Annotated in this window: 51 protein-coding genes, 2 tRNA genes and 1 pseudogene (2 of these 54 running past the window's edge); 11 read left to right on the top strand and 43 right to left on the bottom strand. The window is 50.8% G+C overall.

Translation table 11 applies throughout. The features are described from left to right. The 7 genes from MCJ35_RS23210 to MCJ35_RS23240 all read right to left on the bottom strand — a co-directional run. Positions 1-1,787 carry the 5' portion of a DUF5702 domain-containing protein gene (locus MCJ35_RS23210; protein WP_025485045.1) on the bottom strand. The gene continues 181 nt to the left of window position 1, outside the view, so the window shows 1,787 of its 1,968 coding nt (coding positions 1-1,787); the start codon lies at positions 1,785-1,787; its stop codon lies off the left edge, out of view. Then, entirely contained in the window at positions 1,787-1,966 is a 180-nt protein-coding gene (locus MCJ35_RS23215) for a Flp1 family type IVb pilin (protein ID WP_008720736.1), read from the bottom strand. Before MCJ35_RS23215 ends, MCJ35_RS23210 begins: the two co-directional genes overlap by 1 nt. Positions 1,967-1,983: 17 nt before the next feature. After that, positions 1,984-3,240: a hypothetical protein gene (locus MCJ35_RS23220; RefSeq protein WP_025485044.1), complete on the bottom strand. Its 1,257-nt coding sequence runs from the start codon at positions 3,238-3,240 to the stop codon at positions 1,984-1,986. Positions 3,241-3,246: 6 nt separating this feature from the next. Further along, positions 3,247-3,930, bottom strand: coding sequence for a type II secretion system F family protein (locus tag MCJ35_RS23225; protein ID WP_034577375.1), 684 nt, complete (start codon positions 3,928-3,930; stop codon positions 3,247-3,249). 151 nt (positions 3,931-4,081) lie between these two features. Further along, positions 4,082-5,326: a TadA family conjugal transfer-associated ATPase gene (locus MCJ35_RS23230; RefSeq protein WP_051400642.1), complete on the bottom strand. Its 1,245-nt coding sequence runs from the start codon at positions 5,324-5,326 to the stop codon at positions 4,082-4,084. Between the two features lie 45 nt (positions 5,327-5,371). Further along, positions 5,372-6,376, bottom strand: coding sequence for a P-loop NTPase family protein (locus MCJ35_RS23235; RefSeq protein WP_025485041.1), 1,005 nt, complete (start codon positions 6,374-6,376; stop codon positions 5,372-5,374). A gap of 39 nt (positions 6,377-6,415) precedes the next feature. Next, positions 6,416-7,063, bottom strand: a complete 648-nt coding sequence (locus tag MCJ35_RS23240) for an A24 family peptidase (RefSeq protein WP_025485040.1) — start codon at positions 7,061-7,063, stop codon at positions 6,416-6,418. A gap of 288 nt (positions 7,064-7,351) precedes the next feature. On the opposite strand from MCJ35_RS23240, the gene MCJ35_RS23245 reads away from it, so the two are divergent. The 5 genes from MCJ35_RS23245 (at position 7,352) to MCJ35_RS23265 (ending at position 12,344) form a co-directional block, all read left to right on the top strand. Beyond that, the gene (locus MCJ35_RS23245; protein WP_008720746.1) at positions 7,352-7,705 is read left to right on the top strand and encodes an ArsR/SmtB family transcription factor; all 354 of its coding nucleotides are present in this window, start codon (positions 7,352-7,354) and stop codon (positions 7,703-7,705) included. A gap of 70 nt (positions 7,706-7,775) precedes the next feature. Next, positions 7,776-8,030, top strand: a complete 255-nt coding sequence (locus tag MCJ35_RS23250) for a YaaL family protein (protein WP_025485038.1) — start codon at positions 7,776-7,778, stop codon at positions 8,028-8,030. Positions 8,031-8,105: 75 nt separating this feature from the next. Next, entirely contained in the window at positions 8,106-9,455 is a 1,350-nt protein-coding gene (locus tag MCJ35_RS23255) for an alpha-amylase family glycosyl hydrolase (protein WP_025485037.1), read from the top strand. 1 nt (position 9,456) lies between these two features. Next, positions 9,457-11,436: a 1,4-alpha-glucan branching protein GlgB gene (gene glgB, locus MCJ35_RS23260; RefSeq protein WP_025485035.1), complete on the top strand. Its 1,980-nt coding sequence runs from the start codon at positions 9,457-9,459 to the stop codon at positions 11,434-11,436. 158 nt (positions 11,437-11,594) lie between these two features. After that, a complete protein-coding gene (locus MCJ35_RS23265; protein WP_008720753.1) occupies positions 11,595-12,344 on the top strand; it encodes a phosphotransferase family protein in 750 nt (249 codons plus the stop codon). Positions 12,345-12,487: 143 nt separating this feature from the next. On the opposite strand, the gene MCJ35_RS23270 is transcribed toward MCJ35_RS23265, so the two are convergent. From MCJ35_RS23270 to MCJ35_RS23280, 3 genes are all read right to left on the bottom strand, one after another. After that, positions 12,488-15,115, bottom strand: coding sequence for a sensor histidine kinase (locus MCJ35_RS23270; RefSeq protein ID WP_025485034.1), 2,628 nt, complete (start codon positions 15,113-15,115; stop codon positions 12,488-12,490). 8 nt (positions 15,116-15,123) lie between these two features. Beyond that, positions 15,124-15,819, bottom strand: a complete 696-nt coding sequence (locus MCJ35_RS23275; RefSeq protein WP_025485033.1) for a response regulator transcription factor — start codon at positions 15,817-15,819, stop codon at positions 15,124-15,126. A 115-nt stretch (positions 15,820-15,934) separates the two neighbouring features. Next, on the bottom strand, positions 15,935-17,551 hold the full coding sequence (locus MCJ35_RS23280) for a C40 family peptidase (protein ID WP_025485032.1): 1,617 nt from the start codon (positions 17,549-17,551) through the stop codon (positions 15,935-15,937). A gap of 229 nt (positions 17,552-17,780) precedes the next feature. On the opposite strand from MCJ35_RS23280, the gene MCJ35_RS23285 reads away from it, so the two are divergent. Then, entirely contained in the window at positions 17,781-18,605 is an 825-nt protein-coding gene (locus tag MCJ35_RS23285; RefSeq protein ID WP_240299665.1) for an SDR family NAD(P)-dependent oxidoreductase, read from the top strand. Positions 18,606-19,072: 467 nt separating this feature from the next. After that, complete coding sequence (locus MCJ35_RS23290) at positions 19,073-19,942, top strand: 3-isopropylmalate dehydrogenase (protein WP_240299666.1); 870 nt, start codon at positions 19,073-19,075, stop codon at positions 19,940-19,942. A 149-nt stretch (positions 19,943-20,091) separates the two neighbouring features. Here the strand turns inward: MCJ35_RS23290 and MCJ35_RS23295 are convergent, their stop codons facing one another. From MCJ35_RS23295 to MCJ35_RS23320, 6 genes are all read right to left on the bottom strand, one after another. Then, positions 20,092-20,760, bottom strand: a complete 669-nt coding sequence (locus MCJ35_RS23295; RefSeq protein WP_025485031.1) for a MerR family transcriptional regulator — start codon at positions 20,758-20,760, stop codon at positions 20,092-20,094. A 189-nt stretch (positions 20,761-20,949) separates the two neighbouring features. Continuing rightward, entirely contained in the window at positions 20,950-22,308 is a 1,359-nt protein-coding gene (dnaB, locus tag MCJ35_RS23300) for a replicative DNA helicase (RefSeq protein ID WP_008720768.1), read from the bottom strand. Between the two features lie 85 nt (positions 22,309-22,393). Continuing rightward, entirely contained in the window at positions 22,394-22,840 is a 447-nt protein-coding gene (rplI, locus tag MCJ35_RS23305) for a 50S ribosomal protein L9 (RefSeq protein ID WP_008720770.1), read from the bottom strand. A 43-nt stretch (positions 22,841-22,883) separates the two neighbouring features. Next, positions 22,884-24,932, bottom strand: coding sequence for a DHH family phosphoesterase (locus MCJ35_RS23310; RefSeq protein ID WP_008720772.1), 2,049 nt, complete (start codon positions 24,930-24,932; stop codon positions 22,884-22,886). Positions 24,933-25,210: 278 nt separating this feature from the next. Then, positions 25,211-29,758: a doubled motif LPXTG anchor domain-containing protein gene (locus MCJ35_RS32310; RefSeq protein ID WP_240299667.1), complete on the bottom strand. Its 4,548-nt coding sequence runs from the start codon at positions 29,756-29,758 to the stop codon at positions 25,211-25,213. A 211-nt stretch (positions 29,759-29,969) separates the two neighbouring features. Continuing rightward, positions 29,970-31,277, bottom strand: coding sequence for an AfsR/SARP family transcriptional regulator (locus tag MCJ35_RS23320; RefSeq protein ID WP_240299668.1), 1,308 nt, complete (start codon positions 31,275-31,277; stop codon positions 29,970-29,972). 224 nt (positions 31,278-31,501) lie between these two features. Between MCJ35_RS23320 and MCJ35_RS23325 the strand changes: the two genes are divergently transcribed. Beyond that, positions 31,502-32,653 (top strand): ROK family transcriptional regulator, encoded by a 1,152-nt coding sequence (locus tag MCJ35_RS23325; RefSeq protein WP_025485026.1) that lies wholly within the window; start codon positions 31,502-31,504, stop codon positions 32,651-32,653. A 63-nt stretch (positions 32,654-32,716) separates the two neighbouring features. On the opposite strand, the gene MCJ35_RS23330 is transcribed toward MCJ35_RS23325, so the two are convergent. The 7 genes from MCJ35_RS23330 to MCJ35_RS23360 are packed head-to-tail and all read right to left on the bottom strand — an operon-like array spanning position 32,717 to position 38,915. Further along, positions 32,717-33,064, bottom strand: coding sequence for a phenylpyruvate tautomerase MIF-related protein (locus MCJ35_RS23330; protein ID WP_008720781.1), 348 nt, complete (start codon positions 33,062-33,064; stop codon positions 32,717-32,719). A gap of 17 nt (positions 33,065-33,081) precedes the next feature. Continuing rightward, a complete protein-coding gene (locus MCJ35_RS23335; protein ID WP_025485025.1) occupies positions 33,082-34,035 on the bottom strand; it encodes a dihydrofolate reductase family protein in 954 nt (317 codons plus the stop codon). An 11-nt stretch (positions 34,036-34,046) separates the two neighbouring features. Then, positions 34,047-34,778 (bottom strand): SDR family NAD(P)-dependent oxidoreductase, encoded by a 732-nt coding sequence (locus tag MCJ35_RS23340; RefSeq protein WP_025485024.1) that lies wholly within the window; start codon positions 34,776-34,778, stop codon positions 34,047-34,049. A gap of 38 nt (positions 34,779-34,816) precedes the next feature. Further along, on the bottom strand, positions 34,817-35,197 hold the full coding sequence (locus MCJ35_RS23345) for a TIGR03792 family protein (protein WP_008720787.1): 381 nt from the start codon (positions 35,195-35,197) through the stop codon (positions 34,817-34,819). Positions 35,198-35,230: 33 nt separating this feature from the next. After that, positions 35,231-35,791 carry a flavodoxin family protein gene (locus tag MCJ35_RS23350; protein ID WP_008720789.1) on the bottom strand — a complete coding sequence of 187 codons (561 nt, stop codon included), beginning with the start codon at positions 35,789-35,791 and terminating at the stop codon, positions 35,231-35,233. Between the two features lie 18 nt (positions 35,792-35,809). Beyond that, positions 35,810-37,279 carry a hypothetical protein gene (locus tag MCJ35_RS23355; protein WP_025485022.1) on the bottom strand — a complete coding sequence of 490 codons (1,470 nt, stop codon included), beginning with the start codon at positions 37,277-37,279 and terminating at the stop codon, positions 35,810-35,812. A 55-nt stretch (positions 37,280-37,334) separates the two neighbouring features. Further along, on the bottom strand, positions 37,335-38,915 hold the full coding sequence (locus MCJ35_RS23360; protein WP_025485021.1) for a uracil permease: 1,581 nt from the start codon (positions 38,913-38,915) through the stop codon (positions 37,335-37,337). A gap of 359 nt (positions 38,916-39,274) precedes the next feature. Between MCJ35_RS23360 and MCJ35_RS23365 the strand changes: the two genes are divergently transcribed. Next, a tRNA-Tyr gene (locus MCJ35_RS23365) sits at positions 39,275-39,356 on the top strand. A gap of 94 nt (positions 39,357-39,450) precedes the next feature. Next, positions 39,451-39,534 (top strand) — tRNA-Leu (locus MCJ35_RS23370). A 58-nt stretch (positions 39,535-39,592) separates the two neighbouring features. On the opposite strand, the gene MCJ35_RS23375 is transcribed toward MCJ35_RS23370, so the two are convergent. The 19 genes from MCJ35_RS23375 to MCJ35_RS32315 form a co-directional block, all read right to left on the bottom strand. Then, positions 39,593-41,035 (bottom strand): SLC13 family permease, encoded by a 1,443-nt coding sequence (locus MCJ35_RS23375; protein ID WP_081739164.1) that lies wholly within the window; start codon positions 41,033-41,035, stop codon positions 39,593-39,595. 3 nt (positions 41,036-41,038) lie between these two features. After that, positions 41,039-42,124, bottom strand: a complete 1,086-nt coding sequence (locus tag MCJ35_RS23380; protein ID WP_025485019.1) for an NAD/NADP octopine/nopaline dehydrogenase family protein — start codon at positions 42,122-42,124, stop codon at positions 41,039-41,041. 83 nt (positions 42,125-42,207) lie between these two features. Continuing rightward, positions 42,208-42,945 (bottom strand): hypothetical protein, encoded by a 738-nt coding sequence (locus MCJ35_RS23385; RefSeq protein WP_008720800.1) that lies wholly within the window; start codon positions 42,943-42,945, stop codon positions 42,208-42,210. An 18-nt stretch (positions 42,946-42,963) separates the two neighbouring features. Further along, positions 42,964-43,674, bottom strand: coding sequence for a DUF5058 family protein (locus MCJ35_RS23390; RefSeq protein ID WP_008720802.1), 711 nt, complete (start codon positions 43,672-43,674; stop codon positions 42,964-42,966). 26 nt (positions 43,675-43,700) lie between these two features. After that, complete coding sequence (locus tag MCJ35_RS23395) at positions 43,701-44,984, bottom strand: L-cysteine desulfidase family protein (protein WP_008720804.1); 1,284 nt, start codon at positions 44,982-44,984, stop codon at positions 43,701-43,703. Positions 44,985-45,082: 98 nt separating this feature from the next. After that, positions 45,083-45,763 carry a FadR/GntR family transcriptional regulator gene (locus MCJ35_RS23400; protein ID WP_008720805.1) on the bottom strand — a complete coding sequence of 227 codons (681 nt, stop codon included), beginning with the start codon at positions 45,761-45,763 and terminating at the stop codon, positions 45,083-45,085. A 427-nt stretch (positions 45,764-46,190) separates the two neighbouring features. Next, a complete protein-coding gene (locus MCJ35_RS23405; RefSeq protein ID WP_025485015.1) occupies positions 46,191-48,311 on the bottom strand; it encodes a glycoside hydrolase family 13 protein in 2,121 nt (706 codons plus the stop codon). Positions 48,312-48,740: 429 nt separating this feature from the next. Then, a complete protein-coding gene (locus tag MCJ35_RS23410) occupies positions 48,741-49,067 on the bottom strand; it encodes a PadR family transcriptional regulator (RefSeq protein ID WP_008720810.1) in 327 nt (108 codons plus the stop codon). A 258-nt stretch (positions 49,068-49,325) separates the two neighbouring features. After that, positions 49,326-51,140, bottom strand: a complete 1,815-nt coding sequence (ftsH, locus tag MCJ35_RS23415) for an ATP-dependent zinc metalloprotease FtsH (RefSeq protein WP_008720812.1) — start codon at positions 51,138-51,140, stop codon at positions 49,326-49,328. A 25-nt stretch (positions 51,141-51,165) separates the two neighbouring features. After that, positions 51,166-51,699, bottom strand: a complete 534-nt coding sequence (gene hpt / locus MCJ35_RS23420) for a hypoxanthine phosphoribosyltransferase (protein ID WP_025485014.1) — start codon at positions 51,697-51,699, stop codon at positions 51,166-51,168. 20 nt (positions 51,700-51,719) lie between these two features. Next, complete coding sequence (gene tilS / locus MCJ35_RS23425; RefSeq protein WP_025485013.1) at positions 51,720-53,207, bottom strand: tRNA lysidine(34) synthetase TilS; 1,488 nt, start codon at positions 53,205-53,207, stop codon at positions 51,720-51,722. 164 nt (positions 53,208-53,371) lie between these two features. Further along, the gene (locus tag MCJ35_RS23430) at positions 53,372-54,793 is read right to left on the bottom strand and encodes a SpoIIE family protein phosphatase (protein ID WP_025485012.1); all 1,422 of its coding nucleotides are present in this window, start codon (positions 54,791-54,793) and stop codon (positions 53,372-53,374) included. Between the two features lie 104 nt (positions 54,794-54,897). Next, a complete protein-coding gene (locus tag MCJ35_RS23435) occupies positions 54,898-55,215 on the bottom strand; it encodes a septum formation initiator (RefSeq protein WP_025485011.1) in 318 nt (105 codons plus the stop codon). Positions 55,216-55,219: 4 nt separating this feature from the next. Then, on the bottom strand, positions 55,220-55,600 hold the full coding sequence (gene yabQ, locus MCJ35_RS23440; RefSeq protein WP_008720821.1) for a spore cortex biosynthesis protein YabQ: 381 nt from the start codon (positions 55,598-55,600) through the stop codon (positions 55,220-55,222). Between the two features lie 11 nt (positions 55,601-55,611). Further along, positions 55,612-55,899 (bottom strand): sporulation protein YabP, encoded by a 288-nt coding sequence (yabP, locus tag MCJ35_RS23445; protein WP_008720823.1) that lies wholly within the window; start codon positions 55,897-55,899, stop codon positions 55,612-55,614. 70 nt (positions 55,900-55,969) lie between these two features. Beyond that, on the bottom strand, positions 55,970-56,209 hold the full coding sequence (locus MCJ35_RS23450; RefSeq protein WP_008720826.1) for an RNA-binding S4 domain-containing protein: 240 nt from the start codon (positions 56,207-56,209) through the stop codon (positions 55,970-55,972). 3 nt (positions 56,210-56,212) lie between these two features. Next, positions 56,213-56,533: an HU family DNA-binding protein gene (locus tag MCJ35_RS23455; RefSeq protein ID WP_264469875.1), complete on the bottom strand. Its 321-nt coding sequence runs from the start codon at positions 56,531-56,533 to the stop codon at positions 56,213-56,215. Between the two features lie 55 nt (positions 56,534-56,588). Further along, the gene (locus tag MCJ35_RS23460; protein WP_008720829.1) at positions 56,589-56,969 is read right to left on the bottom strand and encodes a MazG nucleotide pyrophosphohydrolase domain-containing protein; all 381 of its coding nucleotides are present in this window, start codon (positions 56,967-56,969) and stop codon (positions 56,589-56,591) included. Between the two features lie 346 nt (positions 56,970-57,315). Next, positions 57,316-57,480 carry a DUF6783 domain-containing protein gene (locus MCJ35_RS32315; RefSeq protein ID WP_353656129.1) on the bottom strand — a complete coding sequence of 55 codons (165 nt, stop codon included), beginning with the start codon at positions 57,478-57,480 and terminating at the stop codon, positions 57,316-57,318. Here MCJ35_RS32315 and MCJ35_RS32320 point away from each other — a divergent pair. Then, positions 57,403-57,654 (top strand): annotated as a pseudogene (locus MCJ35_RS32320) (DUF6783 domain-containing protein); the annotation flags it as partial. The gene MCJ35_RS32315 and the pseudogene MCJ35_RS32320 sit on opposite strands and share 78 nt — an antisense overlap. Here the strand turns inward: MCJ35_RS32320 and MCJ35_RS23465 are convergent. Next, a protein-coding gene (locus MCJ35_RS23465) for a V-type ATP synthase subunit D (RefSeq protein ID WP_008720830.1) crosses the window boundary here: on the bottom strand, positions 57,632-57,671 show its 3' portion. The gene runs 578 nt beyond the window's last position; 40 of the gene's 618 nt are visible here — the last part of the coding sequence; the start codon falls outside the window, past its right edge; the stop codon is at positions 57,632-57,634. The pseudogene MCJ35_RS32320 and the gene MCJ35_RS23465 sit on opposite strands and share 23 nt — an antisense overlap.

Below are 57,671 nucleotides of genomic sequence, written 5' to 3' on the forward strand. Positions count from 1 at the left end.
CCCCTCTCAATATTAATCTCCATGATATCCATCATCCGGTATACCATGCCGTTCCCATATCCCCCGAATATGAGGACGCGGAGATAACCTTTGTAGCTCAGCCCATTTCCCCCATCATCCGCAGCTTCACCATCCGGCAGGCGCCCATTCCTCCCTATGTCAAGGAGCTGGTCCAGGCTCATTTTCCATTGATTCCGGGTCTTAAGGAATGGTACCCTTCCTCCATCCAAAAGCTCCCTCACATCTGCCAGCGCTTCTCCCAAAGCCCATACCGTCATGATTAGGAATGCTGTTACAGATACCAACGGAAGGATTCCGGTGCCTCCCACGATGGCAAGGGCCAGGCTCCGTGCTTCCTCCCGCTTTCCTGGGTCGGACAGGATGTGTATCAGGTTCAGACCTTGCCTCAGCGCAATCAGACGTGACACCACGCCTGCCAGATTATCCCTGTCCTGATTCCCGCCGTGGATAAGATACTCCAATTCATAGAATTCCCCTTCCCCCATTTCTTTCTGAAAACCTTGAAAGAAACGTATATTATATTCTCCTACCAGTATACGTGATACAAGGTTTCCGGTTCCCTCAAGGCCGTTGCCCTGGTTCCCGGCGCCGTCCAGGGAAGCTGATGGCACTGAGTCAAGCTGAAGCTTCCTGCCTGACACCGTTGTCCCTTCCGGCAGTACAAGTTCCAGAAATCCGCCCGTCACCATGCCGGCAATCCGTTCCAGGAATCCTTCTTTTTCCTTGTCTTTTACCCCGAACTCAATTCCCAGTGAAAGCATGCCGTAACCGGACCATCGCCGTTCCACCGGCTCCCACAGTGAGGCCTCATCCAGTTCATCATCTTCATCATCCGGCTCCCAGTTATCAATATAATCCATTACATCCTCTGCTTCCCTGATGACATCCTGTATCCATGAAATCCTGTCCGGCGCATATTCCCTGAGTCTTACAACCTCCTGCCTTCTCTGCCCATCCTTATCCACATAAGCTTCATACTGGGCAATCTCATCCTCCAGGGCATCCTGTACCTCCTGGCTTAAGTTTCCCTGTTCCTCCCCATATCTTTCCCTGCTTTCTTCCAGACGCTCCCGCAGCCGGTCTGCTTTGTTTTCATATGTCCCCACCAGTGCAGGAAGCCTCTCCAGTTCCTTTACAACCTTTCCGGCCCGGGATATAAAGCCCTGTCCATCCAGGGATTGAAGACATTGTCCGGCCTGGGTCCAGTACTCCTTCTGCAATTCCAGCCTGCTGTTGATATTCTCCAGCGCCTTTTCTAACTGGACAGCCTCCTTGGAATGAGTTGAGTAAAGGTCTGACAGCCGGTTTACGCTTCCCCCTTCTTTCCATGTCTCAAGCAGTTCCCCTGCTCCCGCTTCATCCAGTTCATCCCAATCCGTATCAAACAGTCCGTACTTCATATAATCCAGTATCTCCTGTTCCAGATATCTCCCATCCCCCTGCGTAAGTGTCACCACATCCTCTGCCTGGACCTTTGACAGCTTCATGGGATACCAGTTACCGGCTTCCATATAGGGGGCCAGGAATCCTTCCATTTCCTTTTCAAGGGTCTCCTGGCTATCGTATTCAAGTCCCAGGATGCGATACTTGTCCCACAGTTCCCTGTGATATTGTGCCATGAGGGAGTCCACTGCTGAATCCGCGGCCATCCGCAGATAGCATCTGGCCCCTGCGGTCCGGACTGATTCCGCAAGTCCGCACAGCAGGGCGCAGACACTTACCAGTATCATGGCCAGGAATATGGTTATCTCCCCTTTCCTGTCCATCAGTACACCTCTTTCGACTGGCTGTTAATCTCCTTGAAAATATTCTCCAGAAGGGTGGTTATCTGCTTTTTGAAAATAATTACCAGGCCTATGAGGACCACCAGGACCAATACCAATTCTATGACCCCCACGCCCTGGTCCTCCTCCATGAATGCCTTCCATTCATTCCTTAATTCCATGTACTCACCTCTCTTTCCTATCCAAACTCCATCAGCGCCGGAACAGCAATCACAACCATGACAACGGACAGCATCATGAACAATGGCAGCAGCAGCTTCGTTCCCGCTTCCTCCCCCAGCCTTCTGGCCTGATGCTTGCGCTGTTCAAAGGCCTCTGCCATCTCAACCTTCAATGTGTCCCTCAGGTTCTTTGACCCGTTCTTGCGGTTCTGTTCCAAAAGGCTGCTGAGCTTCATATATTGCTGCAGTCCGCAGCGCCTTCCAAAATCCATGAAAGCCCTTCCCTCCGGTACGCCTCCCCGCATCTGGCAGCTGGTTTCATACATCTCCTGATATGCATACCTGGGCTTTTGTTTTCCGTCATCCACCAGCTTCTGATAATCAAACGCAACCTTATCCCATGCAGTCCTGATGCTCATACCTGCGCCAAGGAAGATGATGAGCCGGGACAGGACTTCCGAATAGTCCAGTAACAGCTGGTGTTTCCTTTTGTTCTCATCTTTCTTAACATCGCTCTGGTCTTTTAAGGTAAGTAAAACAGCAAACACCGCGCCCAGGCCTGCCAGCGGCAGGAAAACCGGGTCGTCCTTCATGTGATAGCGCAGTTCCCTGCCTTGGAATGATTTGGGCAGCTTCATAATCTCCGTAGAGCTCTGCCGTTCATCCTCCATGGACAGCATTTTAAGGAAATAATCCTGCTGTATCTGCTCTTCCGTAAGCAAAGGCGGCTTTACCATAACCGGTATGATAAATTCCTCAGGCCATGTGCCGTCGGTCATCCGTACACTCAGACATACTTCGCGTCCAGATTCTTCTATCTCCCTATTATTTACCTGACCAAAAGAATCCACAAGTTCCGGATCATTGGACTCCCACCTGAGACGTATTCCATATTGGTTCAGGGATGTCACCAGGTTAAGGCTGGTCCTTACCTCAGTTAATGATTCATTATCCCCGAGAATATATCGGGGAAGATCTTCCATGACAGCCTCATATGCCTTATGGGCCTCCTCCTTTGTGTAAATCCGCTCCGACAGCTTGATATCTAAGGAAACCGTCTCCTCCTCAAGACCTTCTACATTAATCTGGTAAAAAGCCTCACCCTGCCCATATCCATTTCTCTTCAGCACATAATCCTGCCCAAATCCCTGTCCTGCTCCGGACTGGACCTGGGCCACGGCTCCCAGGATTACGCCGATTGCCACACATCCAATCTGTTTTTTCCATTTCAGTTTCTTCCACTGCGCGCTCCACCATCCCTGCTTACATCCCATTTCCTGCTACACCTCAATCTCAAGTATCTTTTTGGAAAGCATCCAGGCGCCAAGATACACTGCCAGGCATATGGTCATGACAGCCCTGCCCATCATTGTTTCATACATCACCCGGAAGAATCCCGGCGATGTCAGGTCTATGTACAGTACAATCAGGAATGGGATGCCATTCATGATTTTCTGCTCAAACACCCGGGCCGCTGTCATGGTATGGATTTCCTCCTGTACCTGCACCTTATCACGTATGATTCCGGCTGTATAATTGATAATCCCAACCAGTTCGCCGCCGCTTCTTCTGGCCGCTGCAAATACCTGGGCAAAATGGTCCACATCCTCAAGACCGCTTCTGGCCCCAAATTCCATCAAAAGCAGCTCCACTGGCCGGTTCATCCTGACGCCGTTGGTCAGGGTGGCGAATTCTTCTGTAATCATCCCCTGTTTTCCATAGATTCCCTCCAGTTCCCCCGTGCACATGGCAAGTCCATTCTCCAGCGAATATCCTGCCCCAAGATAGGAGGCCAGCACAAGGATTCCCTCTTTGAACTGCAGCCCCAGCTGCCGGATCCGTTCCTGTCTTAAATCCCTTTTCTTATACAGGGGATAAAGCATTCCAACCGGCATCATAAGCAGGAAGGCTATCAAACTCCTGTAAAACGTGTAAGCTACAACGGCGCAGGCGCTGATTCCCATGCATCCATATAGTATCCACTCCCTAGTTGAAAGCCGGTAAACACGGTAATCCCTTGTGTCAGGCGGTCCAGGGCCGGCTTTTTGGGCTGGTCCCGATGTCCTGCCCGTTTTCATCTCCCTTCTCCGCTTTCCCCTAACAGCCATACTTCCTCTATTCCCGCCCCTGGCAATATCCTGCAGTTCCAAGCTTTTCCCTGTTCTTAAGCCGCCTCTTTGCTTCCAGCCTCCCTGTTTTCCTGTCATATTCATATAAGGATTCCATCTCCACTTCTCCATCCGTACATCCCCCAATCTCTGCAATACTAAGTACTTTCCTGCTCCCGTCCCTGAGGCGTCCCAGATGCACCATGATATCAAGGGCAGATGCAATCTGGCTTCTGATTGCGGGCAGCGGAAGATCTGCTGCCATCAGCACCATGGTTTCCAGCCGGCTGAGCATATCCCGGGCACTGTTCCCATGGCCCGTGGAGAGGGAACCGTCATGCCCGGTATTCATGGCCTGCAGCATGTCCAGGGTCTCCCGTCCCCTGACTTCCCCTACAATTATCCGATCGGGATTCATCCGGAGGGACGCCCGTATCAGTTGGCTCATGGTTATCTCGCCTTCCCCTTCCGTATTGGCGTTCCTTGTCTCCAGGCGTACCAGATTGGGCACCTGGGTAATCTGCAGTTCCGCGGAATCTTCAATGGTGATGACACGCTCATGGGGCGGTATCCAGGAGGACAGGGCATTCAGGAATGTGGTCTTGCCTGAATTGGTGCCCCCGCTTATAAAAATATTGTATCCGGCTCCCACCAGTTCCTTCAGGAAGCCAGCCGCCTCCCCGGTTACGGCCCCGAAACGGATCAGCTTCTCCATGGTAATTGGCTCAGGGAATTTGCGGATGGTTACCACCGGCCCGTTCAGGGACACCGGCGGAAGCACGATATGTACCCTGGAACCATCCTCCAGCCTTGCATCTACAATGGGCGAGGATACATTGACCACCCGGTTGACCCGGCCCACAATCTGCTGGATGATGTCTTCCAGCTGCTCCGGTTTCTCAAACCGCCTTTCCCATACTTCTGTTTTTCCATTGCGTTCTATGAATATTTTCCCGGCACCGTTGACCATGATCTCCGACACGGTTTTGTCATCCACCAGTTCCTGCAGGATATCCAGCCTGCGGAAGCTGTCAAACAGGCTTCCTCTCAGCCATATCCTCTCCTTCAAAGGAAGATAGATTCCCTGCCCCATATCACGGATAGCAGTGTCAATCCGCTCCAGCAGCTGCTCATCGTCCATGTTACGGCTTTCTGTCAGTTCCTCCATAATCCGGCGGCGCAGCCTGGAACGGATTCCTTCCCTGTTTCCTTCATTTTCCTGCTGGATCCTAATTCTTTTCTCCTGCAGCATCCTGTCCTCATGTTCCTTTTTCATCTTAACTCCCCATACCCGCTGTCAATGTTCCGGTCCTCTGCCCTTTAACAGCTGCCTGACATAATCCCCCATTTCCCCAAACAGGAGCTGTTCCAGGTACCCCTCGCGCCTTCCGATCCTGCCGGGGGACGGAAGCTTCAGCCTCTGTATCTTGTCCCGCACAGAACCGTCATCCGCCTCCTCCAGATATTCATCAAATTCCTCCAGCTTGGCCGCGGACACCATATCCTCCCTTACCGGCATATAAACCACATCGCAGACCGAAAGTACCGGAAGGGCGCCCCGGCCCATCTGTCCCACATCCACAACCACCTTGTCATAACCGCTTTCCCTGGAAATCCTGTCAATCAGCATGGCCATCTCATCCGGGGATACCTGGCTCAGGTCCTCCGCATACCTGACAGGCGGGATATAATCCATGTTGCCCCAGTTATATACCATGGATTTAAGCCGCATCCAGTTATAAGCGCCCTGTTTATACAGGTACAGGACATCCGACAGATCCATCTCATAATCACTGCTTACCAGTCTTGAGAACCCGGAATACTCTTCCAGGTTCATATACAGCACGGATTCATCCCGGGCCAGCTGCTGGCTCAGAGTCAATGCCAGGGAGGACTTAAAGCACCGGTTCACAGGCGAGTATATACCCATGACTACCGCCCTGGTCCCAAGCAGGGCCAGTCCCGGTTCCACTGGCTGGCTGCAGTAGCGGGCCATCACCTCACGCATGACACAGTCTCCCGACTGATACTTGTAAATGGACGGCAGCTCCTCCTTTTGTTCCACCAGTTCCCCCTGGCAGAGCACCATCACCTGTTTTGCCTTTACATCCCGGACCTGCTCCCTGGCCTCCTCATCCACAAGAAGTATTTCAACCGTATGTTCCTCACTGTACTGCAAAAGCTTTTCCAGATTGGAAAATGCCATTGCGGTGAAAGGTATCTTCTCCTTTTGATTGACATAATCGGCAAAGCGTTCCCCATATGAGGAATCAATCCCATATACCGCTAAAACCCTCATCATGAAACCCTCTGTCACCTCCTTTAATATTTCCACATCCAGCTATCCTCTCCATAAGACCGTTAACAGCGTCCCCGCATACAGACAGGCCCCAAAGGGAATGACACACCCATAACCGTCCCGCTGGGGACAGTAATACTTTTCTGCTTTCCTGGTTTGAACCGTGCGCCTGATATAGGCTGATAAATACGAAAATCTTTGACAGATACTGCCCTGATGCAGCATCCTTCCAAGAGCCAGAACAGCTCCCAGAACCAATCCGGCCATAACAGCCGTCACACTGTCCCTGATTCCCAGGGACGCGGCAATAAGTCCTGCCATCTTAATGTCCCCTGCCCCGGTCATACCCAGGACAAAAAACGGGAATCCCAATGCCCACACAAGGGCCATCCTGGCTGCGAATCCAACTGCAGCCGTCAGGATACATACCAGCCCTGCTCCCAGTCCGGCTCCAGGCCCCAATCCGGCTCCAAGTTCTAATCCAGCCTCAAGTCCCATCCCGGCACCGAGTCCCACCCCGGCTCCAAGTCCCACCCCAGCTCCAAGTCCCATCCCATACACCTGCTCCAGACAAATACATAAAAGCTCCGCAACAGCCCCGCACCCCACATACCGGTTGGGTATCCGGTGTGTCCTCACATCTGCGGCAGCGCATAATGCAAGTACGGTAAGCAATATAAATTCAGACAATTACAGAATCCTTCCTCCTTCCCATCGTTCTATCCTGTTCCCCGATTTACAACCTTATGAGTTACGTTCCTTCACTTGGAGATTCCTGCCTGATTCAGGCAATTTACAATGTCTTACTGTTTAGAATTATAAAAAAGAATATCTTGAATGTTTTTCCATTATGAAGGATTTGGGCATAAATGTCAAGGGTGAATTTTATCTATTTCCTCTCTTATTTCCTTGACCTCCTCCTATATAAATGGTAAAATGATATTGGTTCAAATTTTTAAACCAAAGGAGGAATGGCAGATGACAACTGCCCAGGAACTTAAGGAACGGTTTCATCAATGTATGCCTCTTTTCATCGCCCTGGGCGATGAGATGCGTCTGTCCATCATTGAAGTACTGACAGCGGAAGCCATGGACCGCGGGCGGCAGGCCGGGCCAATCATATTCGAAGACCATGCCCTCAATGTCAATGAGATCACAAAGCGCACCAGCCTTTCCCGGCCTGCGATTTCACATCATCTGAAGATTTTGAAGGAAGCCGGCATCGTGGACATCCGCCAGGAAGGCACTGCCAATTATTATTACCTGACCCTCAGGGAATCCAACCGCAAGCTGATGGAACTTGGGTACCGGCTGGAAGAATTTATATATTAAATTCCAGTATATGCATAAGACCGCATTTTCCAGATATACTATTTCTATCAATATCTGGGAGATGAAAAGCATGTTTGATTTTTTTAAAGCGGTCAGGGAGACAGCTGCTTCAAGGACAGGCGCTGCCGCTGCAAGAAGGATACGTCCTGAACTTATCCATCTGAAATTCGAAATCGACCGCACCAAGTGCGCCATCGATGCTGCCAGGAACCATTTTGAGCAGGCGGTTGATCCCACCCTCATTGACTGCTATATCTATGAGCTGAACGCCGCGCAGCTGCGCTACCAGTTCCTGCTTCGGAAATTCAAAAGCCAGGAGGATTAACCCCCTCCCGGCATCAACACATATAAAACATCATAAGCATTAAAAATAAAACGAAAAGATTGCGAGGACAACAACATGAGCACCTGGTATGAGCGGGGAGTTTTCTATCACATGTATCCCCTGGGGATGACGGGAGCCCCTAAACACAATGACGCCACAGAAGTAACCAACCGTTTTGAAGAATTATCCCAGTGGATTCCCCATATCCGCTCCCTTGGATGCAACGCCGTATACATAGGGCCTCTGTTTGAATCCACCAGCCACGGCTATGATACCAGGGATTACAAGCTGGTCGACAGACGCCTGGGGGATAATGGGGCATTTAAGGATTTTGTGGAGCAGTGCCATGACAGCGGTATCCGCGTGGTGGTAGACGGGGTATTCAACCACACGGGACGGGAGTTTTTTGCATTTAAGGATATCCAGGAGAAGAAGTGGGATTCCCCTTACAGGGACTGGTACAAAGGGGTTAACTTTGACTGGCAGAGCCCATGCGGGGATCCGTTCGGATATGATGCATGGCAGGGACATTTTGAACTTCCCTGTCTCAACCTTTTTAATCCGGCGGTCCGGGCCTATCTGTTTGATGTAATCCGGTTCTGGGTTGACGAATTTGATATTGACGGTATCCGGCTGGACTGCGCCAATGTGCTGGACTTTAATTTCATGAAGGAGATGCGTCAGGAAACCGCACAGATGAAGGAAGACTTCTGGCTTATGGGCGAGGTGATCCACGGCGATTACAGCCGGTGGGTCAACCCGGAAATGCTTCACTCCGTGACCAACTACGAGCTGCACAAGAGCCTCTACTCCGGCTTTAATGACCACAATTTCTTTGAAATTGCCCACAATGTAAGACGGTTGGAAGCAATCGGAAGGCAGCTTTATACCTTTGTTGACAATCATGACGAGGACAGGATTGCCAGCAAACTGAAGCTGAAGGAGCACCTGATTCCCATTTATCTCTGCCTTTTTACCCTGCCCGGTATCCCATCCATCTATTACGGCGGGGAATGGGGCGTGGAGGGAAAGAGGACCAATACCAGCGACGAGGCGCTCCGCCCAGCCATTGCCATCAGCCAGTCAGATGGACTCAAGTGTGAGCTTACGGAATTCATCTCCGCCATTGGCCGCATCCACGATGAGAATGAGGCGCTTCATGGCGGCCGCTACCAGGAACTGCTACTGACCAACCGCCAGTATGCATTCGCACGGCATGGGGAGGACTCGGTCATCATCACCGCGGTAAACAATGATGACAATGAGGTGGAGATTGATGTACCTGTACCAGTCCCGGCCAGGGAGGCGGTGAGCCTGCTGGAGGATGGATCCGGCGAAGCCGTCCTGCCTGTGTCCGACGGAAAGGTCCATATAAAATTAAGGGGCAACCGGGGCGCTGTCCTAAAACTAAAGGGGGAGAACTGATATGGCTGTAAACAAACGCAATTCGGGTACAAAAGCCAGGGCAAATGCGAAATCCACGCCCACAACAGATGCCGGGACCAAAAAGAAAAAGGCCCGGACCACGGGATATATCTCCGACCTGGACTGTTATCTGTTCGGAGCCGGGACACACTATGATATTTATCAGAAACTGGGCGCCCATCCCAGGACATACAAGGGAAAGGACGGCATCTATTTTGCGGTCTGGGCCCCCCACGCCCGGGAAGTGCACCTGGTGGGGGATTTTAACGGCTGGAATCCTGAGGCCAATCCCATGGTTAAGATACCGGATTCCGGCATATGGGAGTATTTCAATGCAGGCATGAAGGTGGGCGAGCTTTATAAATTCGCCATCACCACCGAATCCGGCAAGATACTCTACAAAGCCGACCCATTTGCATTCAGCGCCGAATACCGGCCGGGTACTGCTTCCGTGACCACGGATATTGAGGGTTTTAACTGGACGGACAGCGACTGGGTCACCAAGCGTACCGCCCAGGATGTGCAGAAGCTTCCCATGAGCATTTACGAGGTACACCTTGGTTCGTGGCGCAAGAAAAACAGGGAAGAAAAGGACGGGTTCTATACATACTCCGAGGCGGCCCATGAACTGGCGGCCTATGTGAAGGAGATGGGTTATACCCATGTTGAATTGATGGGCATCGCAGAACATCCATTTGACGGTTCCTGGGGTTATCAGGTAACCGGATATTTTGCACCCACCTCCAGGTACGGCTCGCCAAAGGACTTCATGTATTTTGTGAATTATCTCCACCGCGCCGGAATCGGCGTCATCCTGGACTGGGTTCCGGCCCATTTCCCCAAGGACGCCCATGGACTGGCTGATTTTGACGGACAGCCCCTGTTCGAATACGCTGACCCCCGCAAGGGCGAACACCCGGACTGGGGCACCAAGGTGTTTGACTACGGCAAAAATGAAGTAAAGGATTTCCTGATCAGCAACGCCCTTTACTGGGTGGAGCAGTACCATGTGGACGGCCTGCGGGTGGATGCCGTTGCATCCATGCTCTACCTGGACTATGGACGCCAGGAAGGCCAGTGGGTTCCCAATAAGGACGGAGGCAACCAGAACCTGGAGGCCATTGAATTCTTTAAGCATTTAAATACCGTGGTGCAGGGGCGCAACCACGGCGCGCTGGTCATTGCCGAGGAATCCACCGCATGGCCCAAGGTCACAACCCATCCGGAACAGGACGGTCTTGGCTTCACATTTAAGTGGAACATGGGATGGATGCACGATTTCCTGGAATACATGAAGCTGGACCCCTATTTCCGCAAATACAACCATCACCGCATGACCTTCGGCCTTACTTATTTTACCAGTGAAAACTATATCCTGGTCCTGTCCCATGATGAAGTAGTACATTTAAAATGCTCCATGATCAACAAGATGCCGGGCCTTGGGGAGGACAAGTTCGCCAACCTCAAAGCCGGATACACCTTCATGATGGGGCATCCGGGCAAGAAGCTGCTGTTCATGGGCCAGGATTTCGGACAACTGCATGAATGGGATGAAAAGGTTTCACTGGACTGGTATCTGGCGGACCAGGATGACCACAAGGACCTGCAGGATTATGTAAAGGACCTGCTGCATTTATACAAAAAGTATCCCGCCCTTTACCGCCAGGACAATGACTGGAACGGATTCCAGTGGATCAATGCCAATGACGCGGACAGGAGTATCTTCAGTTTCCTGCGCCGGGATGAGACAGGCAAAAAGAACCTGCTGTTCATAATCAATTTCACGCCGGTGGAACGCCCGGATTACAGGGTTGGGGTTCCCAAGCGGGGCAAATACACCCTGCTTTTAGACAGCACCCATGGCGCCTATAAGGCCAGCGAAGCGCCTGGTTTTTCATCTGCCAAAGGCGAGTGTGACGGACAGCCCTATTCATTTTCCTATCCCCTTCCTGCTTACGGTACTGCTATTTTCCGTTTTTAGGAAATTAAAAGAAAAAATGGTGATTGAAAAGGCAAAAGTACGTTAAAAATTTATCAAATTGGGTATGTACTTTTTGTCCTGGTTGTAGTAGAATAAAGGCAGTGCGATGGATACTTCGTCGCAGCACCGTTTATAATGTGTGGAAGGAGAGTATAATTATGGCAAAAGAACTAATTTCCAGTAGTGCAACCAAATCCGTCTACCGCGACGGAAATACTGCCATCAAGGAATTCTGTGAAGGTTTTCCAAAGGCCGAAGTCCTCAATGAAGCACTGTGCAACGCACGTGTCGAGGATATCGAAGCACTTAATGTCCCGAAGGTCCTGGGGGTAGCAGTTGTGGACGGCAAATGGTCCATAATCAGGGAACTGGTGGAAGGCAAGACCCTGCAGCAGCTGATGGATGAGAATCCTGACAAACTTGAGGAGTACATGGAGCAGATGGTAGATTTGCATATCTTAATCCATGCACAGGCATGCCCGCTCCTTAACAAGTTAAAGGAAAAAACCATGCGCGCTTTAAAATCAGAGGTTCAGCTGGACGAGAACCTGCGTTATGAACTGATGACCAGGCTGGACGGGATGCCAAAGCACACCAAGCTGTGCCACGGCGATTTTGATCCAAGCAATATCATTGTAGGTAATGACGGCAAGTGGTATGTAGTTGACTGGGTACATGCTTCCCAGGGCAACGCAAGCGCCGATGTTGCCAGGACCTACCTTCTTCTCTCCTTAAAGGACAAAAAGAAAGCTGAGATGTACATGGATATGTTCTGTGAGAAAACAGGCACGGAAAAACGCTATGTACAGGGATGGCTGCCCATCGTGGCTGCCGCCCAGCTGTACTATAAACGTCCGGAGGAAAAGGAACTGTTGGAGAGTTGGATTAACGTATTTGACTACCAATAAAATCTGCTTACACATTATTTAAGGTTCAAAAAGGCCCTTGGGAAGCAATTCCCAAGGGCTTTTTTGAATGGCATAATAGACAATTGTAATTGTATATTTTTTACATTTTTGTAGTAATTGTCAAATTTTTCGTGAAAATTTTATCATTCTTTTAGATCTGTATGTGAGGTCATTACGTCCTCTTCCACTTCCATTGAAAAACCGGCCTCATCTTCCTTTACAGCATCGGCTTGTGTCCCGGACGGTTCCTCAGCCTTGATTCGGACAGTCTCAGATTTGATAGTCCCAGTTCCGGCAGTCCTAGCTCCGACACCCCCCGTCCAAACAGTCTCCGTTCCAACAGTCCCAGTTCCATCCGGCCCGCTTCCGGCAGCCATGTCCCCTGCATCCTCTGCAACAGCCATCCTCTCTCCGGCAGTCCCGGTTCCATCCGTCCCAGCCTCAGCCACTCCCACGGTCCCACGCTCCAGCTTATGCTCTGCACGCATAATCGGGAAGGACACCATGGCCTTAAACAGATCCCCGTCAATCACAACCTCGAACACACCGTCCTGAAGCTCGGTCAGGCTCTTTGCAATGGAGAGGCCCAAGCCGCTGCCTTCCGTGGTCCTGGCCACATCTCCCCGGACAAAACGCTCGGTCAGCTCATCCGGCTTAATGTTTAACGGATTCTCAGACACATTCTTAATGGTGAAGATGGCCTGGCCTTCCTCCTCCAGCACATCCACGTACACCCGGCTGTGCTCCATGGCATACTTAAAGGCATTGGTATACAGATTCTCCAGAACCCTCCACAGCCGCCGTCCGTCAGCCCGTATCATCAACACTTCATCCGGCACGCTGCACACCAGGTCCAGGCGGCGCATGGTAAACCGCTCTTCAAATTCACCGTTGGTCTGCTGTACCAGTTCCACCAGGTCAATATCCGACATCTCCAGCTTCATGTTGCCGGAACTGGCCTTGGAGGCTTCCACCAGATCCTCGGTCAGGGTCTTAAGGCGCTGGGATTTCTGATCCAGGACCTCCAGGTAAGCCGCTATCTTGGGGTCCTGTATCTTTTCACGCTTCAGCAAATCCACATAATTGATGATGGATGTAAGGGGCGTCTTGATATCATGGGATACATTGGTTATCAAATCCGCCTTCAGACGTTCGCTCTTAACCTGCTGCACAAGGGCTGTGTCCAGTCCGCTGCTGATATTGTTGATATGCTCTCCCATATCCTTTTCCTTGCCGCTGAGGCGGACCGTTTCTATCTTATAATGTGTATTGCCACCGGCAATGCTACTGATTGCAGTGTCCAATACATCCCTCTGCATCGCCTTCTTAAACATCTGATGGAAAATGTACCCGTCCAGCCCGATAAAGAACGCAATCAGGGCATAGAGCAATATCCTGTAACTCAGTGAATCTTCCCTGTATGCAAAGAGGAAAATGATTCCCCAAAGCATGGCGGCATTGGCTGATACAAATAACGTATAGCAGAATACGGCACCGGCCGCAAAGGATATATGGCCCACATAAAGCTTTGCCGCATCAATGGCCTTCTTTGCAAGGCTGCCGCTCCACAGGGTCCTGGCCTTATAACGTCTCAGCATGCTGAACACACAGAGGGTTGAACTCCCGTAAAGGATTACTGCCTTGATTACCTTATTCCAGTAAGGCCACTGGCCTTCGGCCACAAACAGGCTGAACAGGCGGATTCCCACGTATCGCCCCACATACAGGAACAGGGCCGTGGCAACCGCCCACAGAACCAGGCTCAGTTCCGTATGCACCTCGTCAATGGGGAACAGGCGTATATCCTCGCTGCCTTCCGTCATATGCCCTGAACCCAGCATAAGGAATGCCAGGGTTGCAAGACAGCCCATAAGGCCCACAAGCACGCCGCCTATGCCCAGGATGAAATTGCGTCTGGCGCTGCTGTACTCGTGCGCAGCAGTGGAGTATGTGTCCGTTTCAGGATAAGAGGTATCCACTGAAACCACCATGTAATAATTATCATTATTGTTAGGGTTCCAGATTTCCAGCAGTGTGGCCGCATTTTCCGGCACGGATGGTATGTTGCTCTCCATCTTAATGCTGTCGCCAGGAATATAGACGTATTTGCCTGAACCCTTCAAGTCCTCCAGGCCCATGCCATCTGCATTGGTAAATATATTTTCTTTTCCCTGGTCATCCCTGTAAACAATGCGGAACCGGAGATTGGTTTTATTTTCAATATAATTATTACGGATTGTATAATATTCCCCCAGATGATTCACGATGTCAAAGGCCAGATCCTCCATCGTCATCCGTTCCCCGCTTTCATCTGCATCCAGGAAATCCGGGTTATACTTCTGGAAATCAACCGTAATCTCATCATCATCCTCGTCCATGGTAAGGGGCGAGCCCTGAACCGAGAAATTCTCATCCAGATAATAACCTCTGCGCTTCAGATAACGGACAATATAATCCAGGGTATACTCTTCCTGGTAACCAGGTCCGTTCTGCACACCCACAATCACCTTGTTCATATCCAGGGCGCCGTCCGTCTCGAACATGCCTTTATATCCCACATATGTGAATATACGGCCGATATCATTGCTCAGCTGGCTGGTAAACTGGGGGGAATCCTCATACGCTTCCTCAAAAACCCACTTAATGCCCTTGCCATAGTTTGAGTTCAGGTACATGGCGCTGATTCCAAACACGGCTATGAGGACAAAAAACATGTGGGCCAGGGTCAGGGCCTGTTTCTTACGCCTGAACCGTCTTCTTTCTTCTGTCATATGGACACCTACTGTTTCTCAATCTTATAACCCACACCCCACACAACCTTCAGGTACTTCGGCTCCCTTGGGTTAATCTCAATCTTCTCCCGGATATGACGGATGTGGACCGCAACGGTATTATCCGCCCCAATGGCCTCCTCATTCCATATCTGCTCATAAATCTCATCAATGGAGAACACCTTGCCTGCGTTCTTAACCAGCAGCAGGAGGATATTATACTCAATGGGTGTCAGCTTAATGGGGTCCCCATCCACCGTGACCTCTTTATTATCATCATTAATCTGAAGCCCGCCGCACTTAAAGACCTGCCCCTCCGCCTGCTGGTTCATATTGCCCAGCTGGGTATAGCGGCGCAGCTGGGACTTGACCCTGGCCACCAGTTCCAGGGGGTTAAACGGTTTGGTAATATAATCGTCCGCACCGATGTTAAGTCCCAGTATCTTATCCGCATCCTCTGACTTAGCAGAAAGGATGATGATGGGAATACTGCTGTTCTCCCTCACCTTAAGCGTGGTCCGGATACCGTCCAGTCCAGGCATCATCACGTCCACAATCAGCAGATCCACCTGATTGCCTTCCAGGTACTCCAAAGCCTCATAACCATCATACGCCTTGATTACCTGGAACCCCTCTCCTGTCAGATAAATATCTATTGCCTCCACAATCTGCTTATCATCATCACATACCAGTATTGTCTGCATCCTCGCCCTCCTTATTATAATGAACACCTGTAATCAATATTCCATAATGGATATCCCATCACTGGACCCGCTTACCAGAACCTGTTAAAACTTCCCGGGCCGCACATGGCACGCCCTAGAAAATCCTCCATGCGCAGATGAAGTTGTTGGCCCACCACTGGCTCAGGCTTCTGTGTACCACGCGCCCGTTACTGGAGGAAGCATCGATAACGGTTCCGCCTCCTGCCGCGATTCCCACATGGCCTCTTACAACCACGATATCACCGGCCTGGATATCGTTGAAGTTGGTAATCTTTGTATATCTTCCGGCATTTCTCCAGCCTGAGGAGGTAAGATAACTCTGGTTAACCCCCACCTGGTTCAGACACCAATACACAAAGCCGGAACAGTCAAATGAATTCGGTCCCTTTGCGCCCCATACGTATGGGCTTCCCAGCTTGGAGGACGCAACCGATATAAGGGCTGAAGCACCCTGTCCAACCGGCTTGCTCACTGGCGGCGGGGTATTGCCTGCATTGCCGGAGCCGCCTGTGCCGCCTCCGGTTGAACCTCCGTTACTGCCGCCCTGGGCGCCGCCTCCTGTACCGCCTCCGCCTGTGGAGCCGCCCGTATTGGTGGATCCTGCCGCGGGACGCCTTACATTATCACTGGTCAGCTTGGCCATGGTCTGGACGCCTACCAGGCCGTCTGATGTCAGTCCGTTCCTGGACTGGAAGTTCTTGATTGCCCGCTCAGTTGCCTCGCCAAAGTATCCGGTCACATTGCCGGATACAAGGTATCCATGCTTGTTTAACAGCTTCTGGACCTTGATAACAGCATCGCCGCTCTCGCCCAGCATCAGGCCGTTGGCCCTTGCGTCCGGGCTGTTAAGGGCAATCCTTGTGGATGGCCCAAGATAACCGTCCACCACCTGGTCGTTCCTGGCCTGGAACTGCTTTACGGCCACAACCGTATCCTCGCCATAAGCCCCGTCCGGCGTCGTGGTAAGGTATCCCAGGTCCTTAAGGCGCTTCTGGCATTCCAGGACCACATCGCTCTTCTCGCCATAGGCCAGGAAGTTAGGTTTAATCTCATCACTGTACAGCAGGTTGATGGTCCTCTGCCCCACCTTGCCGTCCTGGTCCAGTCCGTTGACCTCCTGAAGCTTCAGTACTGCAGCCTCTGTGGAATCCCCGAAATTACCGGTAACCAGGTCCGCCGAGGCCAGATACCCCAGTTCATATAAACGCTGCTGGATTCTCTGTATATCATCACCCTGGGTCCCCTTGGACACAGCGTAGTACTTGGCATCCTCTGCCATGATTGCATCCCATGTGGCATTACCCACAATCCCGTCCATGGGCAGTTCATTCTGCCTCTGGAAATGCTTAACAGCCATCTGGGTCATCTCGCCAAAATAATCCGTTGGCTCATCATTATCCATAAAGCCTAAATCCATAAGACGCTGCTGCAGCTTCTTAACAATCTCGTGCCTCACCCCAATCCTCAGATACTCGGGCGCCGGCTCCGCATCCGGCAGGTCAACGTCATTAAGCCCCGGCAGGATCTGCCCCTGAAGTCCCAGCTGGGCAATGGTCTCCGGAACCGCCTGTATCTCCGTCACTTCCGATGGGGTGGCATTCCCGTCCGCAGGTCCTGAGGTTTCCTTGGAACACCCTGACAACGCCATGGACAGGGCCAGCATGCCGGCAGTGCCTGTATATGTAATGTATTTTCTATATCGCTTCCTCAAATTCATGTGAAGTACATTTCCTTCCTTACTTCTTCCTGTGTTAAACGCTAAAATCAAATTCATTCTAACACATTTCTTAAGGAATAGCGATATTATTTTTAAGGTCGTAAGAAAATTGAAAGGGGTGCGCCGCGGACTTTTTAACCATTTTAAAAAGTAACATGTTTTCTTCAGAATCGTAAAGACTATATAAAGAAAATGAAAACAGAACAGAAGGAGGAAATATAGTTTGAAACAGATTTATCCAAACCGTTTTAAAGACAAAGTCATGATAATCACCGGGTCTGCCAGGGGAATCGGGACAGCCACGGCCCTGCGGGCTGCCCAGGAAGGAGCAAGGCTGGTTTTAGCCGACCGCCTGGAGAAAGAAGGGGGACAGGTGTTGGACCAGTTAAAAGCCCTTGGCGGGGAGGCCGTCTTCCTCCATCTGGACCTTTCAGCGGAGGAAAATGCAGCCAGGCTTGTCCAGGCCGCTGTCCATACTTACGGCCATCTGGATATCGCCATCAACAATGCCGGGGTCATGGGAAATCCCAGCCCGCTCCATGAACTGTCCCGGGAACAGATGGACTACACCATGACCAATAATTTCTATTCCGTCTTCTACTGCTGCAGGCAGGAGCTTCGTGAATTCATGAAGCAGGGAAACGGCGGCGTAATCGTGAATAACGCTTCCATCGCCGGGCTGACCGGACTTCCGGGCAACCCGGCCTATGTGGCATCCAAACACGCGGTAAACGGCCTGACTAAGAACCTGGCCCTGGACTATGCAAAATACGGTATCCGCATCAACTCCGTGAATCCGGCGGCAACCACCACACCCATGGTGGCAGAAGCCTTCGAATATGTAAAAGCCCGCAGGGACGCCGCCGTCAAAGCCGGTATGGACCCAGCCAAAGCCCAGTCCATGGCAGGCCAGAAACACACTTCCATGCTGGAGCGTGAAGCCACTGCCGAGGAACAGGCCGCATCCATCCTGTTCCTGGCCTCCCCAGACGCATCCCATATGACCGGGGCCACCGTACAGACAGACGGAGGATGGACTTCCTTTTAACGGAGGGATACGCGCCGAGCCATTCATAATCCCACAAAAACCTCTCGCTGGAAGTCAGGGAGAGGTTTTATTCAATTACCCGCTGTCACATTACAGGCCGGAAGAAAATGAAGGTACTAAAATATTTCTTAACAATCCTGTAATCTGTAATCCTTAATCCTGGTCTTCTTTATTCATAAGCTGTCTATTTATTAACCCTTTCTAAAACCGGAGGGGGAGCTATGGACAATTGGCCTATTTGTGTTATACTGGATTCACAGGAATATTAGACCATTCCATATCCTGTGGATTCCTTCCACAGTAAGGTTCACTGCCCCAATGGCAGTCTTATGTGCTTATGCACGATAATGGCCGGTTCGGCCGCAGCTTCACGGAAATCAGAGCATTGACAGAAGGATAGAAGGGAAATTTCAGGAGGGCTATTGAAGTTACGTTTTTTTTAAATTATACTGAAGGGAGTAGCATGGATGGGGAAGAAGGCATTACAGTGGCATCCTGCGTTCCAGGCAGCTCTGCAGGTGGAACTGGCAGAGGACAGGCCGTTCCTCCGCTTTCATGAGGAATACAACCTCAGCAGGAAGCCGCTGCAGATGGATACGCTGATCATCAAGCTGGAGCCGGGACACGTTGTCAGCAAGAGTATCGGAAGGATATTCAGGACCTATAACATCGTGGAATATAAGAGTCCTGAGGACTATATCAGTGTAAATGATTTTTATAAGGTCCTGGGTTATGTATGTATTTATCAGGCTGACACCGGAAAGGTCCTGGAGATACCGCCGGAAGAATTGACCATCACACTGGTTGGGGACCATTATCCAAGACGTCTGGTTCGGCACCTAAAGAAACGGTATGGGGTAAGGATCAGGAATGTCACAAAGGGCATCTATTACATAGAGGACTTTATCTTCCCTGTGCAGCTGCTGGTAACAGAACAGTTGTCAAAAGAAGAATACGCCTGGCTTGGCAGGCTCCGGAAGGGGCTGGATCTCAAGCTGGACATAGAGCCGCTGGCCAGGGAATATAAGGGTAAGAAGAACGACCCGCTCTATCAGGCGGTGATGGACGTCATAGTCAGGGCCAATCAGAAACAATATGAGGAGGGCAGGAGAATGTGCGAGGCATTAAAGGAATTATTTGCAGATGAACTGGCGGAACGGGAAGAGAAGGGGATTGAAAAAGGAATCGAAAAAGGCCTGGAAAAAGGCGTACAGGCCCTGGTAGAGACCTGCAGGGAACTGCATCTGTCACGTGGGCAATGCCTTGAAAAATTAGTTGAAAAATTCCAGTTAACAGAAGACAGCGCAGGAATATATTTAAATACATATTGGAAATAATTCCTTAGGTGAAAAAAATATTATTGGGCAAAAGCAGGGCCGGAACCCGCTAAACACAGATTCCGGCCCTGCTTATATACAATTCGCCTGCACTTATTTTCATCCAGCCTTAATGTCCGGACCTTTATTTACCAATAAATTTACTGTCTTTACTTACCGTCCCGCAGCTTTTTCCCGCTGCGTCCGAATTTACGGCGCTTGAAAAACGGAACCTTGGCAGCCGCTGCCTCAGCCTGTCCGCCTTTTTGGTACGCCCTCAGGGTCTCGTCCAGCTGGCGGAAACGCTCCTCTTCCTTCTGGTCCGATGCCTGCAGGAGGAACTCCAGTTCCTTGCCCATCTTATCATTGACAAGGCTGCTGATATCCTGGCTCAGCTTCTCATTGTTCACTTCCAGGGCACGCCCGATAATCAGGTTCATGATCTGCTGGAACTGCTCCATCTTTTCCTCTATGGCAACCACCGAACCCGTGTCACCCTTGACCGTGCTTAAGGATGTGTTTCCATCCTCTTCCTTGAATTCACGCAGGGCCGCACTCATGTCCCGCTCTAATATTTCATCGGAAAGCTCACCCTGGGCTTTTCCGTCTTTCTTTAGTACCTGGTTCAGCGCATGTTTGATTGCCTTCAGCTGATACCCTTTTTCTTTCAGGTTTTTAACCTGCTTGAACAGGCGGATATGTAAATCCGTATAGTACCGGTGCCCCATCTCGTTACGGGGAATATCAAGTTCCAGCTCTTCTTCCCAGTATCTTAATACATGGGCCTCCACATCGACCTTTTTGGACGCATCCGATATCAGATAATGTACTTCATCCATAGCCATTCTCTCCTTCACATCTTAACAGGCATGTCCTGCCTTACTATTAGTGTATGCGTTGAGAATGGATATTATGACACCCGGCTTAAAAAAATACCTGCGCTTCCTGGGCACGGACAAGAAGCGCGAACTCCGCTGCGCTGCGTTTGCGCAGCGAAAACCCCCGTGCTTCCTGGGCACGGGGGTTCTTTATTCCTGGGGTCCGCCTCCTTGCGGGCGGGCTGCATTGACAAACTTTGTGTACTCCGGTTTCCAGATTAAAGTAACCGTACCAATGGGACCGTTACGCTGTTTGGCTATGATGACCTCAGCCTCATTGGGATGTTCCGTATCTTTATTATAGTAATCGTCACGGTACAGGAACATGACAACGTCCGCATCCTGCTCAATGGCCCCGGACTCACGCAGGTCAGAAAGCATGGGCCGGTGGTCCTGCCTGGTCTCACAGGCACGGGACAGCTGGGACAGGGCAATCACAGGCGCATGGAGCTCCCTGGCCAGGGCCTTTAGGGAACGGGAAATGTCTGAGATTTCCTGCTGACGGTTATCCCCTCCACCTTTCTTGCTTCCGCTCATCAGCTGAAGGTAGTCGATGATTACAATGTTAAGACCGTATTCCAGCTTCATCTTCCGGCACTTGGAGCGCAGCTCTGAGATGGAGATACCGGGCGTATCGTCAATGATCAGCTTGGAATTACCTATAATCCCAATACCCTCAACCACCGCATCCCAGTCGGAATCCGTCAGGGTACCGGTACGCAGCTTCTGGGAATCCACGTTGGATTCCATGGAAAGCATACGGTTTACCAGCTGCTCCTTGGACATCTCCAGACTGAATACCATGCAGGGCAGGCTCTTGCGCACCGCCACATAATCCACCACATTAAGGACAAACGCCGTTTTACCCATGGAGGGACGGGCCGCTATCAGTATGAAGTCCGATGGCTGGAAGCCGGACAGCTTGTAATCCAGGTCAATGAATCCTGAAGGGATACCCGTAACCGTGCCCTGGTTCTTATAAGCATCCTCAATCTTCTCAAGCACATTAATGGCAACCTGCTTAATCGGGACAAAATCCTGGCCCCCACGGTTCTGCAGCAGGTTGAAAACAGACTTCTCCGTATCCGCCAGGATATTCTCCAAGGGTTCTTTTCCCGCATAACAGGTATTGGCAATCTCCTCCGTGGTCTTAATAAGCCTTCGGAGCACTGCCTTTTCCCCCACAATGGTTGCATAAGACCTTACGTTGGCCGATGTAGGCACCATGGTTATGATATCACGCACAAAATCCAGGCTGCTGACCTCGGGCGGCACATCCTTTTCCTTAAGCCGGTCCTGAAGCGTTACCAGGTCAACTGGTTTTCCTTCATTGAACAGCTCTACCATGGCGTCAAACATAATTCCATACTGCTGCTGGTAAAAATCGCTTCCAGTAATGATTTCCGATGCAGCAATGACCGCTTCCCTGTCCATCAGCATGGAACCGATGACAGACTGCTCTGCTTCCAGGCTGTGGGGCAGCACCCGCTTAATCAGGGCTTCTTCCATATTAATCGTCTCCTGTATTCCATTTAGTAAACCCGCTCCTTCCGGGGCGGGTCATACCATCATCCATTACATACTCCATGCATTCCTATGCTTCCACTACCTTCACGGCCAGTCTGGCTGTCACATCCTTGTGAAGCTTAATGGGAACCTCAAAGCTTCCAATGGATTTGATGGGGTCGTTCAGCACGATTTTCTTCTTGTCAATTTCCAGTCCCAGCTGGTCTGTGATGGCCTTGCTGATTTCCTTGTTGGATACAGAGCCGAATGCCCTGCCGCCTTCCCCTGCCTTGATAGAAAGGGTCACCTTGGATTCGTCCAGCTTTGCCGCCAGTTCCTTGGCTGCCGCAAGTACTTCTGCTGCAAGCCTGGCATCATTGGCCTTTTTAAGCTTTAAGTCATTTAAATTCTTAGAAGTAGCTTCCACGCCAAGCTTCTTGGGCAGGATGAAATTCCTCGCATAGCCGTCATTTACCGTTACAATCTGTCCCTTTTTTCCTAATGCTTTCACATCTTCCAGTAATACAATTTCCATGTCACATACTTCCTTTCTGTTTCTGTCTATATCATGTCCTTAGTCAGGACACCTCGCCTTCCTCCAGCATCTGGCAGATGACTTCCTTCAAACGTTCCTTGGCCTCTTCAATGGATACGCCTTCCATCTGTGCCCCGGCAATGGTGCGGTGTCCGCCGCCGCCCAGCTTCTCCATCATCACCTGTACATTGACCTCGTCAATGGAGCGGGCGCTGAAGTAAATGGTCCCATTATAATCCGTAAGTACCACCGAAGCCTTGATGCCGCGTATCTCCAACAGTTCATTAGCAGCCTGGGCGCCTATGATGGTAGGGCTGTCAAGCCCATCGGCCGGGCATTCACTGATTGCAAATGCATCCATATATACCTCTGCCTTACGCACAGCCTCTGCCTTGGCCTGATAATCCTTCATGTTTTCCCTGAAAAGCTTACGCACCCTGGTGATGTCGGCCCCGCTGCGCCTTAAGAAGGCAGCGGCCTCAAATGTCCTCACACCTGTCTGGTTGGTGAAATTCTGGGTGTCAATCACGATACCGGCATACATGGCGTCTGCTTCCGCAGTTTTTACCTTGATTCCGTCCGCAATATACTGCAATACCTCCGCCACCATCTCGCAGGTTGAAGATGCGTATGGCTCCACATAAGAAAGCACCGCATTATCAATAATCTCACTGCTGGTCCTGTGATGGTCAAGGACCACGATGGTCTTCACCATGCGCAGCAGGGACGGCTCATCGGTTATGCTTGGACGGTTCACGTCAACAATCACCAGCATGGTGCCCTGATCCACCAGTTCGGCCGCCTTGGGGCCGGTCAGAAGCATATCCTCCGGATATTCCGGGTTCCCTACAAAACGGTCCAGCATGGGGCGCACCGAGGATGTCACCTCGTTGACCACGATATTCGCCTTTTTATTCATGGATACGGCAATCCGGTAGATACCCACTGCCGCGCCAAAGGAATCAATATCCGCCAGCCTGTGTCCCATGATTAAAAGCCTGTCCTTGTTCTCCATCAGTTCCCTGAGGGCATGGGCCTTCACCCTGGCCTTGACCCTGGTGGTCTTCTCTATCTGCTGCGCCTTGCCGCCGTAATACTGTATCTTGCCGGAATCCTTCACAACAGCCTGGTCGCCTCCGCGTCCCAGCGCCATGTCGATGGAGGTCCTGGCATACTCATAGTTCTGGTTATAGCTGTCACCGTTCATGCCGATGCCGATACTCAGGGTAACCGCCATGTCGTTGCCTATGTTCACTGTCTTTACATCCTCCAGGATGGAAAAACGCTCTTCCTGGATTTTGGCCATGTACTGCTGCTTGATGACAAAGAAGTACTTATCCTTCTCCAGCTTCTTCACAATACCGTTCATGCCTGAAATATACTTGCTGATCTTCCTGTCAATCAGGGCGGTCAGCAGGGAGCGCCGTACCTCCTCCACGCTTTCCAGCGCCTCATCGTAGTTGTCCAGGTAAATAAGCCCGGCCACCAGCTTCTGGTCATTAATCTGCTGCATGTACAAAAGGGTCTGGGTCTCGTCAACCAGGTAAATGGCTGTCACGAATGTCCCCTGTCCCTCCAGGCCGTTATCCGCCACCGCAACATCCAGCTTATCCACAACCACCTGCTTTAAATCAATGCGGTACTTCCTGTCGCCGAACGCGCTGTGGATACTTACGATCTCGCCGCCCGTGGCCAGCATTTCCCTTGTAATCTCAGGGAACATGGCCGTGATATTCTTATATGAATTCCTGTCTTCCTCAAGGATTGCCGCAAACTCCCGGTTCATCCACAAAAGATGTCCGCTGCCGTCCGCTACCGCGTAGGGCATGAGCATCTCTTCCATCAGGTTCTGCCTGCTCTGGTCATAGGCGGATGAAAATGCAATGAGTCCTGCAAGTATGCCTCTTCTTCTTGAAAAGTAAAGCCAAAGGGCAATCCCTATATAGACAATGGTAAATACCGATACTATAATGCCGGCCTTTATGGATACCGCTCCAACAGCGGCAGTCAGTATAACCAAAAGGACCGACAAAAAGAGCGGCCACTGCAGGTAGACCTTAAACGTCCCCCGCGTCCTTCCTTTATCTTTCATAGTCTGCCTCCAATCGTATCCATAATCGGAATACGCCTATCTTAGCTAGTATACCATATCTGCCGCGGTTCGTCCATAAAATAAAGTTTTTACCAGCAATGCACCAGATGGCAGCGGGTTCAAATCATCTTACTGCACAGCCCCACAATGACGGAACGGGAACCCGGTTTTCACCGGAATTCCCGTCCCAAAGCCCAGATGTAAGATGTATGAGCCACATCTGAGCCAATTACTAAGTTATTTTTAAGGTCTTTATATGGTGTTGTTAATGCATTCCGTCATGATTCTTCCTTCTTCCTGCCAAGAAGACTGTACATTCCAAGAACCAGGCCAGCCGTCAGGCATACCCACAGGGATGTGGAGCGTTCTCCTGTCTTCGGAAGAGGTGCCAGAGGTACTTCCTCCCCGGGAATCACAACCGTATTCTCAGGAAGCGGCGCCAGTGGTACTGCCTCCGGCTCAATGGTCACACCAGGGCCTCCTGTCTCAGGAGTTGCCCTGCGCCCGCCGCTGGAAGTCCCGCCTCCGCCTCCGCTGCCGCTGCCTCCGCCAGTAGAGCCATTATATGTATAATATACATTAAATACAAGGTCCTGGGTCAGGATACCGGAAACCTCATCTGTCTGAACCCCTGCATAACTGTCCCATGTATAGTTGGCAATGGCTTTATGAATCTGGTCATACACATTGTACTGCCCGCCCTCATTGATTATACCGGAGGTATAGCTGGCAGAAATGGAAGCCCCTGAATTTTTATCAAGGTAATGGATGGTTATGGTATGGTCGGAAGGAAGTCCCCACTTTGCGTAGATGGTCTTTTCCGCCTGTCCCGTTCCCACATCCCCCATATCCGCTGCCACCTTTGAGGATGAGGTAAATGGCACATTCAAAATGCCATAAAGTGCGCTCCAGTTGCCGCTTCCCGCATACTCTGCCGCTTTCGCCTCATCATCCGCCGCATACCAGCCCAGGAATTTATACCCGGCCCTGTCGCCAACGTCAGGAAGCTCCCCTTCGCTAAGGTTCAGGCTATTACCAAATACTGTATAATCCGTCCCGTAACGGGCGCCTGTCTGGGCTCCATCCCCTGTATTTCCAATGGACGTGCCATCACCTCTGGTATTTGTCAGGGAAACATTGCCCTGGATTGCTGTCTTAAAATCACTGATCATGCCTTCTGTTGCATCGTAATGGAGGATTGATACCGGCGCCCAGACATATGCATTGCCGGATTCCCCGTCCATAAGGTCTTCTCCCGTACGGTTATAACGGAACCCATAATCCACCAGCTGTCTGCTGTTGGGGTCCAGATACCGGAAGGACTGGTCCCTGCCATCCCCGACCTCTTTATTAATCTCCGCATTAAGGTCAAAACGGGTCAGTTTTGTCTGATATCCATTAACCGGGGCAACATATACCTCGTCTGCGGACTGTACCCCGTTAAAGCTGTAGGTGCCGGACATATGGTCGCGTACCGCCTGGAGGGAACCGTTCATCATGGTGTGATAATGTCCCTGCCTGGAAGAGTAAGACTCATTCCCGCCTGCCTGGTATGCCGACACGCAGTGTCCGTCCAATATCAGCTGTGCCCTTCCCTCGGCCTCAAATCCCATGCCGTATCTGTTGTCGGATTCCAGCAGCACCAGGTTACTGTCCGCGGTATCCAGTATTCCCGTATATAATGCGATACCTGATTTATTGATGGCCCGGTCCGCGGTCTGTGCCAGTTTACCATTACCCCTGGTCCTGATTGTGCTGTCCGTGATGCTGGATGTGTTTTCAGGGCTTCTTCCATTGGAGAACATGATTCCGGCCAAACCGTTATTTTCTATCACTAATTCGCTGCCTGATATATCTGCCAGACCGCCGAACAGTATGCCATACCCTCCGGTGCATCCGTTCTTTCCGTAATTGTCAATGCCGTTCCCGCTGACATACAGCCTGGAACCGGATATTTCTGCATTCCCTGCCACCCAGATACCGCTGTAAGTCCCGCAATTGTCAGCCCTGATTTCAGAGTCCCTGGCAACCAGTGAGAAACAGTACAGATTAGATGCTGACTTCTGGACACTGGCCCATGGCTGGCTGGAATTGCCGCTGCACTCCACGGTTGAATTTAAAACCGTTACATTCCCGCCATTTGTTCCCCATGATTCATTTCCATTCATGGTAAATTCCGGACAATCCTCAATGTATAATTCTGAATCAACCGGAACAGCTACAGCCGTCCCACCCACATTTTTATAGGAGGAACTGAACATGATGGCATCTATCTGATTATCATCGATATGAACCTCTGCACAACCCACAAATTCCAGGGTGGTTCCTGTGTACCAGCCAATACCGCTGTGATAGCCGCTTCCAATCCTGTTCCGGCTCAGATCGACCAGTCTGCTGCCATTAAAATTAATTTTCACTGTTACGTTCTGCTGTTCGCTTGTATATGGTTCCCCACCATAAGCAAGAACACCGCTTCCGCCGTTATCGCTTGCAATGAAGGTAGAATCACTCCTGCCGATAAGGTTAAATGTGCTTCCCTTACCGCTGATCCAGATTCCATTTCCATGGTTGGTATCATATACCTTATTCCCTGTTAACTCCAGTGTGCTTCCCTGGCTGATTTCCAGTGTGAATGTAATGTCCTGTTTACCTTCCTGCCTGATACCGTCCCCGTATCCCTTAATGGATAATTTAGACCCTTCCCCTCCGCCGATGGTAAGGGCAGTATCGCCGGTAATATCAATTGCAGGGCTTCTCATGGTCTCGCCGAGGAAGACAACCTCCCCCAACGGGATCAATGTCTTTTCTCCTGCTATTTTAAGGACCAGATCCTTATAATTTCCAGGTTCAAACATGATTACACCAGCCATGTCAACGGCCTGCTGGATCTCGCTCACCTGCATCTGGGGATTGACAGTCATCCCTTCCCCATACCAGAAATACAATACGGTTTCCGTATCTACTAAACCCAGGGAATCCTCCGTCTTATACTGAAGCCCTGCTACACTATCGTATTGAAGTCCTGTTACAGGCATGGTTCCGGCTGCGTCATACGTTGCCTTAAGGAATGACAATGCAGTGTCCCCTGACTGCACGGGGTCCAGTTTCCCGGCTATGGTCTGCACGGAAACCTGGTCCGCGCCTTCCGGCAGTGCATATGTCTTTACCTCCGCATTACCATCCTCAGAAGGATTGGTTCCCAGCACTGCCTGGACAATCTTTACCGTCCCAACATTTGAACCACCTTTGATGAAGGCCAGTGCATATACTGAGAAATGCCCTGCTTCAAACCCTATCTCCTCAACGGCTGCATCGCCTTCCGCCAGTTCTGCCGACATTTCCGTCAATACATTTCCTTCGTCCACATGGAAGATGGAAACCTTGTCTGCCTCCGCGCTTTTTTCCTCTATGGCAGGACCGCTGAAGGTTATCTTAACGGTTCCTTCCTCCCAGGTATCATATACCGTATCCCCATCAACCAGTGTAATGTCATATGCCATCACATCCGTAACCTTTTCAGTTGGATTTTCAGCGGGCACATCCTCTACCAGATTGGTATCCGTGCCCTCCACGCCAGCTATTACGGCATCCTTCACCTCTTGTGTGACTTCCCTCACATCCAGTTCTGCACGTTCCGGGATAATGCCCGCATCCCACTGTGCAGTCACGGTCGTGCCGTCATCCAATGTTACTGAAGCTTCTGCCAGTGCTTCCTCATTCTCCATGATGATCAGGATTTCCATATCTGCATCCACTGACTCTATTATATATTTCTGCGGTTTGGAAAAATCCGGCTCTCCATGGTATTCAGCTTCGGAACTGCTTGCCGTCCTGGCCTCTTCATAAAGCCCTACTTCCATGTAGTCCGCCGTCACGCTGTCAATGACATAACCCTTTTCCGGCTTGACCGTAAAAATAACGGATTCCCCTTCTTCGGCTTCAGAAGGTCCTTTTACTGCTGCGCCCTCCTCCGGGTCTATGATATAGGATATTGTGAATTCATGATTTTCCTTTGGCGTTACTTCCGGTGCCGCTGGAGCCCCTGGGTTACCCGGATTGCCTGTGGTTCCGCCATTTGGATTTTCCTGATTTGTTTCAGCATCATTTTTTCCATCAGCATCATTCCCGCTTCCATTTCCGCCTTCTCCTTCGGTCCCGCTTCCACTTCCGCCTTCCCCTTCGGTCCCGCTTCCACTTCCGCCTTCCCCTTCGGTCCCGCTTCCATTTCCGCCTTCTCCTTCGGTCCCGCTTCCACTTCCGCCTTCCACTTCGGTCCCGCTTCCATTTCCGCCTTCTCCATCAGTCCCGCTTCCACTTCCGCCTTCTCCTTCGGTCCCGCTTCCGCCTTCTCCATCAGTCCCGCTTCCACTTCCGCCTTCTCCTTCGGTCCCGCTTCCGCTTCCGCCTTCCCCTTCGGTCCCGCTTCCACTTCCGCCTTCTCCCTCGGTCCCGCTTCCACTTCCACCTTCCCCTTCGGTCCCGCTTCCGCCTTCCCCTTCGGTCCCGCTTCCGCTTCCGCCTTCCCCTTCGGTCCCGCTTCCGCTTCCGCCTTCCCCTTCGGTCCCGCTTCCGCTTCCGCTTTCCCCTTCGGTCCCGCTTCCGCTTCCGCCTTCCCCTTCGGTCCCGCTTCCGCTTCCGCCTTCCCCTTCGGTCCCGCTTCCGCTTCCGCCTTCCCCTTCAGTCCCGCTTCCGCCTGCCTCACCGCCCACGATTTCCTCTGCGAATGACACGGTCATACATGAACCCACATTTGTAAATGCGAGCACAAACGCAGTCAGGAATGCCATATGGCGGCAATGTTTTTTTGATAAATTCCTTTTAAACACAGCCATTTCCTCCTCATATCCCAAAAATACGTGCTTCGAACAAACTCTTGGTATAATCATACAGGAAAAGGCATTTCACAAACCATTTCATAAAAACATTTTTTTACTGATATTATGGTTTTTTTCTATTTTGTGACCGGGTTGTAACCGCCCGCCCTTTTATAATGCATATTAAGGTATGCTTGAAGATCCATTCCCACCATCAGCCCTATCACTGCATATAGTATTTCTTACTCCGCTTCCGCTTTCCGGCATCCCGCTGTTTCTGCAGCTTTTCCGCTTCTTCGTTCTTCCCGCCCCACTCCCCCAGATCCACATTCTGCAGATGCAGGATAACCTTTTGCCCGCACCGGCTCCTCATGCTGTTTGCAATGCGGTTCTCTATCATACGGCATTTATCCTTCTTTAAATCGCTGGCCATGATCAGGAACTGGTCCGGACTGTATTTTGTATAGATGTCCCCCCTTCTCAGGGAATCATGGATGACCTGGTTTAGTATATCGCTGTACTCCTGAAGCCTGATTTGGTTCTCTATGGGACAATCCCTGGCATCCCTGATGGTACATATAATCAGGATTCCCTTCCTCCTGCCCCGTTCCGTCAGCCGGTTCTCCCTACGGAAACAGTCAATGAAACCCGGATATGAACAATAGTACGCGCCGGCTGACCATTCCTTTTCCTCCAGGCTTTTCCGTATATCCTCAATTCCTCCTGATGCATTCTGAAGCTGGGCACCCACCTGCTTTAAACGGGCCAGCACATAGTCTGAAGGGATATTGCCTGTCTCCCCAATGAATATGCTCAGGGCATTTTCATAGGCCTTCAGCGCCTCCCCGTATCTCTTGAGGGATAACAGCGCCTCCATCTTTTCTTCCACCCACTCCACCAGAGGATATATCTCAAGGGCCGTATCACACAATTTTACTATCTTTTCATAATCCCTGTGCCGGGCCATCAATGCGCAGGCCTCCCTGACACTTTTAAAATAAATGTCCTGATAATGGCTCCTGCTGCTTTCCACCCATGCCTCTCCGGACATAACCGGCAGAAAATCCCCGTTGTATAAACGGCATACGGACTCCAGCAGCTGCTGGCGGCAGGTATCTGTTTCAGCCCTTTGGGACTGTTGGTAGTAATTGTCCATCAGGACGGCATCCATCCTGATTTTCAGGTGTTCATCATATACATTGAGATAATAGGTGCTTTTGTACACCTCAATCTTTATCTTATCCTGTAAGATGGACTGGGAAAGCATTTTCCTCAAACGTGAAACCGTAATTCTTAATGCATTGGCCGCATCCGTATTCTTCCTATCATATAGGGAATCCTGAAGCTTCACCCGGCTTATCCCCTCTTTTCCCGCCCAGATAAGCAGGAGAAACAGCTGGATTACCTTACCTCCTGCTGAAAGCGGGATATCCAGAGGTTCGCCTCCATAGCGCGCATCCAATGTTCCAAGGGTACAGACATAAAGTTCCTTCCCTTCCGTTTCTTCCTTAACATCACAATCATTTTCCATATGTACACCTGCCTTTGATAACCGGTGGCCTGTCTGCGGTTTTCCATTTGTTTCCATTATATCACGGTTTATCCCTAAACGTATCCCAAAATCACATTTATGAAAATACTCAGAAACGGAAATGCACCAGTTGGAAACAAGCTGGTCCTTGCAGCCATTTTCTCTATATGCTATTATAAAAACATGCTGAAAAACCATAATCCATCCATATTCGAGGCACACCTATGAAAATATCACAGACCAAAGATATACGTTCCGCTAACCGACTGACCATCATCAAGCACATACTGAATAAAAAACAGATTTCCCGCGCCCGCATTTCCGAGGAGACGGGCCTTAATAAGGCCACCGTGTCCACCATCGTGAAAGAGTGGATGAGCCTTAAGCTGGTGGAGGAAACCACCATGGGGGATTCCAGTGGCGGAAGGCGTCCCATCATCCTTACACTGGCTGCCAAGGCAGGGTACTGCATAGCCATTGATATCGGCGCCCGCCGCCTGGGCCTCATCCTCACGGATTTGAATAACGAAATCATCAGCCGCCAGTCCATACCGATTGAGAAGCAGGCATTTTCCCATGTATACCAGCAGATTTACATTGCCATCGACAGGATGATACGGGAAATCCCGCCCTGTCCCTACGGTCTTATCGGCATCAGCCTGGCTGTAAGGGGAATCATTGACCTGGACGGGGTCATCCGCTTCATTCCCAAGCTCCAGTGGCATAACATCGATATCAAATCCCTTCTGGAACAGCGGTATCATGTGCCTGTGTATATTGACAATGACGGCAATCTGGCTGCCTCCATGGAATCCAGGCTCCATCCACAATATGAGGAACTGACCGTGCTGTGCTTAACCGACGTCATTTCCTGCGGCATGATATCCAACGGCCGCCTTATCCGCGGATACCTGGGATTCGCCAATGCAGTGGGTCACCACACCATCAACATCCAGGAGACAAAGCAATGTTCCTGCGGCAAATACGGCTGCTGGGAACAGTACTGTTCCGACCAGTATCTTCTGGACGAGGCCAACCTGCATCTGGAAACCCCATTGGAAGACATTGACGGGTTTATTGAGCTGGTCAGGAAGCAGAATCCCCTTGCCTTGGGAATCCTTGATACCTACATTAAGAATCTGGCCATTGGGTTATCCAACATCATATTTTTTGTGAACTGTGAGATGATCATCCTAAACTCCCATCTTATCCATTCACTGCCCTACCTGATGCCGGAGATCATGAAGGATATCATCCTGCCCATCACCCATACCCAGGAAATCCTCATCTCCACCCTTGGAAATGAAGCCCCCATCCTTGGCGCATCCCTTAAGGCCATCGAGGAGTTTTTCGAGATATTGTCGGCCCATGGTTAATACATCAGAAAAAAGGGACCTGGAAATTCAAGTCCCTCTTAAACGGTTGGCGAATCCGGCTTATCAGAAATTCGTCCCGTTCCATCCCCAGTCCGGGGATGCTTCATATTTAATATACATATCGTCAGGCGATACCCCCAATGTCCCGCCTAACGCCCTGGTAATCTCCCCGGTCATGCGCTCCGCGCCTTCCTTATCAATGGAATTTCCCAGAATCTTAACTTCCACCATGGCAATAGGACGTCCGCCCCGGCCGCCAAAATACATCTGACATCCGTCCTCAATGGCGACCATGAGCCAGTCCTCGCTTTTACCGGGAAGGAGGCTGATGGCCTGTCCTAAGGCGGTCTTAACCGCCTCTGCCTTTTCCCCGGAAGTATTAACGTTTGTTTTTACCTGTATACACGGCATGCTATCTGCTCCTCTCCCTAATCGTAAATCAGCTTATGCCTGAAATAAAAGAAATGGTCGCTGTGGGAATGGATGCTCAGCATCCTTGTATGCGGATGATCCTTGGAACCGAATTCCTGCCCGAACTTTCCAATGGTCAATGCCTGTCCGCCCACATAGATGCAGGAGTAGTTAAAGAAAAGCTCGTCCATCATTTTCTGGGATACCAGATAATGCATGTAAGACGGTGTCTCGACCAGGACCTTATCAAGACCGAACTTCTTCATGATATAAAGAGCCACTTTGGAGTCAGGCGCCTTGTCCCCGGTTGCAATTACCAGGATTTTGTCCCGGTTGGCCTTCATGGCCTCTATCATTTCCCCGGTCACCTCAGATATGTCATGAACCGGGCCTGTCAGATAGTAGTCTTCCTTCATCTTTTCCTGTATGACCGGTATCCCGGCCGCGCTGGTGCTGATCATCACCGGGACTTCCTTTGTCTTAAACAGCAGATGGTCAAACGGAATATCGGTTGCATCCAGGGAGGAGATGATGTTCCACGGGACCGGCTGCATCCCCGCAGCCATCCTTGCATCCTCCAGCTGCCTGGAAAATACATGGGCCGTGTAATCGCTCTCTGCATTCATGGTTCCAGCCCCGATGATATCGCCGTCCGATACAGCCCTTAACATGTTAAGGATCCACCAGTCAGCCCCTGCGCCGTCGCCGTCGTACTGGTTCAGCTTAGCGATAAGCGGCCCCTGGGGCGCGTCTGTAAATGCAATCCTGCCGTCAATGGACGTTACCAGGGATGTGTATGTATAGGGACGGTCCTCATAAAGCTTATCAAACTTAAGCTCCCCGTAGATTTCCTTCATCTCATCACAGGTAATGGTCTCCACCTGGGCCTGGTTTAAAGTCTCACTCCTGTAAATCTGATGAACCCTTGTCTTGTCAATGTCAAAGGGCATTTTAAATAAAGATGTTGCCATGTCTTTCCTCCTTAAATCAGGCTGCCGCCGCACACATGCATGATTTCACCTGTCATGAATCCGCTTTCATCGCTGGACAGGAATGCGATTGCATTGGCCATATCCTCGACTTTTCCCATCTTGTGAAGGGGGTAAAGGCTTGCATATGCCTCTTCTAAGGCCGCCGGGTCCTCTGCCTCTGTAAATCTCTGCTCAATCATAGGTGTGCGCACCAGTCCGGGAAGGATGGCGTTGGCACGGATGGACGGGGCATACTCCAGGGCAATGCACTTGGTCAGCATGATGACGCCTGCCTTGGACGGGCAGTAGCCAATCCGCTCCGGAATCGGGCGGACACCCAGGTCTGAGCCAACCGTGACAATGGTCGAGCCTTCCTGCTTTTTCAGTTCAGGCACAGCTGCCTTGCACATGTTGAACACGCCGCCCATGTTGATGGAAAGCTCCCGCATGAACATATCATAACCCGTTGTCTCCAGGGAGCCTACAAAGGTAACGCCCGCACAGCAGACCAGCTTGTTAACCCTTCCAAAGGCCCTGACCGCTTCCTCCACCACATGCTGCGCCTGGGAAAAATCAGTCAGGTCCGCCTGGACATAGATTGCATGTTCATTCCGGATGTGCATCTCAGGTTCAATGCCGCACCCCACAACCAGTGCGCCCTCTTCCAGGAACTTCTTTGCAACGCCTTCGCCGATACCGGAACTTGCCCCGGTAATGATTACCACTTTATCTTCAAATCTCATCACTTTACCTCACTTTCCAGATTCCATCCACAATTGCATCAGATCCGCTCAAAACGGCTTACACGGTGTACGCCGAAATTCTCTTCATTCTGTACGCAGCGCACGAACTCATATGGCCTTCCGAACTTCTCATCGAATTCCTTAATCAGTTTGGCCTGATATTCCTTGTCATCAATCTTTCTCCAGGATTCAATGCTCTCCCATACAAAGATAAAATGGATTTCCCCCGGCTTGTTGTCATTGACCCAGACCTCCTTATAAAGGAACGGGATATGGTCGAACCCAGGCGCATATGCCTCCTTTAATGTCCAGATTTCATGGTCAACCGCCAGATAGTGCTCAACGTCCTCCGGCGCCACCTTGAAAACCAGATGCTCCACCGGATAATGTTCTCCCTTTGTGTAAGTATAACCCTGCATGATACTTCCTCCTTATATGTTTGTTTTTATTTTTTATCTTGATGCCTGATTCATCTTTTCAGCCAGTGCAGCCACCTGGTCTGCAATGTCTTTCCTTGTCTCAAGGCTGTCCCTGTCGCTGTTTGGCAGACAGACCTGGCCCAGGCACTCCGTGCTCAGGTCATTTAGCAGGTTCTTAAGGACGATTTCCCCTCCCAGGAACTGGTTCTCAAAGGAAGGCGCGCCGCCTACCATCAGGATTGCGCCCTTGCGGAGCATCTTCTTTGGCATGTCCTGTCTCACATGGCCTGCCCAGTATACCTGGAAACGGTCAATCAGCGCCTTCATCCTGCCTGTTATGGAATGGAAATACATGGGTGAAGCCAGCACTATGTTGTCAGCCTCCTCCAGCTTCTGATAGATATCCTGCATCCCATCCTTAATCACACATTCTTTTTTCTTCCAGCAGAAACGGCAGTCCATGCACGGCTGTACCTCTGTGCGGTAAGCGTCAATGATTTCCTTTTCCCCGTCCAGATGCTCCAGGAACAGATCCACCATCTGGCGTGTATGTCCGTTCTTTCTCGCTGCTCCAATAATTACCAAGGTCTTCACTTCTTAAGTCCTCCTGTTTTACACCGTCTTTTTCTTATTAAATCCTATAAAATGCATAATTGCAAATACAATGATCAATACCACATACACCTGGATGAAGCCCATGTCCGGGGCATAGGTTTCCGTTCCCAGAATGCCCGGCGAATGGATCATCCCGATACCGGTCAGGGCCAGGGCCGCTGCATTGGTGATGGATGCATTTTTCCAGTTATTATCAATGATGAATACAAACACACAGCCCACCAGCAGTCCCACAAACGCGGAGCCAGGGTCAAAGGCGGTGAATCCGGGCAGCGCCCCTTCCCTCATGTTGTCCACGATAAAGTCCATGACAACGGGCAGGGAGGCCATGATGACAGCCGGGAAATATTTCTTATCCACCACCTCGAATGCCTGGGAGTAGCTGGATATCCCAACAAACACCAGGATAGGCAGCACAACGGCCTCGGGTATGAATGCATTGATGATGGCTGACAGGCCTGTCAGGCCCACCAGGGCGTACAGCGCCACGATTCCCAGGTGATACCCTGTGCCGGATTCCATTTTCTTCCATCCCGGGTATCCCCAGTACAATCCCACTGCCAGGGGATTTCCAAAACATGCGCCCACAATGCTTGCCAGTCCGCAGAGCACCAGCGGCTTTGTTGTTGTAAAGAAAGTATCCCCGCATTCCCTGGCCTGTTCCACTGCCTGGATTCCCGTGATTACCTCGTTCAGGGAGAAAACAATGATGATGGGAAGGAAAGGAATCATGGAGCCCACAACCTGGGGATTGAAAATATCCAGTACCGGGTGCGGTATGTAAAAATTCAGGTTGCCCAGGGATTCCGTCACCGCGCCAAATCCCATGACACCGCTGACCCAGGCCACCGCTGAACCGATGACGATTGCAATCAATGCAGCGGGGAGCTTTACCTCCACCTTGCCCAGATAGATGACAAAGAGCACCATCAGGGACAGCCAGCCCACAAGAGGCATTTTCAGCACACCGTTCATGGACTGCATGATCAGGAAGGCCATGGCCCCGCCTGCCAGCGAGCCGAACAGGGCGCCTGCCGGTACAATCCGTAGAATCACAGGAACCACAAACGCGCCGATAATAAAGATGATCCCTCCCACCAGATGCGCCAGGACACCTGTCTTAAATGCCAGATCAGCATTGCCCGTACTGAGGAACACAGGCAGCATGATGCTGTAAAGCCAGATAAACATACGGCCGGCCTGAAGACCTGCCGGTATGGCCGTCAGGTCAGGATCCCCCCGGTCAGCGGCTATCTTCCTGTAATAAAGCCACAGGCCGCCGTTTAATATGACCACGGTGAGGAATACGCCCGGCATCATGGTGCCGAATATCGTGCCTCCATCCAGTCCGAATGTTCCTGCTAAAATAGCGATTGCAACAATTACCTTGGAAAACCCATCAAAGAAAACACCGATGGATGCATCCAGGTCCGCCTTTTTGAAAAAGGGTATACTAGCCTTTCCCATACTTATTTCCTCCTATAATGAAAATGATATATGATCCTGCATGTCCGGGCCTGTTTTACCCCACAGCCCGCTTTCCCAATGCCTGGTCCGGCCTCCCCTCCGCCTGTCCATCCGGCTGGTGTTCAAAGTAACAGCCCTTGGAAAAGAGGAAAATGGCCACCGTGAGATAGATGACGCCGAATATGATGCCAGGCCGTGACAGCAGCTCAATTCCCGGACAGTGTATCATGCCAATGGCCGCGCACCCGGACATGACCAGTGCAAAGCTTCCCGCCATCTTATACCTGCGGTCCACCACACAGGCCAGAAGCCCGGCCAGCAGAAGGCTGGTAAGGAAACCGCCGTTCCCAAGATACATGATTCCCTCAATGGGCACGGAATACTCGGCAAAGTCCTGGACCGGTATGGCTTCCAGCACACCTCCCGCGGCCTGGACCGCTGAACTGATCAGGGTCTGCATGTATTGGAACAGGATGGGCATCAATGACAGGAATATGACCTGATAATACTTCTTATCCATGGAACGGAAGGTGCTGTCCGTCACGGAAAATCCAACGAAGATAAGAAGCACCATGACGGCTTCCGTGGGTATGACGGCCATCAGCACCCCGGTCAGCCCGGTGGTACAGATAAGCAGGTAAAGACAGCCATTCACAAGGGAAAATCCAGCCCTTGCCCCCAGTTCCTTCCAGCCCGGATGTCCGAAATACACGGTGGTTGGAAAGGGATTGCCAAACAGGGATCCTGCAATGGTGGAAACCCCGTCCATTATCATGGAACGGCGCTCCGGATATGTATCCCCCGCCATCCTGGCCGACTCAAGTCCCTGAAGTGTTGACAGGAAATTGTTTATCTGCAGCGGGATAATCACAGGCAGGAAGGGAACAATGCCCTTAAAACCAGCAGCTATATCCCCGGCGCTTAAGGATGGAGGATAGAAACCAAGGCTTGCAAAAGACTGTTCAAACTGCCCCCATGTCTGGTATCCCCCGGCCCAGGCCACCGCGGTTCCAATGAGGATTGCCGCCACGCCTGAAGGAATCTTCGCAAAACGTTTATCCGCCTTACCTAAGTAATCAATAATGATGATAAACAAGGGAAGGAGTCCATACACCGGCTTATCAAACACCATGGCCAGGCCCACAATGGAGAGCCACACCATTGCAGATGAGGCCATGTTCCCCATCAGCGCGCAGTTGGGAATATTATCAATGATCCACCGGCCCGCAAAACCGCCTGTAATTTCCACCATGCCTCCGATAAAGGCAGCTGCCAGCCCGACCTGGAAGGCCAGTTCCGCATCCTTTGTCTGCCAATACACCGGCCCTATGATCAGGTACAGCCAGCCCGACAGCTGGGATGCACCGATCCCAAAGGGCTGGGACGTCACATCCTGACGTTTTTCCCTGACCGCCAGCTGTCTGGCCTCATAGAAATACCACAGGTTCCCAAGGAAAATCGCCAGCCCGATTCCCGGAACCACCTTTCCTATGACAATCCTGGCCGGCATGCCGAACACCATGGTCATGATGCCTGTGGCGGTGAGTATTTTCGAAAAGCCATCAAAGAATATACCAAAGGAAGCATCGATATCTCCCTTTCCCCACCAGCGATACTTAAATCCTTCTTTTCCCATTGTTAAAAGTTCTCCATTTATTTGTTTGTGAATTAAACAAAGTTTGCAAAGAAAAATAAACGATAAATTCAACGTTTATATTATCTGGTTATGGAAAATATTTCATTCTTTATTTGAGTATTAAACAAACTATATATTTAAAAATGGATTCCTAATCCTTTTTAAATATATCACTTCGTTATTTATTTGTCAATACTTTTTTTGTGAAACCTTCCTGCTTTTTATGGATGGATATTTAATGATTATCCAGGTGATTATTTGACGGATATATGGCGGACAATAATGAAAATTATTGGCAAACCTCTTGATTTTTCCTGATGTCTGTGGTATTATAATCACTGCTTATCAACGCATTCATTGGGCGAATTCCCGAGTGGCCAAAGGGGACAGACTGTAAATCTGCTGCTAATAGCTTCGGTGGTTCGAATCCACCTTCGCCCACTAGCATGCCGGTCATAGCTTAAGGACATCAGTGCACAGCGCGTAAAGGTCCTCGTTTTCAGCCGCGGCATGCATATAAGTACATCCGTACGCTGCGGGTGTGGTGGAATAGGCAGACACAAGGGACTTAAAATCCCTCGGTAGCGATACCGTGCCGGTTCAAGTCCGGCCACCCGCATGTGGGAAAGACCTGGAACGTATGTTCCAGGTCTTTTTATGTCCATCACATCCATTTCTTACAGAAGTCCTACCAGCTGCCACCATATTAACGCAGCTGCGCCGCACATAAGCGACGGGATTGTATAAGCCAGCCCAAACCTGGACGCGGTTCCCGTGGAATATCCGCTTCCTCCCTCCCCCAGGCCAATGGTAAGGCTCAGGCTCTGATAGGGAAAAAACCATTGCCCCACCGTCAGTACATAGACCAGAAGCCCTACTGCCAAAGGTGATACGCCTGTTGTTATTGTTAAAAGCGCAGGCACAGCCAGGGAAAAGACCGCCATGATACTTCCCAACAGCAGGTGAAGCAGGATACAGGCCGCCGCAGTGACAAGAAACAGCCCGGCCAGGCTGTCACCCAGATGCGCGGGAAGAAGATGCCCGGCCAAATAGGAGCTCATACCAGTCTTTGTACCCACACTCCCGATTGCCATGCTGGCACACAAAAACAGCAGGGTGTTGAGATTTACCTCTTTTATCTGTGTCCCGTCAATCAGATCCCCAATCACGGGAAGCGCCATGCCAATGGTTATCCCGACACTGATCCAGCCAATATCAATTCCATGGATTGTATCTGTAAGCCATAATCCAATCGCAGCCAGCAGCCATACCATCATACGGATTTCCTGTGCTGACAGCCCCTTTAGCTTGTCCAGTTCTTCCTTTGCCTTTCCCCTGTCAAGACAAAAGGAGGCAGGCTGCCCAAATAAAAACAGCTGTAGTGCGCACATACATGCTCCAGTAAGAAGGGCAGGTACTGCCATATAGAAAAGCCACTGTCCCCAGGAAGGCCTGAATGCCTCCGGTATCTGGCTGAGAATCATCATATTAAGAGAGCTGTCTCCTGTCAGGACCATCATTCCTGCCCCATTCTGGGCCGCAAAAACAGCCAGTGCGATATTGGCAGTATATTTCCGTTCCAGACCAGAATCCTTTAAAAGCAGCTGCATGATGGACAAGATTAAAAACGCCCTTGCAAATGGCTGCGGAATCATTACCGCCATAATATAGCTTAGCAGATAGCAACAGATAATCACATGCCTGTAATCTGATATGTACCTGCTTATGAGATACAGCGCAAGCCTCCTGGCCAGGCCCGAAGCCCTGACAGCACCAGCTATGATAAAACCGCTTATAATCATATAAGCCATGGGTTTTGTGAAGAATCCGAATATAACCCCAGGTCCGGCCACCGAAGGATTGATTGCCAGGGAATACCCCATCAAAAGTCCCAGTGCGGTATACCCCAGCGGAAACACCTCCAGCGCCCATAAAATGATTCCCATTGCAGACAATGCCAGGCATTTCTGTCCGTCCTGGGAAAGCCCGTCCAGAGGAAGTTTCCACAATATCACACATGATAGCAGCGCAATACAAAGCCCCACTCCCCTCCTGCAGGTGTTTCCCCTCCGGCAGGTACTTCTCCCCCAAAACTGGATCCATTTCCCTCTAACTGACATACCCTATCCCCCAGCCACTGCCAGGGACTCCAGATATTGGTTCAGGTTTTCCCTGGACATCCCCGACATTCCCATATTCTTCAGTGTACGGCCATGTTCATAGTAATCAAATCCATTAACCGTATTTGCAATGGTCATAAGCGATTTACATACCGGAACCTCAATCCCGTACTCGTCTGCCAGGGACACAAGCAGGGCCATGGAACATGAGGCATCCTCGCTGATGTACCTTTCCTCCAGACTGGCAGGGCCTTTCAGGGACCGGAAGTAATTCAGCTCGTCGTGATGTCCATAGTCCATCATCTGATGCATTTTTGACACCGTACTTGTATACGCGCTGTAATCCAATTCCTCCAGGACCTGGTTCCGTTCCTTTTCAACCGCATCCGCACACCTTAACAGGGATGGTGTCAGTCCATTTGTGTACAGCGCAAACTCCTGCCCCATTTTCTCAATAGACGTGGTGTTCAGCAGGGTACCTGCCACATGGATCACCAGATTGGGGGAATTCAGCATTCCCTCAAAAATATTCCTGGCCGCCCGGAACCTGAACATATCCTCAAACGCCTGGATTGCCATCTGCGTCCGGCAGGCGGGAAATGCCGCAATCCTCTTTTCCCCCACCGGCATGGCCATAAGCACCCTTGCCCTTCCGGTTATACGGCACGGGCAGATGTTTCCCACAAGTTCCGCAACCGTGATTTCCCTTTTCCCCTCTTTGTAAAACCTGTCAACAAATATGACAGCGCCCAGATTGCCCGGACTTATGACATAGGTCTGTCCATCCCGGGCGTATGGGAAACACAGGTCCATAATCTCCCTGTGCCTGTCCGCTGAAACACACACCAGGATCCGGCTGGCATTACCCACAGCCTTCTGAAAATCATCCGTCATGCAGCAGGGAAGCACTGGAACTTCTGTTTCCATGACCCCTTCCAGGGTAATCCCTCCCGCATCCTCAATATCCCGGAACCTCTGTTCCTGCTCCCTGTCGCACAGGATAACCTGATTTCCTTTTATCGTCAGATATGCAGCTGCTGCCATCGCAGTGGCTCCGCTGCCGATTACTGTTATACTGTTATCCGTCATTATACTTTACCCCTTTTACGTGCAAATGGGCTGAGACGCCACTCAGCCCATTGCCAGAACATGTTTACACCCTGGAAATCCATCTACAGTCTGCCGCCAGATTTGATTTTCCCTTTTTTGAATAAATAGTAAGCCCATACCACAGCCGTACCCATGAAGAACAGATTCAGGTACATGGAGTTCTTACTGGCAAATGGAAGACCGAATACCGCAAGCATGACCAGGCACAAAATGGAGGGTAAGGTAGCTACCTTTGGGCTGCCTAAGAATACAGTAACAAACATATACCCGAACAGCGCCGGAATGATATTGCCAAACCCCGGAGAAAGCACTGGATTGGATATGACCGGATAAATAATGGTCACCGCTACCATGCCCAAGGTACACACGGCCACTGATACCAGTGACGAGATGCCTACTGCTATGGTGGCTACAATATCGCCCTCCTTTGTCCCCATATCCACTCCCATGATTTCCTGACAGCTTGTGGCGCATGGAAGACGCTGCTGGGGTACATTGCCGAATATAAAGGACAGGTAGGTCCCGCCCGCCCCCAGCATGGGGAAAAATGTAAATGGCTGGAAGAATCCCTGTAAACCAAATGCGGATACCACCGCAATGGTCGCTGCCAGGATCTGTCCCCAATTCAGATGGACCTTATAAATAAGGGTAATGCCAATGGCAGGAAGGAACCAGGTAATCAAAGATACAAACGTACCAATCCGCCCCATCCTGTGGATTTTATGGTCGTATTCATCAAAGACACCGTCACGCTTTGTTCCCTTTACCTGTGCATCATCCTTCGCAATCTGTTCACTCATACCTCTGTGCCTCCTTCCTTATGTGAATATCCCTGCCTGGGTAAGCGCGATACACGCCACCATGGCCAGAAGCAGGGAAAGGGTCATCGAGAATTCCTGAAGGAACGGGAACCGCGCCTTCAGCTTTACGCACAGGAACCGGACAGAACCGCCCACCAGCAATGCCACGATTGCCAGCGGCTTCTTGGTATTCACCGCGTATGGCAGTGCTGAAAATGCAATAAACCCTGTATACAGAGCAGAGGTCGCTATGTTCATGAAAGGCTTGGAGCCCTTGGCCACCTTCAGTGTTGAATCAAATTTCTTAATGGTAAAGATACAGAGAATGGGTGCAATACACATACCAAAGTTCATGACCAGCATAATCAGGACATATCCGGCCAGGGTAAGGGCTTTCCAATCACCGGCCCCCGATGCCTGCATGCCTATATTAGCCGCAACCGCTTCGTACTGTCCCGCGCCAATGTTAATCATGCGCATCCAGGGATAGAATTTTCCTATGGTGGGCGCCAAGCCCACCATCAGAATAAGCAGTGAAAGGGTCGGGACAATGGAAAATGTAACTGAGGTGGTAACACACTTTTTCAATTTTTCATTTGACATACCCAGTTCCAGCCCGCGTTTCCATGCGGTCCTGATAAATAAAACAGCCACGGAAACAATGGTCAGCGCCGGAATCAAGCACAGCAAAAACATGGTTTTGCTATTGGCTACATCTAAATAATTCACTCAGATCCCCTCCTTTTCCCCGGTCCCTACTTTTTACTCATGGGAGCCTTTTCAAAAAGCGCTTCGCACAGTGCCACATCCGTTGCAATCATTGGTCCCTGTCCGATTACACCTAAAAACCTGAGGGAATCTTCCATATCCACGCCCAGCACTCCCATATTAAAAGGAAGATGGACATTTTTCATGGCCAGCCTTGCCGCATCCACCGCCACACCTGTGCCTACCGCAAGTCTCATGGCACATGCCTGGCGCGCGCCGTCACAGACCACACCAAAGGAATTGACAAAGGTATTGCTGAATGCATATTGGACCTGCTCATAGGAACCGTCCATCATCAGCACCAGACCGCAAGCCACTCCCAATGCAGCTGATACCATACAGGAACACATGGCCGGGGATTTTCCGATATTGCTGATTGTCATGATGGACACCAGGCAGCTTAAAGCAACCGCCCTCAACAGAACCTCCTCACTGACCTTCATGGAATCCGCCATACTGACCAGTGGAAGGGAGGATGCCAATCCCACATTCCCCTTGTTGCACACTGACATCGCAGTAAGCTGCACACCTGCCATACGCGTCTCACATCCAGCCGCGGCATATGCTTTGGCCCGCATCAGCATGTCATCCGGGCTGATTTCCAGCAGGCCCCTGCCGATTCCTGCTCCCGTATCTGATTGAAGGGCATAATCAGCCATCTTGGAATTATAACTCACCGTATCCCTGAGAAAATACAATTCCTCAATCGGACAGTTCTTTGCAAACTCATAGCATTCCTTTATCGTGTGCTGGCGGATGAGGGCCTTACTGTGGTCATTAAGCTTCTTGATATCATAGGGCTTATCCAGAAGGACCTTGCCGTTCACTTCCTGATAAACCACGTTGTCAACCTCTGTGGCAACGATAACCTTGCTGGTTCCCTTCTCCGTTTCCAGCACAAGTTCCACATACCGTCCGTTAATGGACAGATCCATCTCCACTTCCACAATCCCGGAATCCGCCAGGCGTTCTGCAATCTCCTTTTGCTCCGGGGTCACGTTCCTCAACACCTCCAGTCCGGCGCTGGCATCCCCTCCTACCGCGCCGATACAGACCGCCATGGGAATGCCCGTCTTTGAAACGCCTGGTATCCCAACATCTGCGTTGCGTCCCACCGTGTTCTTACTTCCCCTGATATGTATATGCTTAATGTCACTCCCCCCAAGGATTGACATGGCGGATGCCGCTGCATACACCGGACCTAACGGTCCCGTACATCCAAGTGCTGGCTTTACCTCTTTGTGAAGAATATCATAAAAATCCTGATACATACGTCCTCTTCCTTTCTTCCTCTGTTCACATGTACAATATTCTTTAATTAAACATGCAGTAAGGCCGGCACTCACTCCATGAGATAATTCTTCTTAAATTACTGTTCTTTTTCCTGATTACGGAAAATAGATAAATGCACCCTCATTGTCTCAATTGCCTTTTCCTTGTCCCGGTTCTTAAATGCCTCTATGATCTGGCTGTGGGATGAAACCGCGTTATCCCGCTTCAGCGTGACGTTGGACATATAATCCAGGTTCTTGACAGTTACCAACTGCACTGCCTTGATAAGTTCTTTTATAATGGTATTGCCCGTTGCCTCTGCAAATGCACAGTGCAGCTGGATATCCAGTTCCCTTGATTCATCGGGCTGAAGGTCCGGATTCTGCATCTTCCATAGAATCCGTTCCATATTCTTAATATCTTCATCCGTTGCCCTTTCCACTGCGGTTGCAATCATGCTTACTTCCAGCATCTCACGCAGCTCTATAAGGTCATTAATCTGTCCGATATCCATGGTAATCAGCAGGTCCAGAGGTGCAATCAGACAGTCCTTCACACGGTCTGACACAAATGTCCCATCCTTTTTCCTTACAATCAAGCCCTTGGATGACAGGGCCTTCAGGCTTTCCCGAATGGTTGACCTGCCCACGGAATACATTTCTGCCAATACCATCTCCGTGGGAAGCCGGTCCCCGGCTTTCATCTGGGTCGTAATCATATCTTCCAGTTTCTTGCTAACTGTGTCTGACAATGTTTCCTTTTTATTTTTAGTCTCCATAAATCATCAGCCTCCGTATCACTAATTTGTTTTATTATATATTGAATATCCCCCCAGCACAATAAGGCTGATTATTGTATTACATATATTTTTATAAGTCTTACTACATTCTTGTTTATTTTATTATACTCTGATGTTATTTTTTGTTGTCTGACAATATAATACTATCATCATACATCATTGTTGTAAATTGACTAACTTTACAAAAAACAACTTTCATTATTGTGTGAATTCACCAAAACACAAGCCGGACAACCAAGCCCAGGCCTAAATTCAAATCCCACCCCAACGATTGACAAAGAGCCAAAAGAAAAAGCGCCTCATGGCCGCATCCAAATATCTGCCGCCACAAAGCGCTCTCCCTTTCAATTCCCTATCTATATTCCCATGAATCCTCTGCACATCCCCGGATTCTTCTTCCTCACTCCTACTTCTCCTCCCCCACGCCATCGGCAAACCGCGAATCCACAACCGGGTAAAAATCCTCGGGCCTGGAGATAAACACCGCCGCACTGTATGAAGGCATGTTAACCTTCAGGATACCTTCCCTTACACGGTACATCATGATTCCGGCGTTATACCCATCCTCCGTGGACAGGATAGGGCGTCCAAGAATCATGTCATCCGTTATGCCCAGCTGCCACACCGGAATCTCCATGGTCTGCGCCTCAGGGCTGTTGCACACAACGGTCACTGCCTGATAGTTCTCATACATGCGCCCATAGGCAATCTTCTGATACCCTGCCACCAGCGGCTTCACGCTTCCCTTGCGGAACGCCGGGACCCTTTTATGGATACCGGTCATATAGCGGTGGAACTCAATCAGTTCCAGGTCCTCACTGCCCCAGGGATACGTCCTTCTGCTGTCCGGGTCGGTCCAGCCGCACACGCCAGCCTCATCACCATAATAGAAAGTGGGGGCGCCCGGCCATGTCATCTGGATTACCACCGCCTCCCGGAGCACGCACAGCTTTATGTTCTCTCCTGCCCTGTCAGGCCCCATGGTTCCGGTCCTGCCCACCATCTGGTTGGTTCTTGTAAGGAACCTTGAATGATCATGGTTGGACAGCTGGTTCATGGCCGTCATCACGGTGTTGGTCTGCATACGGCTCATATGGAACTTCATTGCATTAAAAAATGCTTCCCCATCTCCCCACAGGCCGCCGTTATAGCTGTCGCTGTGCTTCTCCATACCGGTCAGGAACCAAGTGACCGGCTCCATGAACGCATCATAATTCATGATGGAGTCCCACTGGTCGCCTTCCAGCCAGGACGCCGGGTCACCGTAATGCTCTGCAAGAATCAGCACATCCGGATTAACCTCCTTCACGGCCTGCCTGAACCTGCGCCAGAAGGAATGGTTATATTCCGAGGTGTGGCCCAGATCGGCAGCCACATCCAGACGCCATCCGTCAATTGAATACGGCGGGGAAACCCACTTCCTTGCAACATTCAGTATATACTCCACCAGCTTGTCGGAATTTTCATAATTCAGCTTGGGCAGGGTATCATGCCCCCACCATCCGTCATATGTGGTGTTGCGGGGCCATGCCTGGTCCCTCTCATCATGAAAGTGGAAAAAGCTGCGGTAAGGGCTGTCCTTGGATTCATAGGCCCCCGGTTCATAATCCCCTGAATGCTTATACACTTCTTCCGCATCCAGCCATTTATTAAAAGAACCGCAGTGGTTAAACACGCCGTCCAGTATGATTTTCATGCCGCGCCTGTGGATTTCCTGGACAAATTCAGCAAAAAATGCATCACTGGCTTCCAGGTTCTCCCTTCCCGCACTGCGTACCACATACTTCTCCGCGTCCTGGTTATCAGTGGCATTCTCATCCACCAGCCTGCCGCCGTCCTTCACAATCCTGCCAAAATGGGGATCGATATGTTCATAATCCTGGCAGTCATACTTATGGTTGGACGGGGATACGAAAATCGGGTTCAGGTAAATGACCTCCACGCCAAGACTTTTGATATAGTCCAGTTTATCCCAGACCCCCTTTAAGTCGCCGCCGTAAAAATATCCCACGTCCATTGCGGACGGGTTCCTGCCCCAGTCCTCAACCCGCTGGACCGGACGGCCTATATATACATACTCACAGGTCTCCACATCATTACTTTTATCGCCATTGCAGAACCGGTCCACAAATATCTGATACATCACCGCACCCTTGGCCCATTCCGGTGTATGGAACCCCGGGGTGATCTTAAAATCAAACCCTGGCTGGGCCTCATCCACGGCGCCCAGGCGGTTAAATATACAGACATCCTGTCCGGATACAACTTTAAAGTGATAAAGCACCTGATCGGTGCCTACTGTGATTTCATATTCATAATAGTCGAACAATTCATCTGAAAGGACCTTGGTCATCTCAACCTCAGCATTGTCCTCTACGTAATATACATGTTCTGCGTTGCCCTTACCTGTCCGCATATGGAGGATTACATCGTCATCTGCGTCCGGCTCAGCCGGAAAACGGTAGTCCTCTGTCTCTGAGGAAAATAGGGCCTCCCTGTTGATTAGTCCGTTTATATTGTCTTCCACTCTTTATATCCTTTTCCTTATTTGTTCAAAAAATACTTCCCTTCCATCTATTGTATATGAATTCCCACAATTGCACAAGACGAATAATAGTAGAAAAACCGCGATAACGGTGGCATTTTTGCACACCTGCCACAAAGTGAAAAGCCTGGCGGGGTAGCCAGGCTTTTCAGGAGAAGGTATTTCGTTTCTTATGGGGTGTAGCAAAAACTATATAATGTATTGGGGGGGGTTACGTCTATTATAATATCACAGGTATGAAAAAAAGTGTGCACAAAGATGCAATTTTTTCCAGGTGGTTTGTGGTGAAAATAGACAAAGGAGGGGGGCTTATTCGAGGAAACACACCCTTTTAATCAAAAACCACTCAGTAATTATACTTTTGGGAGCAGTTATTCCAGTAACGGTTCATGGAAAATGTAGCAATCAGGCTCATGATTTTCCTCCTTCAAATATATGATTGACCGATTTGCTTATCTCCTGCCAGACGGTTCCAAAATCATTGAGATATCCATGGCCTTCGCCGGTCAGTGTATAGTACTTGCGGCTGGGTCCCAAGGGACTGGGTTTATAGGTGGCGGTAATCAGTCCCTTCTTCTCCAGCCGAAGCAGGAGAGGATAAAGGGTACCTTCCCTTACTTCCGTAAAACCATTATCCTGCAGCTGCGAAACAATATCATATCCGTAGGTTTCACGGCTTTCAATGATTTTCAGGATGCAGCCTTCCAGGATGCCTTTCATTAATTGGGTTCTGTCCACGCAGGTTTCCTCCTCCCCGGGATGTGTCTGATATTTCATTCCCGCCATCTGCACGCCCCATCCTACCTTGTAATACAATATACCTTACTACATTGTATCACAAGGTAGTAGATTGGTCAATATACAGGTATGGCATAAGGGAACATTTTGGCAGGAACATAACCGGAAACAGCGCAGACAAAAGTCCGCGCTGTTTCCGGTATTCCCCATATATCCTAAATCTTTATCATATTCTTCCTGACACAGTCCACATACCGCTTACTGGGCCGGATTAAATAACGCCTCGAATTCTTCCTGGTTAATCTTTTCCTTTTCAATCAAAAGGCTGGCACAGGAATGCAGGACGTAATCATATTCCTTGATGATATCCTTTGCCTTCTGGTAGCACTCGTCGATAATCCGCTTCACCTCAGTATCAATGGTATCCGCCACACCGTTGCCATAGGACTTGGTGTGTGCCAGGTCGCGTCCGATGAACACTTCATTGTCATCCCCGCCGTACTGGATCATGCCCACCTTGTCGGACATACCGTACTGGGTAACCATGGCCCTGGCAATCTGGGTTGCCTGCTTGATGTCCTGGGATGCCCCTGTAGTGATATCGTCAAATATCAGTTCCTCGGCAATCCTGCCGCCTAAGTCCACCATGATGTTCTGCATCATGCGTCCCCTGGAGTTGAACATCTCGTCATTCTCAGGAAGAGGCATGGTATATCCGGCTGCGCCGATTCCGGTCGGGATAATGGAGACCGTGTGCACAGGACCCACGTCCGGAAGCACATGGAACAGGATTGCATGGCCCGCCTCATGGTATGCCGTAATCTTCTTATCCTTTTCGGAAATCACCTTACTCTTCTTCTCAGCGCCGATTCCCACCTTTACAAATGCCCTGTCAATATCGCTCTGCTTGATGAACCTGCGGTTCTCCCTTGCAGAGACAATGGCTGCCTCGTTCATCAGGTTCTCCAAGTCGGCGCCTGTAAACCCTGCCGTGGTCTGCGCCACCCTGCGCAGGTCCACATCCTCGCTGAGAGGTTTCTCCTTGGAGTGCACCTTGAGGATTTCCTCGCGTCCCTTTACATCCGGACGGCCCACCGCAACCTTCCTGTCAAAACGTCCCGGCCGCAGGATTGCAGGATCCAGTATATCCACGCGGTTGGTGGCTGCCATGACAATGATTCCCTCATTGACGCCAAAACCGTCCATCTCAACCAGCAGCTGGTTCAGGGTCTGTTCCCTCTCATCGTGGCCGCCGCCCATGCCGGTTCCCCTGCGGCGCGCAACCGCGTCAATCTCATCGATGAACACGATACAGGGTGAATTCTTCTTGGCCTCCTCAAACAGGTCGCGGACACGGGATGCGCCCACACCTACGAACATTTCCACAAAGTCAGAACCGGAGATGGAAAAGAAGGGCACCCCGGCCTCACCGGCCACTGCCTTGGCCAACAGCGTCTTACCGGTTCCAGGCGGTCCCACAAGAAGCAGCCCCTTGGGGATTCTGGCTCCGACACTGGTATATTTCTGTGGATTCTTAAGGAAATCCACCACCTCTTCCAGTTCTTCCTTTTCCTCCACAAGGCCCGCCACATTGGAGAAATTCACCTTGCTGTCACGGCTCATCCTGGCCCTGCTCTTGCCAAAATTCATCATCCTGGCATTGGCTCCCCCGCCTCCCGCGCTGCGGTTCATCACCATGATGATGATGACCACCACCACGATGGAAAGCATGAAGGGAAGGATGATGGTCACCAGATAGTTCTCCTGGGGCACATCCATCACCACATACTCCATCTGATGGTCATCCAGAAGCTTCTGGGTATCCTTTACATCTGTCACATACAGGCGTTTCACCTGTCCGTCTGTCAGGGTAATGACCACCTCACCCGTAGGTGTCTGCGGATTCTGATGGATGGCGACCTCTGCTGCCTGGCCATCATCCAATATCCTGACAAAATCCTGATTCGTAACCTTATCCGCCTGTCTTGCATATGGCAGCCGCACTGCCGTGGCGATTAAGATCAGCATCAGGAGTATGAAAATAAAACCTCTAAATGTCTGCTGCTGTCTCACCGAATTGCCTCCTTAGACCTTCTTTCTACTTATTGTCCAGCTCTACTACTCCGATGTAAGGCAGGTTACGGTACTTCTGGTCATAGTCAAGTCCATATCCCACTACAAATTCATCCGGTATTGTAAAACAGGTATAATCCACCTTCACCTGCTTCTTCACACGGCGCTCCGGCTTATCTAAAAGCGTGCACAGACGGATGCTCTTTGGCCCTCTCTGCTTCAGCACCTCAATCAGATATGCCAGGGTACGGCCGGAGTCAATGATATCCTCCACAATCAGTACATCCTTGCCTGCCAGCGGTTCATCCAGGTCCTTGAGTATCCGCACGACACCGCTGGACTCAGTTCCCGCGCCATAGCTGGAAACCGACATGAAGTCCAGGGATACGGGAACCGTAAGCCTCTTGGCCAGTTCACAGGTAAAGAATACCCCTCCCTTTAATATACAGATCAGGTGGATCTGCCTGCCCTCATACTCCTCGCTGATTTTTGCCGCTACCTCATTAATGCGTCTGTCAACCTCTTCTTCGGTCAGTAACACACGAATCCTATCCGCCATCACTTTATCCTCCGTTTCACTCATTCTTTTCTTCTACCGCCTGCCTCTGCCTGCAGTACCTTGGTGGTGTCAGGACCAATTTTGTAAAACTCACTGATCCTGTATCCGATTATCCACATCACATGACTGCCATCTGTCAGAAGGGGGACCTGGTCCCGCAGCTGTCTCGGTATCTTCTCATCAATCATAAACCGTTTTAACGCCTTATGGCTTCCATCGGCCAGGGTTATATAGTCTCCCGGGCGCCTGGTTCTTACCACGGGCGTACCCTCTATTCTATCACAGTCAAACCATTTCGTATACATATTTTTCGGAAATTGTGACCCTTTTTTATAGGGGAAAACACACATCCTGACCTGGGGCAGGCATACCTCTTTGTCCTTTTCCTGTAAAATGCTCCTGCCCACGGAAATCTCCCTGTATTCCCTCCTGGCCATAAGCGAATATGGCAGGTCCACCTCTTTTCCCACCGGCCGTCCGGCCAGGGCCAGCACCTGCTGCACATGGATGAGGCCAAGGTCCCTGGCTGACCCTGCCAGGCGTTTTAACAGCTCCATCACCACATAGGAGCGGATGATTTCCGGCTCTGCCTGAAGCAGGTCACAGGGAATCAGGAAATGTTCCGGGCCATCACGTACAACATGCCCTTTTATCCAGCATTCCCCCTGGGCCCGCAGATATTCATCTGCCTGGGATGCCAGCTTCCCCATGCGCAGGATATTACCGGCCGCACCCTGGTTTACCTCCGCCTCAATCAGCGGAAGGAGATTGCTCCGTATCCGGTTACGGGTATAGTGGCCGGAGCTGTTGGTGGAGTCCTGTACCCAGGCGCATCCATTTTCCTCCAGCCACTCCACGATATCCCGGCGTCCTATATCCAGAAGAGGCCTTATGATCCTCCCCCGTACATAAGAAATCCCTTTCAGCCCACCAAGCCCGCTTCCCCGGAACAGGTTGTGGAGTATGGTTTCCGCCTGGTCATCGCTGTGGTGGGCCACTGCAATCTTCACCCTTTTATTCCGGCAGTCCCCTGTCTCACCGCCGCAGCGCTGCCGCCCTCTATCACAATCCCGGCCTTCACCGTCCCGGCGCTGCCGCCCGCCATCACAATCCCGGTCTTCACCGCCGCAGCCATCGCTGTCTTCCCACCAGCGGGCCTCCCGCTCCAATGCCTCATATCTCAGGTACCGGCCGGCTTCCTCCTCGGACATACCGTTTTCCGATGCATACTTACGCACATCTACCTTTATGATATGACAGGTGACCTCCAGTTCTTCACACAATGCCCTGACAAAATCCGCATCCCTGTCAGCTTCCTGTCCCCTCAGACCATGATGGACATGGACCGCCATAAGCTTAAGGTCCCAGTCCTTTTTCATACCGCATAACAACGTTAAGAGGCAGACGGAATCTGCCCCTCCTGATACTGCTGCGATGACCCGGTCCCCCGGGTCCAGCATATGATATTCTTCAATGGTCCTTCTGACCCTCTGCTCTGCCTCGTCCATTCGTCCCACCTGCATCCGGTTATTCTCCAGGCCGTCAAAAAACGCCCTCCATACAAAATAAACCAGGATGCTGCCGGAAAGCGATTTTCAAACACGCCTTAGGTGTCTTATTATAATATACCCGTAAATCCCCGGCCGCGCAAGCCCCATAATACTGTCTTTCCCTACGGATGCCGTTTCCACAGCCCTGCTGTCAGCACCGTCATGTCATCCCTCGGCGCCGGAATGAAGGACACCGCAAAATCCAGTATCTGGTCAGCCAGTTCCTGTGGCCCCATCTCATCCACGCTTTCCAGGTACTGTTTCATCACCTGCTCCTTGTCATCCCCCGGCAGCGCGTCCAGCACCCCGTCGCTGACCATGATGATACGGTTCCCATCCCACAGCTTCCTGGACATGAGCACCGGCTCCACCCCGTTCATGATGCCCATGGGGACCTGTCCTGCTTCCAGGATTTCCACACCCTCATCGCCAATGATGAAGGTTGGCACCGCCCCCAGCTTCATCACCTCCAGCACGCCGGTGTGCAGGTCGATGCAGCTCACATCCAGCGTAGCCGGGTGCTGCTCAGCACCTGCCAGCAAAAGGACCGTGTTCACCAGCTTAAGGGCTGCCCTTGCCGAGAAGCCCGTCTCCAGCAGCTGCTCCGTCAGTTCCACCACCTGTCTGCTTTCCTTAGAAGCAGTTTCCCCGCTTCCCATACCGTCGGAAAGGCTCATCACCACCTGGCTTCCCTGGCTTTCGCAGAACGTATAATTATCCCCTGAATACTTCTCACCCTGGCGCGGTATCCTGGACGCGCCGTAAAGCATGCGGTAGCCGCCGTCCTCCAGCAGCCGGATGGTGGCGTACTGTTTTGTTATGATGCTGCGGCTGTCCTTGGCAGGGCTCCACCTGGAATCATCCACCACCTCGCCCATAAGCTCAGCTGCTTCCTTGGATGTCATGCACCTGCCGTTGGTGGTCCTGGCGGTCAGGAACGCCTCCTTCTGACCATTCTCATACTCCAGCAAAAGCAGGTTCCCCACCGCTATATGATACCTTCTGAAATGCTTTTTTATTATGTAATCAAACTCCTCACTGATATCCCTGGCCTGGTCAATCTGATGGGAAAATTCCTCCAGGATGACAGACAGTTCCCTGAACTGTGACACCACCGCGTCCCTGCTCTCTAAGAACCGGTTCTTCCAGGACAGGTTCATGGTAGCCCGTCCCAGGCTGCGGTTGAGCTGGGCCAGGTACGCGTCCTGTTTCCTGCACCCGGTCTGGAACATCTGGGGCATGTCCTCATAATCAATACGGCCCTTCTGTTCAAATGCCCGCAGCAGGTAATACAGGTAATAGCTGTCCTCCTTTTCACTGTCAGCATACAGATTACACTTGCTGCAGCTTTCGCACACCAGGGCAGCGCTTGCCTGCATGGCAGCCAGTCCATCCACGCGGGACAGCTGTCCGCTCTTTTCCACCTCATCGTCAAATGCCTTGGCCAGCTGGTTCAGCGACTCCGCCATATCCCCCAGCCTTCTGGCCGTATAATGATTCACATCCACTTTATTTTTTATATCTCTGCTATTTCTTGAAAACACAAAAATCCCTCCTAATCCGCGTAACTTTCAGTATACGCATCATGGAGGGAAATAAATGTCTAATCATGAACCGATTATTAAAAATGTTTCGCCTGTTTTCGTCATTACTCCGTTGGCTTTAAGAGTATCTCATCCGGGTTCACCAGTCCCAGCTTTTCCTTGGCCACTTCCTCGGCATACTGCTTGGTCTTGACATAAATCTTGTATTCCTGCAGCTCGCTGGTCCGCTTCTCCTCCTCCGCCACCTGCTTTGCCAGATTCTCTTCCCTTATCTGGTAATCCAGGTCAGACTGCTTAAGATCCGCGCCCTTTATGTTAATGGCCACTGCAAGGCACATGACAACAAGGGTAATACCCATGATAGCCATGCGGTTTGCCCATTTATCCTTTTTTATGCGTCTTGATTTACCATAGGATCTCATCTGTCTATTCACCAACTCCGCTTTGTTTCTGGTTACAAATCTTTGTATGTTTGTTCCTGTTTAATATCATTTTAAGACATTTACCTATCTTTTTCAAGCACTTAAAGAAAATTCTGCTGATGAGCCTGTCATATAGGATCATGCCCATAAACACCCCGCCTACCACATACGCCCGGAAGACCCCGTCGTTCTGTTCATACAGAAGGATGAACGTCACAAGGCCCGCATACAGCCAATATATGAAATCCTCCACCCCCGTCCAGAAGCTGCCGTGCCGGATGACCAGACGGAATACCCTCAGGGTATCATAGGCCAGCATCAGCCATGCCCCGGTCACCAGGCTCAGCACCATAAGCCAGACTTCGTACTGAATCCTGCCGCTCACATCCTTACCTCCTATTTAAACAGCCTGGTAAACAGGGATTCCCCGGACTTGCGCAGGGCCTCATTGGAGCTGTACACACAGCTGTCAATGGTCCCCTCTATATCCACTTCCCCCTTTTCAAGGGTAAGCCTGCTCACATGCAGGTCCTTTCCCTTAATGGTGAGAAGCCCCATATCCGTATCCAGGACAATGGCATTCTCATCAAAGGACACCACGTCGCAGATTCCTGTTATGTTTCCTGTTCCACGGTTCTGAAATATAAGTTTGTGCTGGCGTCCGCCAACGCTTCTTTCTTCCATAAAAAAACCTCCCCATATATCTAACCTAAGTTAAATATATGGGGAGGTTGGCCATTCTATGCCTTTTATCTCAGATATAACGGTAAAGCTCTTTGGCTTCATCCTTTTTCACGGTTTCCTGCACGTCCAGGACCTCGACCTTCACAGCCTTGGCGCCAAACTGAATCTCAATCATATCCCCTGTCTTCACATTCAGGGAAGCCTTTGCCGGCTTATCATTCACCAGCACGCGGCCTGCATCACACGCCTCATTGGCAATGGTCCTGCGCTTAATCAAACGGGAAACCTTGAGAAACTTGTCCAGTCTCATGAATTATTTGTTAACCTCATCCTTCAGGGCCTTGCCTGCTTTGAACTTTGGAGTCTTGGAAGCAGGGATAGGCATAGCGTTACCAGTCTTAGGATTCCTGCCCTCTCTTGCAGCCCTCTCAGCAACCTCGAAAGTACCAAAGCCAACCAGCTGTACTTTTCCGCCCTTTACAAGTTCTTCTGCTACTGCATCAGTGAAAGCCTTAACAGCCTTCTCTGCATCTTTCTTGGAAAGTTCTGCCTTCTCAGCAACTGCTGCGATTAATTCTGTCTTGTTCATCAATTTGTCCTCCTGAATATAGTCCCGGGAACCTCCCGGATTCATTACTTAATTAATGTCTGGTATACTTAATCATTTATAGCCTTTTTGCTTTGATTTGTCAAGGTTTTTTGGCTTTTTCCTGCATTTTTATCTGATTCCAGAGAGCGGTCCCTTCCTCCACTGAATTTATCTTAACATTTCCAAAGACGTGGGGGTGTCTTCGCACCATTTTCCTGCACACACCGTCAATCACATCCTCAATGGTAAAGCAGCCCTGCTCACTTGCAATCTGGCTGTTAATCATCACCTGGAACAGCACATCCCCCAATTCCTCACACAGATTCTCCATATCCCCCCGATCCACAGCCTCAAACACTTCCTCAGCCTCCGAAGCCAAATGCTTCTTCAGACTCCCAAACGTCTGCTCCCTATCCCAGGGACACCCCTCCTCCGACCGAAGCTTCGCCGTAATCCCCTTCAATTCCTCAAATGTATACATACAAACCAACCTCCTGCCAAAATCCCATCCCCCAACATTTCCACACCCACCCCTTCCTATCATCCCACTCTTTTTTCACTACCATCCCCACCATCCGTTTCGCGCATGTCACTGCCGGAATCCCTCAGTCTGCGAAGCGGGCCAGGGAGGGCCTCCTGCTGCGGGACCGGGCGGGGGCCTTGGGGCGGCAGTGGTCCGGACGCATAGTGGAGGAGGGAGCAGCTTCTTAGTCCCTGGCAGCCTGATAACCGGGGGTGGACGAATGCATCAAAGCATGAGTCCAAGGGGCTCTGAACGTAGAAAGTCCTTCAGGATTTCTACGTGAATAGCCCCGGTCCCCCGGGTTTCAGGCTGGCAGGGACTTAGGGTGTGTTTGAAAATTCATTCCCGCCATCTGCACGCCCCACTTCGCGGGAGATTTGGCCCCAATTCGGTCAACGTAGCCCGCTACGCCTCCCTCACCGGGACCAAATCTCCCACAAAGTGGGACGCACAGCTGACGGAAAGCAATTTTCAAACACGCCCTAGAAGCTGCCCCTCCGGAACCCAGCGTCCGGGCCACTGCCGCCCCAAGGCCCCCGCCCGTTCCCGCAGCAGGAGGCCCTCCCTGGCCCGCTTCGCAGACGCAGCCCCCCTCGCCGCACCCCCACATCCGCCAAACCCTACTCCCCTTTATTCCTCTTAATCACCTTAAGCCTGGTA

The organism is Enterocloster sp. OA13, from assembly GCF_022440595.1.
GTDB classification, from domain to species: Bacteria; Bacillota; Clostridia; order Lachnospirales; family Lachnospiraceae; genus Enterocloster; species Enterocloster hominis.

Coding starts and splice junctions, on each gene's coding strand:
- rplI (WP_008720770.1), bottom strand. CDS start 22,840: ATGGAAATTGTATTACTGGAAGATGTGAAAGCATTAGGAAAAAAGGGA.
- yabP (WP_008720823.1), bottom strand. CDS start 55,899: ATGGAAGAAAGAAGCGTTGGCGGACGCCAGCACAAACTTATATTTCAG.
- MCJ35_RS23400 (WP_008720805.1), bottom strand. CDS start 45,763: ATGGAGACTAAAAATAAAAAGGAAACATTGTCAGACACAGTTAGCAAG.
- MCJ35_RS23355 (WP_025485022.1), bottom strand. CDS start 37,279: ATGGGAAAGGCTAGTATACCCTTTTTCAAAAAGGCGGACCTGGATGCA.
- MCJ35_RS23255 (WP_025485037.1), top strand. CDS start 8,106: ATGAGCACCTGGTATGAGCGGGGAGTTTTCTATCACATGTATCCCCTG.
- MCJ35_RS23225 (WP_034577375.1), bottom strand. CDS start 3,930: ATGGGAATCAGCGCCTGCGCCGTTGTAGCTTACACGTTTTACAGGAGT.
- MCJ35_RS23220 (WP_025485044.1), bottom strand. CDS start 3,240: ATGGGATGTAAGCAGGGATGGTGGAGCGCGCAGTGGAAGAAACTGAAA.
- MCJ35_RS23310 (WP_008720772.1), bottom strand. CDS start 24,932: ATGAAAGATAAAGGAAGGACGCGGGGGACGTTTAAGGTCTACCTGCAG.
- MCJ35_RS23375 (WP_081739164.1), bottom strand. CDS start 41,035: ATGTCAGTTAGAGGGAAATGGATCCAGTTTTGGGGGAGAAGTACCTGC.
- MCJ35_RS23345 (WP_008720787.1), bottom strand. CDS start 35,197: ATGCAGGGTTATACTTACACAAAGGGAGAACATTATCCGGTGGAGCAT.
- MCJ35_RS23340 (WP_025485024.1), bottom strand. CDS start 34,778: ATGAGATTTGAAGATAAAGTGGTAATCATTACCGGGGCAAGTTCCGGT.
- MCJ35_RS23450 (WP_008720826.1), bottom strand. CDS start 56,209: ATGAGACTGGACAAGTTTCTCAAGGTTTCCCGTTTGATTAAGCGCAGG.
- dnaB (WP_008720768.1), bottom strand. CDS start 22,308: ATGGAAGAAGCCCTGATTAAGCGGGTGCTGCCCCACAGCCTGGAAGCA.
- MCJ35_RS23455 (WP_264469875.1), bottom strand. CDS start 56,533: ATGAATCCGGGAGGTTCCCGGGACTATATTCAGGAGGACAAATTGATG.
- MCJ35_RS23360 (WP_025485021.1), bottom strand. CDS start 38,915: ATGGGAAAAGAAGGATTTAAGTATCGCTGGTGGGGAAAGGGAGATATC.
- MCJ35_RS23245 (WP_008720746.1), top strand. CDS start 7,352: ATGACAACTGCCCAGGAACTTAAGGAACGGTTTCATCAATGTATGCCT.
- MCJ35_RS23330 (WP_008720781.1), bottom strand. CDS start 33,064: ATGCCGTGTATACAGGTAAAAACAAACGTTAATACTTCCGGGGAAAAG.
- tilS (WP_025485013.1), bottom strand. CDS start 53,207: ATGGACGAGGCAGAGCAGAGGGTCAGAAGGACCATTGAAGAATATCAT.
- MCJ35_RS23395 (WP_008720804.1), bottom strand. CDS start 44,984: ATGTATCAGGATTTTTATGATATTCTTCACAAAGAGGTAAAGCCAGCA.
- MCJ35_RS23230 (WP_051400642.1), bottom strand. CDS start 5,326: ATGCTGCAGGAGAAAAGAATTAGGATCCAGCAGGAAAATGAAGGAAAC.
- MCJ35_RS23295 (WP_025485031.1), bottom strand. CDS start 20,760: ATGGATGAAGTACATTATCTGATATCGGATGCGTCCAAAAAGGTCGAT.
- MCJ35_RS23385 (WP_008720800.1), bottom strand. CDS start 42,945: ATGAGTGAACAGATTGCGAAGGATGATGCACAGGTAAAGGGAACAAAG.
- hpt (WP_025485014.1), bottom strand. CDS start 51,699: ATGGCGGATAGGATTCGTGTGTTACTGACCGAAGAAGAGGTTGACAGA.
- MCJ35_RS23320 (WP_240299668.1), bottom strand. CDS start 31,277: ATGGAAAATGATTGTGATGTTAAGGAAGAAACGGAAGGGAAGGAACTT.
- glgB (WP_025485035.1), top strand. CDS start 9,457: ATGGCTGTAAACAAACGCAATTCGGGTACAAAAGCCAGGGCAAATGCG.
- MCJ35_RS23235 (WP_025485041.1), bottom strand. CDS start 6,376: ATGATGAGGGTTTTAGCGGTATATGGGATTGATTCCTCATATGGGGAA.
- MCJ35_RS23215 (WP_008720736.1), bottom strand. CDS start 1,966: ATGGAATTAAGGAATGAATGGAAGGCATTCATGGAGGAGGACCAGGGC.
- MCJ35_RS23380 (WP_025485019.1), bottom strand. CDS start 42,124: ATGACGGATAACAGTATAACAGTAATCGGCAGCGGAGCCACTGCGATG.
- MCJ35_RS23460 (WP_008720829.1), bottom strand. CDS start 56,969: ATGTATACATTTGAGGAATTGAAGGGGATTACGGCGAAGCTTCGGTCG.
- MCJ35_RS23435 (WP_025485011.1), bottom strand. CDS start 55,215: ATGAGATCCTATGGTAAATCAAGACGCATAAAAAAGGATAAATGGGCA.
- MCJ35_RS23250 (WP_025485038.1), top strand. CDS start 7,776: ATGTTTGATTTTTTTAAAGCGGTCAGGGAGACAGCTGCTTCAAGGACA.
- MCJ35_RS23290 (WP_240299666.1), top strand. CDS start 19,073: ATGGGGAAGAAGGCATTACAGTGGCATCCTGCGTTCCAGGCAGCTCTG.
- MCJ35_RS23275 (WP_025485033.1), bottom strand. CDS start 15,819: ATGCAGACAATACTGGTATGTGATGATGATAAGCAGATTGTGGAGGCA.
- MCJ35_RS23325 (WP_025485026.1), top strand. CDS start 31,502: ATGAAAATATCACAGACCAAAGATATACGTTCCGCTAACCGACTGACC.
- MCJ35_RS23265 (WP_008720753.1), top strand. CDS start 11,595: ATGGCAAAAGAACTAATTTCCAGTAGTGCAACCAAATCCGTCTACCGC.
- MCJ35_RS23335 (WP_025485025.1), bottom strand. CDS start 34,035: ATGGCAACATCTTTATTTAAAATGCCCTTTGACATTGACAAGACAAGG.
- MCJ35_RS23270 (WP_025485034.1), bottom strand. CDS start 15,115: ATGACAGAAGAAAGAAGACGGTTCAGGCGTAAGAAACAGGCCCTGACC.